The organism is Clostridium sp. MSTE9, from assembly GCF_000277625.1.
Lineage (GTDB): Bacteria > Bacillota > Clostridia > Oscillospirales > Acutalibacteraceae > Faecalispora > Faecalispora jeddahensis.
This window is the reverse complement of record NZ_AKFU01000011.1, coordinates 57073-114045: the sequence shown is the minus strand read 5'-3', so window position 1 is coordinate 114045 and position 56973 is coordinate 57073. Positions and strand designations below refer to the sequence as shown.

Here is a 56973-nt window from a genome sequence, read left to right as displayed (position 1 = left end):
GCAGCAGCGTCGCCCAGATGAGGCGGGAGATCAAATCGCTGCGCCCCGCCGAGGGAGTGAGCGAAATTTTCATGCCCGGCGAGGGAAGTGATAACCGCCGCAAGAAAAGCCTGGAGCAGGGAATCAGCCTGCCGGATGAAATCTTCGGTGAGCTGCTTGCCATTGGCAAGGCCTGCGGCGCGGTTTTCCCGGAGGAATAAAGACAAAGCCGGAGGAAACACGATACCGACTGCGCATTGCTGCTTTTTTGGCGTTGCTTACGGTTTTGGATGACCGCAGCGCGGGCAATACGGCGCATTCGCTTCATATTGCTTTCCACAATGCGGGCAAGTGACGTTCGCAATAGAATCCGGCCGGGAATCCGGATGCTTCCTTTGCTCCGCTGCCAAAATGCCGTCTCGTACGGCCGCCCGGATAACCAAATATAGGACAAAGCAGATGATTGCAACTGCAAAAAGCCAGAGAACAAATTCGCCCATAGAATATCCTCCTTCAAAACAATTTGGCATTTTTCGTACTGTAAACACCGGTTGATCTGGTATATAGTATAGCATACGCATCGGGAAACGCCAACGCGGTGCAAACCAGCAAAAAAGGCTTCGATTTCTTCAAAAGAAATCGAAGCCTTTTCCTAGTAAAAATCCATAAAAGATAAAACGCAGTGGTTTAACCGCCCAGATAAGCCTTGCGTACCTCTTCGTTGTCAGCCAGTTCAAGGGTATCGCCGGACATGACGATCTTCCCGGTTTCGAGCACGTATGCGCGGTCAGCGATTTCCAGCGCCTTTTTCGCGTTCTGCTCTACCAGCAGAACAGTCACGCCGGATTCGTTTACGTCGGAAATGATCTTGAAGATTTCACCGACCAGAAGCGGCGAAAGACCCATGGAGGGTTCGTCCAGCAGCAGCATCTTCGGCCGGCCCATCAGCGCGCGGCCGATGGCCAGCATCTGCTGCTCGCCGCCCGAAAGCGTACCGGCAGCCTGCTTGCGGCGCTCTTTTAAACGCGGCAGACGCTCGAACACCATATCGTAATCCTCCGAAATTCCGGAGGCGTCATTGCGGATGTATGCGCCCATCTGAAGGTTTTCCATCACCGTCATGCGGGAAAAGACCCGGCGGCCCTCCGGCACATGAGCCATGCCAAGCCCCAGGATTTTGTGCGGCTCCGTACTGAGCAGATCGTGGTCGCAAAAGCTGACGCTGCCGCTTTTGGTCTTGACCAGACCCGAAATCGCGTGCAGGGTCGTCGTCTTCCCCGCACCGTTCGCGCCGATGAGGGTAACGATCTCGCCCTGATTGACCTCAAAAGAAATTCCTTTAATTGCCCGGATCGAGCCATAGTTTACAACCAGATCCTGCACAGAAAGCATTGCTCCCATTTTATTCCCCTCCCAGATACGCCGCAATCACCTTGGGATTCGTGCGGATTTCTTCCGCAGAGCCCTCCGCGATGATCCTGCCGTAATCCAGCACCACCAGATGCTGGCAGATTCCCATGACAAAACTCATGTCATGCTCAATCAAAAGGATGGAGATCGAAAAACGGTCGCGGATCAGCTGAATGGATTCCATCAGCTCGCGTGTTTCCGTGGGGTTCATGCCGGCAGCCGGCTCGTCGAGCAGCAGAACCTTCGGAGACGCCGCCAGAGCGCGGGCGATCTCGAGCTTCCTCTGCTGGCCGTAGGGCAGATTTTTCGCTTTGGACTCTGCATGCTCCTGCAGATTAAAGACCGACAGCAGATCCATCGCGCGTTCGGTCATGGCACGCTCTTCCTTCCAGTAGGAGGGAAGGCGCAGAATCCCCGCCAAAGCGGAATATTTCATCTGGTAGTTCATCGCTATTCGCACGTTGTCCAGAACCGAAATATCCTTAAACAGGCGAATGTTCTGGAAGGTACGGGCAATTCCGCCGCGGGTCACATCGTAGGTCTTTTTGCCGATGATGCTTTTCCCTTCGAGCTCAATGGTGCCTTCCGTGGGCTGATATACCTGCGTCAGCAGGTTAAATACGGTCGTCTTACCGGCGCCGTTCGGGCCGATCAGACCCATGATCTGATTTTCTTCCAACTGGAAATTGACATCTTCCAAGGCGCGCAGGCCGCCAAACGCAATTCCCAAATGCTTCGCTTCGAGCAGCGGCATCCGTTACGCCCCCTTTTCTCCGCCTGATGCGGAATTTTTCGTTGTTTTATTGCCTTTCGAGCCGCTCAGTTTGCCGAACAGGCGGGTCAAAGAGAATTCATACTGACCTAGCAGGCCGGAGGGACGGAACAGCATCACGCAGATCAGCACAACCGAATAGGCCAGCATGCGGTAGCTTGAAAAATCACGCAGGGCCTCGGGCAGGATGGTAAGCACCGTGGCCGCGATGACCGAACCGGTAATGGAGCCCATGCCGCCCAGAACCACCATGACGAGAATTTCGACCGAATAGTTGAAATCGAACTTGCTGGGGTTCAGGATACCGATATGGTGCGCGTACAGGCCGCCGGCGATTCCGGCGAAAAACGCCGACATAATGAATGCCAGCAGCTTATAATACGTTGTGTTGACACCGGAAGCCTCAGCGGCGATTTCGTCCTCACGGATGGAAATGACCGCACGGCCGTGCCGGGTATGAATAAACGCAAAAATAATCGCAACGGTCAGCACCGCCAGCAGGTACACCCAGGAAAAATTCGTCTCTCTGGGAATCCCGCGCAGGCCTCTGGCGCCGCCGGTAAAGTCTAGGTTAATGATGATCACACGGATGATCTCGCCGAAGCCCAGCGTAATGATCGCCAGGTAATCGCCCTTCAGGCGCAGAGCGGGAATGCCGATGAGCAGGCCGAACAAGGCCGCTGTCAATCCGCCGACGAGAAGCGCAATCGGGAAATCAATCGAATCCGGCAGTCCGGCGCGCAAGGTAAACAGCGCAGCGGCATAAGCGCCGACCGACATAAAACCGGCATGGCCCAAAATCAGCTGGCCCAAAAAACCGGTAGAAAGGTTCAGGCTGGTTGCCAGAATAATATTGATGCAAACCATTATGAGAATACCGGAATAATACGAGTTCAGCACACCGGCATTCGAAAGCCCTGTGACCAGGGCGTAAATCGCCACGATCAGGGCAAGGATCACGCCGTAAACGGCGACTTTTTTTCGATTCATGCTTCTTTGCGCCTCCTTAAACCTTTTCGCTGACATTCCTGCCGAGCAGACCCGCAGGACGAATCAGCAAAACAAGAATCAGGATGCCAAAGACAACCGCGTCGGTAAAGCTGCTGGAAATATAGCCTTTTGTCAGGCTTTCCGCAACACCCAGCACATAGCCGCCCAGCATGGCGCCGGGAATGCTGCCGATGCCGCCCAGAACAGCCGCGACAAAGGCTTTTAGGCCCAGCAGACCGCCCATATAAGGGGTGATCATGGGGTATGTGTTGCAGTACAGCACGGCGCCCACAGCCGCAAGGCCGGAGCCAAGTCCGAATGTAAACGCAATCGAGTGGTTGGTATTAATGCCCATCAACCGGGCAGCGGCGGCGTCTTCCGACGTAGCGCGCATCGCCTTGCCGATTTTGGTCTTATTGACGAGAAAGCTCAGGCCGACCATCATCGCCACCGAGGTGAGGATATTGATGATGCTGCCCGACGGCACCTGCAGAGTACCGGCCTCGAGTGTGCCGAGATCAAACATGCTGGGGATCGTTTTGCCGCTGGAGGTAAACAGCAGCTGCGACAGATTCTGAAGAAAAATGCTGACGCCGATTGCCGTAATCAGCAGAGAAATTCGGGGTGCTTTCATATTGATCAGGCGGCGGTACGCAACGCGTTCAATGAACACACCCGCAACCACGCAGAACAAAATAGAGCCCAGAACCGCAGCCCAAAGAGGAGCGCCCGCGACCGTAAGCAAAAGGAACATCGCGTATGCACCCACCATAATAATATCGCCGTGCGCAAAGTTAATGAGCTGAACAATTCCGTACACCATGCTGTAACCTAACGCCACAAGGGCATAGATACTGCCCAGCCCCAAGCCGTTAATTACCTGTGAAATAAACCCCATGTCCGCACCTTCCTTGATTCGATACGGCAAAAAGAGGGTGATGCAATCGCCCTCTTTTCACCAGACTATCACAGTTATTGCTTATTTCGAATAGTATTCGAGGAACTTATAGGCTCCGCCCTTAATCTGGGTAATCGCCGCCTGCTTGATCGGGTTGCGATTCTCATCATAAGTGATCTCGCCGGTCAGGCCGCTGTATTTAATGGCCGTCAATTTCTCAACAACCGCTTTGGAATCGGTGGAGCCGGCCTCTTCAATCGCCTGCACCAGAATGTGCAGAGCATCATAACCCAGAACAGCAAACATGTTGGCATCTGTGTTATATTTTGCCTTATAGTCCTCAAGGAACTTCTGCAGAGCCGGATCGGTGGATTCCGCGGAATACTGGCTGCAGAACAGAGAGCCTTCCACAGCGGAAGCATTGTCTTTACCGATCTGCTCAATGACGCCGTCCCAGCCGTCGCCGCCCAGCAGGGTGGATTTAATGCCCAGCTGTCTGGCCTGTGTGGCGATCAGCGCAACATCCTGATAATACACCGGCACAAAGAACACGTCGGGGCTCTTCGCGGCAATCTTGGTCAGCTGCGATTTAAAGTCCACATCGTTGGTGGTGTAGCTTTCCTTCGCGACAATCTCCAGACCAAGGTCTTTGGCGGTCTTCTCAAAGGTCTCCGCCAGACCGACAGAATAATCGTCAGCCATATTATAAATGATAGCAGCGGTCTTTGCATTCAGCTTCTTGCTCGCGTAGTTCGCCATCAGATCGCCCTGGAAGGGATCGGTAAAGCAAGCGCGGAATACGTTCGGGCCTGCCGCGGTAACATCCTCGGCAGTAGCGGTAGCAGAGATCATCGGGATGCCGCTCTTTACCGCCTCAGGCGCAACCGCCAGCGTGGGGGTAGATGTAACGTCGCCGACCAGCGCTACGATTTTGTCGTTCTGCACCAGTTTATTGTAAGCGTTGACCGCTTCGGTCGCATCGTTTTTGGTGTCGTAGGAAATATATTTGATCTTTTTGCCCAGAACGCCTTCACCCTGGTTAATCTGTTCAACCGCCAGCTGAATCGCATTGTTTACCGCAATGCCATAAATAGAGGCGTTACCGGTCAGCGGGGCCAGACCGCCAATCACAATCTCACTTGCATCCGTATTTGCGGCGGCACTGGAAGAGCCGCTTTCCGCCGGCTTATTGCCGCAGCCGGTCAGTGCAGCACCCATCATTACCGCAGCCATTGCAGCGGCTAAGATACGCTGTTTCATCGTGTTTCCTCCTAAAATAAAATTAATATATCATCGGCAGAGCCGAAAATACATATCCGCGGACCCCTCTTGTCCGACTTTCCTTTTTCCATTTACAACAAATCAGCCGGGCCAAAGGCGGCAAGCAGCCACACTGCCACACTTTAAAATACAAAAAAGTTAGCGCATTGCTCTGTAAAAGCGACCTGCCTAAAAGAGAACCAATCTTTGAAAAATCTTTCTTCAAATTATACTCCCGCCGGGCAGTTTTTGCAACTGAAACCTAAAAAAATGCGTTTTGTTCTCTGCTCGTGTTCATTTTCTTTCAACTTTTGCAATTTTTTTAGTATCACTGTTCAAAATACGAAAGTTTACCTGGCAAAACCTGCAAGAATCACTTTGCGCTCCCCCAGCGGGCAATTGCCGCCTTAATGGGAATCCCCTCGGCGGAAAACATCAGCTCATGCTCTGTAGAAGGGCTTTCCTCCCACTGCTCGGCGTGAAGATTCTGCGTAGACCGCAACAGCGTAAAACCGCTTTCTTCCAAATACCGCAGCGTAGAGAGGTACAGTTCCTCGTCATCCGTCTTAAAATGGATTTCCGCACCGTCGGCCAGAAAGGACTTATACAGCTCCAATTGATTCGGATGCGTCATACGCCGCTTATGGTGCCGTACTTTCGGCCAGGGATTGCAGAAATTAATGTAGAGCCGCTCCACCCTGTCGCTCGGATCGATGATCTTGGGCATGTCCTCAATATGATGCGCCATCAGCGCCACATTATGAACCGGCGCACCCAGCTCACTGTATGCTTTTTCCAGATTCCTGCGCGCCACGCCCAAAACATCCGGGCTCTGATCGACGCCGATGTAGTTGATCTCTGGATGAAGGGGCGCAAGCTGAGCCAGAAAGACCCCCTTGCCGCAGCCGAGCTCCAGATGGATCGGATGCCTTTCGGCAAACCATTCACCCCAGCGGCCCTTCCATTCTTCGGGGCTGCTGATAAAATATGGACAATGGGCCAGCTCCGGGCGCGCCCATGCCTTTTTTCTCATTCTCATTGTTTCCACCGCCAACAGCCGCACAAATCTTCCGCCGGGCCTAACCCGTTTCGGGAACGCGGCCGGTGTTTGATTGCTCACGCAGCCGAAAAAACGGCATGTGAATCAACTTTTCTATTGTAATGCACACAGCACGAAAATGCAAGCATTTCCGCTGTATTTTGACACTTTCCTGCGATGAATGACATAAATAAGAACGCCGCCGACTGGGCCGGTAGCGTTCTTATCCCTTTGATGGATTAAAGGATCTGTTCCTGGTTTTTCCATTACGGTTCCAGATCCTGAAAGATTTTTTTCTCCGCAGCCAGGAGAAGCTCATAAGGATATTGGTCTTTCTGCTCCTTCAGCGAACGAATCGCATTTCTCATCTCCCGAATGCCGCTGCTGGCAGTAGAAGAATTCGAGCTGCCCGATGAATGAAACGATGTGGTAAAATCCAGCTGATCTGCTACAAGGCAGATTTGGGCAGCCTGGGAAATGGACGCCGCTGTAAGCCCGTTGGGGTATCCGGAACCATCCAGCCGTTCATGATGCTGTAAAATCATATTGCGGCTATTTTCACTCAGCCCTGCCCCTTGAACCATGTCATGACCTAATTCACAGTGCTGGCGCAGAAGAAGGGACTCCTGCTCTGTCAGCGCTTCAGGAGCTTTGTCCAGTATCCGCTGCGGGATCAATATTTTGCCGATATCATGAAGCAGCGCCCCCAGACAAATATCAGTCATGCTGTCTTTCGGGCAGCCGAGTGCGGATGCAATCAGCAGACTGAGAATGGCGACATCCATTGAGTGAGTATAAAGCCGCCCGCCATGCTGCCATAGAGTATCGATATAAATTCGCCAGGGGCGGCGATTGTCCGCAAACAGTACAGAGTTTAGAATCAAAGAGCATTTTTCCATTTCCATCCCATTTACAGATCCCGGAAAACGCTTTTTCAGATCATTCCAATAGAGCGAAAGCCCTGCCTTTCTTGCTTCGCCAGCAGAGGCGGATTCCTCTGTATTTAAGAAAGGAAGGCCATGATAAGAAGCCTTTTTGTCTTCAGTAAATAAGAACTTTTCCTCTAACAGATCCATATTTTCCAATTTTGATAATACCTCTGGGGTAAGCTCCTGCCCCTTTGCGTATAAAAGAATTCCCGATCTGCTGTAAATATCTTTTTCCGCACAACGTGGCTTCATATTGCATCCGCTCCTTTTGAAAAAACATTTTATTTTTCCAGTGATGGAACATACTAAGATCCTGTGGGCAGCTATTTCCCAGGCCCCGGTTTTCGGCGCAGGGCAAATCATTTCAGGATTTTCTCCGTATTCCACGAAAAGCGGAAATACGTTAAAATTCGGGAATCATACAGATCTCTTTTTCTATGTAAAAAAACAGTCACTTTTCAAAGGAATCATTGAAACGACTGCTTTGAGTACCCTGACCGCAGATTATTAGAAACCGCGCTGGAGCTTCGCACAAACCCTATGCCCCGTGGGCATTTCAAGCATTTGCGACGGAGTTTAAGACGGCGAATGAAGCACTTTCCTCATGCAAAACATACATAGCGTTCATTTTATCGATGGCTTTCTTTTTCTGCTCGAACATGGAATGCGCATAGATATTCAGTGTAACGGAAACGTTCGCGTGGCCCAGTATTTCGCTGAGTGTTTTGATATCCACTCCCAGCTCCAGAGCACGGGTCGCAAAGGTGTGGCGGATCGCGTGGAACTTGCGGCTTTTCACCCCGGCTTTTTTCAGGACCTTCTGAAACAGCTTCTGATAGCTCCGCGGGTCAATGGGAGTCTTCGTCCCGGACAGAATATAATTATTTTCGTCCACAGCATATATTTTGTATTTCCGGATCAGATCCAGCACAAATTGCGGCAAAGGAATTTTTCTGACAGACTTCTGGCTTTTGGGCATCCCAACCGACAGGATCGTTTTATTGCCGGTATCATTAAAATTCTTGATGCGGGACACCGTTCTTGTAATGATCATCGTCCCTGCGTCAAAATCGATATCTACCCACTTCAAGGCGCAGATTTCCCCCAGACGGATTCCGGTATAAAAGCAAAGCAAAATTCCAAGCGCTGACTTGTCCTGAAATTCGATCAGCGTTTTTTCAATCAATCTTTGTTCTTTGACTGAAAAAATCTGGACATTTGTGCTCATTGCTTTCGGCAGAGAGATTTCGTTCAGTACAGATTCATAAGCCCCCTTCATGATCTCCCTCAGCGCAGTTTTAAAGATAGACAGGATTTTTCGTTTATAGGCTCCCGAAAGCTCTGTGTTGCTGCTGATTCTGCCTGCAAATTCAGCAGCCGACTGCTCTGTAATCCTGTTGTTGCCATGTTTTTGAAAAAAGGGAATTACATATTTCGTGATGCAGCGATAGTAGCTTTCATAGGTCGAGGGCTTCACCCGGTCGGCCAGACCGCCGTTCAGCCACGTCTCAAATAGCTCAGCGGAATTGCAGACAAACCTGATGTTATTTGCCGATCGGGCTTTTACACGATCCTGCAAGTCTTTCTTTTTTTCTTTCACCTCCCTGTAGGTTCTGGCATAGACATACTGGTATTTTCCCTCCGGCTTTAATACGCGGCCTTCCCAACGGCCGTCTTTTCGCTTATAGATATTTTCTCCGCGTCTTGGCATAAACTGATGCTCCTTTCTATATAAATGACCGCCTTTTTGACGGCGAATAACTAATACTATAGCAAAATAATGCGTCAATCCCAATTCATTCCATTTTTCCTGGGCTGTTTTTTCCGGTTCGGCACAGGTTTCCCCTTCTGTATATGCCTATTGACGACCCGAACAAAGTCGAATATAATGAAAATAATAGATATTTTATTCGAAAAAAAGGCCGCGGTTTCTAATAAACCGCGGCCTTTTTTTCGCTTTTTTCGAATAAAATTTTCTTAAATTGCTGTTTTCAAACAAAAAAACCGGCTTTTTTCAGCCGGTTTTTTTATTTGGAAATGATAAGGCGGCAAACTCTTAGAAATATCGCTGACAACGGAAAATCTGTCAGGCGACCAGCTCATCCAGCGTACCGAAAGTATATCCCATCTTTTTCCATTCGGTGATCAGTTGATCGAGAATCTCCGCGTTTGTTTTGGACGTACTGTGCAGCAGAATCACCGCTCCGGGATGAATCCGCGTCGTCAGCTTCTTCATCGCCTCTTCATGGCTGGGCTGCTTATCAACCTGCCAATCCACATACGCAAGGCTCCAGAAAATCGTACGGTAGCCAAGCTCGTTTGCCATCTGCAGGTTTTCTTTGCTGTATTTTCCCTGCGGCGGGCGGTAGAACTTCTTCATCGGCTGTCCGACAGCCGTCTGATAAGCTTCCTCCAGAGACTTGATCTCTTTTTCAAACGAAGCCTTATCCTGAATCTTCGCCATGTCGGGATGATGGTAGGTGTGGTTGCCCACAATGTGGCCTTCCTCCGTCATGCGCTTGACCAGATCGGCGCTGGTATCAATATAATGGCCAACCACAAAAAACGCAGCCTTGACGTTCTGCTTTTTGAGGGTATCCAAAATAGAGGCGGTATAGCCGTTTTCGTACCCGCAGTCAAAGGTCAGGTATACTTTCTTCTGACTGGTATCGCCTATGTAATACGCATTATAGGGCTTTAAATCCGCATCGCTTGCATCCACCACCGGGGTATTCCCCTGCGGGCCCTGAAAGCTAAGCCCCCAGCTGACAGCCGCGCCGGTTTCCACCGCTGTTCCCGCGGTAAAACGGTAAGCAAGAGGCCCGCCGATCAGCAGCAAACAGCACGCCAGCACCGCGGCCACATGTCTTTTCTTTAAAATCAAATACATTCTCTCACTCCCTCTGACTCTCAGGGCAGCTGCCTTCCCATCGGACACACCGCTTAAAAGCGGAATCGCCGAGCCGTTATGCTGTTGATTGCTTCCACTGTGATCTTCGGCCGCAGCACCTAGGATTTCTCTTTCTAATTTATGAAGCCCCAGCGTGTTTTATGAATGTTTTTCCTCAATCCTGTCCCCCTTTTCATTTATATATGTATCTATACAAAAGAAGATACCCGCATCATCCCCCGCAGCGCCTCCCATTAGAAAGCGAAAAAAGCGTGAACCGGGAGAATCCGGGAAGAAATGTTAAAGGCAATTTAAACCTGTGAGAAGATTTCCTAGGTTTGTTGAAATCTTATTTGGGGCTTTCTATACTGAACCTGTAATGAGGGTTTTTTCGCCCAAAAAATGGAAAGAGTGAATCAAGGAGGGTAACATGAAAAAAAGTTCAAAAACGATTTTATGTAGCGTTCTGGCAGCCGGACTGGCAATTTCATCAGCGACCGGCGCATTTGCGGCCACAGAACACTTCAACGATGCCACAAAGGATTCCGCGTGGTCCGGCTGGGAGCAGCAGTGGGCATCATCCGTCAGCACAGATTATCAGCAGGTTTCTCTGACACCTGGTAAAAACGAAACGGAACTGAATTTGGGCTGGTACTCGAAAACCGGTACTACGGCAACACCGGTGGTCCGCCTGGCAACCAAAGAGGACATGAGCGACGCAAAAACCTTTACCGGCACCACTTCCCCCGCGATCGACGGGTATATTTCCAACAAGGTGACCGTCAGCGGCCTGAAGGAAAACTCCACTTATTACTACACCTACCAGGTGAACGGCGTGGAAAGCAATCCCGTTAAATACGCTACCAAAAGCTTTTCCAGCTTTAAAATGCTGTTCTTCGGCGACCCGCAAATCGGCGCTTCAAAGGGACAGACCGTTTCTACCGGCAATGAGCTGGAAAACAAATCGGCCCTGAACACCGCCGCAAGAAACGACGCCTTTAACTGGAACAAATCGCTGAACATTGCCCTGAAAAGCAATCCCGACGTCAGCTTTGCTTTGTCCGCAGGCGACCAGATCAATAAAAACGTGAACGGCACCGACCCCGGAAACGAGATGGAATACGCCGGGTACCTGTACCCCGCAGCTTTGAAATCCCTGCCTGTGGCCACGACCATCGGCAACCACGACGCCACGAACAAGAGCTACAGCTTCCACTTCAACAACCCGAATGCCTTTACCCAAGAAACCAGCCCCTCTGTGGCCGGAAACGGATATTACTATACTTACGGCAACGCGCTGTTCGTTGTGCTGAACACCAACAACTACAACTGTGCCGACCATGAGGCTCTGCTGAAAAAAGCAACCGAGGAAAACCCAAATACCCGCTGGAGAATCGTCATGTTCCACCAGGATATTTACGGCAGCGGACTGGATCACTCGGAATCGGACGGCATGGTGCTGCGCACCCAGCTGACCCCTATTCTGGACAAATATGACGTTGACGTGGTCCTTCAGGGACACGACCACAGCTATTCCCGCAGCTACCTGCTGCAGGGCGACGGCAAAACCCATCCGACCTACGATGCAAACAAGCTGGCAGACGGCACCTTCGACTGGGACAACGTGATCGACAAATCCACCAAGCAGGTGCTCCCATACTATCCCGATGAGAAGGACGCAAAGGCCATGGCGGCGAACGCACTCTTCCTGAAAGGAAACGAGGCCTATACCATTACCGGAGACAAATCGACCAAAGTAGTGAATCCGCAGGGCACTTTGTACATGACGGCCAACTCCGCTACCGGCAGCAAGTTCTACGAGCTGACCCACCAGCAGCAGAACTTCATCGCATACCGCAACCAGAACTGGCAGCCCAGCTATTCGGTTCTCTCTCTGGACGACAAAACCTTCAGCATCTCAACTTACAGCATCAGTCAGGATCAGGTAAGCCAGATCGACAGCACCTTTACCATTGAGAAAACGGTAAACCGCACACCGGCAGTCACCACAGCGGCCACCGGCAACACCGCGAAAGACACGGCTTCCACTTCGAAAACCACCACTCCCAAAACCGGGGACGCAAACGACCTGACCGGCACCGGTGCACTGGCGGCGCTCGCCGTTCTTGGTCTGGCCGCGGCAGGTGTGGCGACACTGAAAGAGAAAAAGGGCAAGCTCGCAAAATAAACAACACAATCGTATTGGCGGCCCGGGGCGCAGAGCGAAAGCTTTTCGCCCCCTTTGTCCTGCCGGCGCTCACGGAAGGAATCCTAGAGAAAACAGAGGAATCAAAACATGCTGAAGAAGATTGCAGAAAAATATTTCGCAGATCGAAGAGCAAACGTGCGCAGAGCCGTTATTGCCGTACTGGCCGTGGTGTTCGTACTCTTTCTGTACCAGCTCAATCAGGTGCAAAAGCCCGAGCTGGTCACAACCGTGGGGCGTACCTTTGAGCACGCCAGAGTCGTCGAGGTCGTAAAGGATAATTTACAGGAGGACGGTCATCGCTACGGAGAACAGCAGGTTCGCCTTCTGATGCTGAGCGGCTCAAAGCAGGGGCAAACGGTAGACGCAACCAGTGCCGCAGGCTATCTGTTCGGTGCGGGCTGTACCCCCGGTATGGAGGTCATTGCGATTCAGAGCGTTTCCGGGGATATTTCGGTCACCTCTGTATACAGTGCAGACCGTGAAAAGGTCATCTATGTATTTGTTCTGCTGTTTTTCCTGCTGCTGAGCATCATTGCGGGCAAACAGGGAATCAAGTCCTCCATTGGGCTGATTTTCACGCTGGCCTGTATTTTCTGGCTGTACCTGCCTTTGGTGTTCCGGGGGTTCTCCCCGTTCTGGGCGGCGGTGCTGGTTGCAGCCGTCACCACCGTGGTGACGGTGTACCTGATCGGCGGGCCGACCAAAAAATCAGCCTGCGCCATGATCGGCACGGTGTCCGGCGTGATTATCGCGGGCTCGGCGGCAGTGATCTTCGGCTATTTCTCAGGGGTTTCCGGCTATAATGTATCCGACATTGAAAATCTGCTGTTCCTGGCGGACAGCACCAAAATTCAGGTGGGCGGGCTTTTGTTCTCCGGACTGCTGATTTCCTCTTTGGGCGCCGCGATCGACATCTCGATCTCGATCGCCTCCACCATCAACGAAATCCATGAAAGCAGCCCCACGCTCGGCAGGGCAGCGCTTTTTTCCTCCGGCATGCGGGTGGGGCGCGATATCATGGGGAGCAACGCCGCCACTTTGATTCTCGCGTTTGCGGGCGGCTCTTTGAGCATGCTGGTATCGAATTATGTGTATGACCTGCCTTACATTCAGATCGTAAACTCCTACGGAATCGGCATTGAGATCATGCAGGCCTTTTCCGCCAGCTTTGGCATTATTCTGGCTGTCCCGATTGTTGCGGCCGTTTCTGCCATCTGGATGGGCCCCTCCCACGCCGTTGCCGCAGCAGTTATAGAAACACCGGAGCTTTCTCCTGGAGAATCAGCCATACTGCCTGCCCCGGCGGAAAATTTGCCGGAGGATACCGCGCCGGCCGGCACATTTTCTTCGGCGGTGATTTCTCACATAAAGCAGCTGACTCCCGCACTCGCGGAGGCCAAACGGGCGCTGCTCCTGCACTGGAAGGGCATTACCATTGCGGTATGTCTGTTTATACTGGCTTTTTGCGGCCTGCAGTTTTATTCCGCCTATATGGAATACCAGAATGCAGGCAAGGAATACCGGCAGGCTGAGCAGAGTATGGAGTCCCTCCCGGCTTCCTCGATCAGGGGAACTGCCGCCCCTCTGGAATCGGGCACGCCGGAGGAAAAGCCGTTTGTCTTTGATTATGAAAAGCTCGCCGCTCAGAACAGCGACGCGGCGGGCTGGCTTCGTCTGCCGAATACCGGCCTGAGCTACCCGGTGGTACAGGGCAACGACAACTTCTATTACCTGACGCATACCTTTTATAAAAGCCGGAACACCGCCGGGGCGATTTTTCTGGATTCCCGACTTTCAGACGGTCTTTCTGCGCAGCACTCCATCCTATACGGCCACAACATGCATGACGGCACCATGTTCGCCGAACTGCTCCGCTTCCGGGAGAAAGCCTACTGGGAGCAGCATCCGCTGCTGGAGCTGTACAGCGAAGGCGGCAAAGCCATCTGCGAGGTCTTTTCTGTACACGAAGCCGCGCCGGACAGTGAGACCTACACGCTGTCCTTTCCGAATCAGTCGAAATACGAGCAATATCTAAAGGCTATGACCAAGCTGGCACTGTACGACACCGGGGTTACCGTCAGCCCAAGCAGTCAGATCGTGACCCTCTCCACCTGTGTCAACGACCAGCGCGACATGCGCTTTGTTGTGCAAGCTAAAAAAATTCAGGCCGTATAAAACACTTTTATCCCCCTATTCTATAAAAGAACAAGACGCACACCAGAGCGTGTGCGTCTTGTTCTTTTACGCTTTGATAACCCTTTTAATAAAAATAAAAATTTTGAAAAGTCTGAAACTTTTTCCATAGGCCGCAGCGTCTATTTAGTGTAAGATAAATGATGGCGCCATCAGATACGGGAAGGAGCATTTCGTACGAATGGGTGACAGCAATACACAAGAGATCATTGAAAATTACATTATTCTGAATCAAAATCAGATTTATCGGCTGGCTTTCAGCTATGTTCATAACAAGGACGACGCGCTCGATATTGTACAGGAATCGATTTACAAAGCCATGGCCGGAAAACGGTCGCTACATAAATCCGATTCCGTCCGCCCCTGGTTTTACAAGATCGTTGTCAATACGGCGCTGGATTTTCTGCGCCGCAAAAAGCGCGAGGCCGAGCCGGACGAGGATATCCTGTTGCACGGGGAAAGCGCGGCCGACGATCACTATGAAGATATCGACCTGAAACGGGCGCTGGACAGTCTGCCGGATCTGTACCGCAGCATTGTCGTTCTGCGCTATTTTGAAGATTTGACGCTCGAAGAAATCGCGGGAATTCTGAACGAGAATCTCAGTACCGTGAAAACGCGTCTTTACAAATCACTGAAACTACTGCGCGTGGAAATGAGCGAAGCAGAGTAAGGAGGTACTCACATGAATAAGCAGGATCTGAAACAGCTGAAGCAGCAGTACCAGGACACACCGATCCCGAAGGAACTGGATTTTGTCGTTCGGAAAGCATTGCAGGAAAATGGAGGAACCACTATGGAAAACAAACGCAGCCATAAAGGCATTAAAATAGCAGCCGCTTCTGTCGCCGCAGCTTTCGTCGTAATCACGGCCGGAGCAAACATCAGCCCCGTATTTGCGGCCACAATGGGAAATGTGCCGGTTGTCGGCAGCCTTGTAAAGGTACTTACCTTCCGTGAGTATACGATGGATGACGGCACCTATCACGCGAATATCAAGACCCCTGCCGTAGAGGGCCTTGAAAGCAACAAGCCGCTGGAAAACAGCCTGAACCAGAAGTATATGGAAGAAAACAAAAAGCTGTATGAACAGTTTGAAGCCGAGGTTGCCGAACTGAAGAAAAACGGCGGCGGACACCTTGGAGTAGACAGTGGCTATGAGGTAAAATGCGACGACGACGCCATTCTTTCGATTGGCCGTTATGTTGTCAATACGGTCGGCTCTTCCTCGACCACGATGAAATATGATACCATCGATAAAAAGAACCAGGTGCTTATTACCCTGCCCAGCCTGTTCAAGGATGAGCAGTATGTCGAGGTCATCAGCAAGAACATTCGTCAGCAGATGATCGACCAGAACAAAGCCGACCCGGATAAGATTTACTGGGTAGAGGGCATAGACGCAGGTGAGGGCACCGAGCTGTTCCAGAACATTTCGGCGGAACAAAACTTTTATATCAACACCGACCACGAGCTTGTAGTCTCGTTTGATAAGTACGAGGTGGCGCCCGGGTATATGGGTGTTGTGGATTTTGTAATCCCGACTGACTTGATCCGCGATCTGCTGGTGGGCAATGATTATATCCGCTGATAGCGGGAAATAAAACAGAATGGCCGCGCGGGACGCCTGCCCACGTGTCCATTCTCTTTTTTCTGTATTCCCTGCCATAAAAAACGAGAGTCAGCCGCCAAAAATGGCAGCCTGACTCCTGTGTTAATCCAGTAATTCCTGATAAGATACGCCCAATACCCTGGCGATGATTTTCAATTCAATGTCTGTAACAAAGCGGTCTCCGCTTTCTATCCGCTGGACTGCATTTTTATCTACATCCAGCCCGGCAATCTGCAGCATATCGGAAAACTGCTTTTGAGAAGTTTTTTCCGGCAGCCGCTCACGGAATTTTTTGATACGTTTCCCGCAAATATTATTGCTTCCATCAAGAGCTTTGTTTTTATACATAACATCTCACCAATCCATGACATTCAGTAATTGTCATTGAGTGAATTATATGTTAAAATAGCTCTTGATATGACACTTACTAAATGTCAATTAAAAGAAAGGGAAATGTCTATGAAAAGGATAGATGCAGAAGAAGCAATCAGAAAAACAGCGGCAAAGGAAGGACTCGCAGTTGAAGAAATACGAAAAGAAATAGAAAAAGCCATACTGATGGGGTTGCGCAGTCAAGATCCGGCTATAAGGGAAAGGTGGAAAAAGATTCCCTGCAAGAGCGTCGTTCCCACACCAGAAGAACTGATTCAATATATGGCTGAAAATATGAAAGAGAACCTTTATTAGCAAAAAGAATAAAAAATAAAGAAAAGGAACACATCCAAAGGCTAGACCAATGGATGCATTCCTTTTTCATGTCTGTTTTTATGCTTTCTGTGCGGGGCTTCCCCCTCATGCCGGGGCGGGCACTTACTTTCGCGAAAGGGCGGCGTTAAGGAAAGGCCTTCCAAAAGACACCTTTGGAATCCGTTTTGAGGGAACATGCATTGCAAGTATAACCCAAGACTACTTTAAAGGCGCTCCACTAAAAGTGTCCACCCGCCTGATTTGCGCAGAAAAACAGTTTTCTGTTTTCATCCGGCGGCGATCACTTTTAGAGCGCTCTCGTCAACTCGCAGAGTTGCTTGCAGCAGCTTTTCTGAAAGGCCGTTTCCGCGTAGAAACAGACAGCGCATGCGCGACGAATGGAGCGCGAAACGGAATTCTTTCTCCACACTATCCCGCGACATGCGTGCAGGCTCAGCCTGCTTATTCCAGCGTTTCGCCGATGCCCTCAATCATGTCGAAGAATTCCTTGGATTCGCTCACAACCAGAATGGGCTCCTTAAAATTCAGCGCATAAATGCCGATGTAGCTTTTCGCATCGACAATGATGCTGCCGTCCAAAGAATGCAGACCCACGTCGCAAGAACATTTTGTTGCAAAATACTGGAGCCGCTGAAGTTCTTCAATGGTATGGAATTTTTTCTTTTCAATCATATATTTCACCCCATTTTACGGTATGGAAAACACCGAAAGCCCCTATCCAAAACAGGATAAGGGCATACGGCTTCGTCGCGTTTTCCCCGCCGCCGGATCTGGCGGCGGGGAGAAAATACTGTTTTACTGATGGATCGCGTCCTGGTAGAACTCGAAGGCCTGTTTGTCTGTAAAGCCATGGTGTACGATCTTGCCGACCGCTTCTGCCATAGCAGCAGGATTCTCGCTCTGGAAGATGTTGCGTCCCATATCCAGGCCGCGTGCGCCTTCGCTGATCGAACGATACGCCAGCGTCAGAGCCTCGTCCTCCGGCAGCTTCTTGCCGCCTGCAACTACGATCGGAACCGGGCAGGCCGAAACGATCTCTTCAAAGTTCTCGCAGTAATACGTTTTGATGATGTTTGCCCCCAGCTCTGCCAAAAGGCGGGTCGCCAGCTTAAAGAACCGATCGGTCCGCTCCATCTGCTTGCCGACCGCGACAACGCCCATGGTGGGGATGCCATAGCGCAGGCCCGCGTTGATGGTACGGGATAAATTGTCCAGGCTGGAGAGCTGTCCGTCCGCACCGACGAAAGTCTGCACGGCCATGCAGTCCGCGTTCATGCGGATGCAGTCCTCGATGTCCACGGCGATCACTTCGTGAGAAAGATCGTCGTTGAGCATGGAGGAGCCGGAAGTTGTGCGCAGCGCAATCGCCTTGCGGCACTCCGGGGGAACGCACGTGCGCAGCGCACCGCGTGTGCCCATCAGCACATCGACATAGGGCAAAAGCTCGGGAATCAGCAGGTCCAGTCGTTCCAGGCCGGCGGTGGAGCCCATGAAATAGCCATGGTCAAAGGCGAACATCACCGTGTTTCCGCTTTTGGAGTCGAAAATGTTGCCAAGATGCTTCTTCATACCCCAATCCAAACTGTTTGAGCCTTTCACATGAAAACCGCCCTGATTGGCGAAAGGCACTTCCACATGATAATCCTTTGCAACTTTGTTGCCGTCTTTGTCAGCCATAATCATTGATCTCCTTTATCCATTAAAAGTCTGAAAGAACACGAATTTCCGATCAAAAGCGAAGTCTCTGTTGTCCCTCCCTGCCTGCGGCGGGGAGGGACAACAGTCCTGACTTCACTGTTTACGGAAAACTCGCAGTTAAATTACCGTCTTCCATTCATTCGCCGGGCCGGGAACCGAAACCCGGTTGTTTAGAAGTTGTAATTGTCCACGTTGGCGGTGGTGAAAACCACGCGCTCGGGCAGCAGAACCACGCCGTTGTCGCTGTCGCCGGTTTTCGCGCCGGATACCAGGCTGTCGTTGGGCTGCACTTCTACTTTGCCGATGTTCGGGATGTCGATGGTGTCGCCCACCTTAACGGTGTTGCCGGCGGCCAGGTAAGCAGCCAAGTAGCAGCCCATCGCGCCCTGGATTCCGCAATCCCACAGGCCCCACTGCTCGATGACGTTTGCCTTCGCATAGTCACGGATGGAGTTCGGGGAAGCAAAACCGGTGATCGTCACTTTATCCTTGGTCAGACCCTTGTTCTGAGCGGCCTTCAGCTGGCCGGGCAGAGCAGTGGAGTCGTTGCAGATGATCAGGTCGATATCCTTGTGCGCCTCGAGGATGGAGGAACCGATGGAAACGGCCTTTTCCGCATCCTGCTCGGAATAGTAGTTGCTGGGGGCTACGTTTTCCCAGTTGGGATAGTTCTCTTTAATGTAAGCTTCGCCTGCTACCTGCCAGGAGTTCTGGTCGGCCACAGTCGCCTGAGAATAGTGCCAGCAATACTTGATCGCGTCTTTCTTGACATCCTTGCCTCTCTTGGTCAGAGAATCGGCGCCCATGTCAACCAGCATTTTGCCGAGGATGTCAGGTGTGCCCTGAGAGACCATCAGCGTACGGGCATCGGAAGAAACGTCGGAGTCCCATGTCGCTACGGTGATGCCGGCATCCTTCGCCTTTTTCAGTACGGAATCGAGACCGGTGGCATCGACGGAAGAAATGCAGATGGCATCCGCTCCGCTGGCGATGGCGTTGTTCACGACCTGTACCTGATCAGCAACAGCGGCACTCGGGCTGCCCTGATAGCTGACGGTAAAGCCCCAATCCTTGGAGTATTTCTGTGCGCCGGCGTTTGCGGACTCGAAGAACGCGTTGCCGGTCAGCTTCGGGATAAACACCACTGTTTTGCCTTCCACACTTTTGGTTCCGGAATCTGCGGTGGACGCTGCCTGAGAAGCGGGCGCCCCGCTGGACGCAGCAGGTTTCTCGCTGCTGCCGCAGCCCGCAAGCGGTAACGACGCCATTGCCGCCGCAAGGACAAATGCAAGTACCTTTTTCATAAAAAAGAGCCTCCTAATTTTTTATTTGCATGGCTTATAATTGCCAAAACGCACCGGAATAAAAAGGAACACTCAACTCTTCAGCCCCGATAGGCGGGGGAATCTGCCGGCCATCAGCTTGATGACCTTGGGATTGGCGGAAAGCGCACGGCCGGTGATCACGATCAGCAGCAGGAGCCCCACGGGAATATCGAGATACTGCGTATTGATCTTGAAGCACAGCGGCAGGCCGAAGCGCAGGATGCCGATGACCAGCGCGGCCAGCGCGGTGCCGATCACGCTGCCTCTGCCGCCAGTGCTGAGAGTACCGCCCAGCACGACTGCGGTAATGATCGGCAGGGTAAACGTCATGCCGATGTCGCTCTTGGCCGTACCCAGATACGACGTAAGTACAATGCCGGCGATCGCGGCGCTGATCGCCGAAAGCACATAGGTGCTCAGGATGATCAGGCGGCTGTTGAGGCCGGAGTATTCCGCGGCTCTGGGATTGATGCCGATCAGGAATACCTTACGGCCATATTTCGACCGGTGAAGCAGCAAATACGCAATCACCGTAAGACCCGCAAAAATCAATACCTGACTGGGAATCACGCCGAACAGCTTAAACGAAGCGATCTGGGTAAAGCCGTCGGGGAAACCGCTGATGCCTTTATAGCTCTGCGTTGCGGAAAGCTTCGAAATCAGAAGGGCAATGCCGCTGTAAAGGAAGCTGCCGCCGAGCGTAACCACCATGGGCTGAACGCCGCAGTATGCCACGAAGAATCCGGAAAGCGCACCGCACAGAGCGGCGGCGATGATGGCGATGATACAGGCCGCCCAGATATTTACGCCAAAATCCTGCCAGGTAACGCCCACCACTATAGAGGTAAGACCCACAATGGAAGCCACCTGAATATCGATGCCGCCCGTGATCATGACAAACGTAACGAACAGAGAAATAATGCAGATGGAGATAATATCGTTGATGCTGCCCAAAAGGACGTTCGGCATCAGGAATTTGGGGTTTTTCGCGCCGAAGATGATAAACTCCAGAATCAAAATCAAAAGCAGGACAAATTCCCAGCTTTTCGCTTTCTGGCCAAGGCGCCCAAACAAGCTTTGTTTCATGATGCAGCCCTCCTATCCCCGGGTTCCTCTTCCAGCGGGCCGGACCGTGAGGCCAGACGCGCATGCCGGGTTTTGACAGCGGCCCGGTTCTGCGCCACCGCGTCGACGACCACGATCACGATCAAAAGAATACCAGTGATGGTATTGTCATAATCGGAGGAGAAGCCGAGGAACACCAGAATACGGCTGATAGAAGACATGATCACCGCGCCGATGGACGCGCCGATCAGGCTGCCCAGGCCGCCGGAAAGGCTGACGCCGCCGAGCACACAGGCCGCGATGGCCTTCATCTCGTAACCGCTGCCCGCCGTAGGGGTGATAAAACCAATGCGCGAGGAATACAGCACACCGGCCACCGAGGCAAACAGACCGCACAGCACATAGGCCATGATCTTGGTCTGCATGGTCGGGATACCGACCATCGTTGCGCCCGCCGGGTTATCGCCGACTGTGATGAAATATTTGCCGCGCCGTGTTTTGGTCAGGATCAGATGTGCGGCGATCACCAGCACCAGCGCCGCTGCGTAAAAAGTGGTCAGCTCGCCGATGAGCTTTATGTTCGCCATCTTGGTAAATCCGGCCGGCAGGTTTTCTACCCACGCACCGCCGGTATATACATAAACCAGACCGCGCACCAAACCGTTGGTACCAAGGGTAAAGATCAAAGAAGGAATGCCCAGCTTCGCAATTCCAAATCCGTTGAAGAGGCCGACCAGACAGCCGACCAGTACTGCCGCCAGAACAGCGAAGATCCCGCTGCCGCCGTCGCGCAGGATCGTGGAAGCGACCGCCGCGGAAAGCCCGAGCGTGGCGCCGATGGAAACGTCGATCTCACCGGTCAGGATGACGAAAGCGATTCCCACGGCCAGCATGGTAAACACCACGCTGTCGTTAAAGCAGTTGAACAGGCTCGTGGGTGTCAGAAAGTCGCTGTTGACGAGACCCACCAGGCCAAACAGAAAAATCAGAAAGAAAAGGCTGCTGATTTCTCTTACCTTGCCTACTTTTTTCAACAGCGTCATGAAACCACCTGCTCTCTCGAAATCACGTCAAACGCGGCGGCCATCAGATTATCCTGATTGATTTCTTCTTTTTGGAACTCGCCGTTGATTCGTCCCTGATACACCGTCACCGCACGGTCAGACAGCTCGACGATCTCCTCCATATCGGAAGAAATCAGCATCACCGCCACCCCCTGCTCTTTGAGCTGGTGGATGATGGAATAGACCTCGCCGCGCGCCACGGCATCGATGCCGCGGGTCGGCTCATCCAGAATCACCAGCTTCGGCCCTGTGGAAAGCGCCCTTGCGATAACCACCTTCTGCTGGTTGCCGCCGGAAAGACTGCCGGTCAGCTGATCCTGCCCCGTCACCTTAATGCGGAAATGTTCCACATATTCCTGCGTCAGATCATGCTCCGCCTTGCGGTTGAGGAACACCTTGCCCATCACCATGCGGTTCAGAATCGCCGAAGTGGTGTTGGCCGCGACGTCGCTGATTTTGAACAGCCCGTTCAGGTGCCGGTCTTCGGGAACATAATTCACGCCGGCCTCCAAAACCTTCTTCGTGGAAAGCCCCGTGATGTCCCTGCCGTCCAGAATCGCTTTGCCGCCCAAAACCTTGTCCTTGCCAAAAATCGTTGTGGCCAGTTCGGTGCGGCCTGCGCCGACTACGCCCGCAACGCCGAGAATCTCACCGGGATAAATCTTCAGGTTGATTCCGCGGAAGCCGTAACCCGAATAATTTTGCAGTTCAAGGATCGGTTTTGCATCCTTGTAATCCACCACAGCAGTGCCGGTGGTGCCTTTGATCTCCTGATCCTGCATGTTGGGGGGCAAAAGCCCCTTGACGAGCATTTCACGGGTAAAGTCGCCGATCGGCCCGTGCAGCGTGATCACGCCGTCGCACATGATCGCGACGTGGGTGGCGATATCGAACACCTCCGTCAGGCGGTGCGTGATGTAAATCATGCCAATTCCCTTTTTCTGCAGGTCGCGGATGCAGCGAAACAGGCTTTCCACCTCGTCAAAAGTCAGAGCGCTGGTCGGCTCATCAAAGATCAGCAGCTCCGCGTTGCGCAGCAGGCCGCGAAGAATCTCTACCAGCTGCTGCTCGGCAATTGAAAGGCTGCTCGCCTTTCTGGTCAGATCCAGATGCCAGCCGATGTCGTCCATCAGCTGCGTCAGCCGCCGGCGCAGCTCCGCGCCGGATGCGTCGAACCCGACGCCGACGAGAATATTCTCTTCTACCGTCATGTTGGGGAAAAGCATCGGTTCCTGGGGCACCATATAAATGCCGTGCGTCAGAGCGACAGATGGCTTTGTCAGCGACACTTTTTCGCCCCGGATCTCAATTTCGCCCTGGTCCGGCTGATAAATGCCCATAATGATTTTCATTAAGGTGCTTTTTCCCGCTCCGTTTCCGCCGATCAGGGCCAGAATCTCACCAGGGTGAATATCGAGGTCGATCCCCTTGAGCACCTGGTTCAGGCTGAACATTTTGCAGATTCCCCGAACACTCAGCAAAGATTGGCCGGAACGTTCCGTTTGGGATTGCGCCATTTTTCCCCCTCCATACACCATAGACTCATAAGCTTTCTTCACAAACAACCGTTTTGCCCGAAATTAATACAATTGTTTTTAAAGTGAATTTTTATTTGCGTGTTTATCATACGATATTTTTTCCCTATTGTCAACGGGATTTTTCTTTCACAAACGAAATTTATTAGATAAAATTCATTTTATTTTTGCTGATTCCTTTCAATTTTAAGCGATAAAAACAACAAATCGCACAAAACAGGTTCCAGATATTCCCGTTTCAAAAAGTTTTAGTTCGAATAAAAAATATCAATTGACAGCAAAACATTTTGCTGATATACTTTAAATCGAAAACAAATGATTTATATTGTAACATTTGTTTCAATTGCGTACAGATGTAATACCACTTCTCACAGGGCGGGCCAATCCCGGAATTCCTCCCGGGGGGAGAGGCTCTTGACGCTCCCCCCGCCGGGAATGGTATGATATGTGATAAAGGAAAAGGAAACCAACTCTGGAGGTGCCTCATTTGAATTATGAAGATGTTCTCGTGGTCAAAACGGCCTGGTACTATTATGTAGAAAACATGACCCAGCAGAAAATTTCGGAACGGCTGGGAATCTCGCGCATGCGTGTGATTAAATTGTTGGAAAAAGCCCGGCAGGACGGCGTGATCCAGTTTAAAATACACCAGGACGGCGTTCAGCGGATGGAGCTGGAGCGCCAGCTTTCGGAAACATGGAATCTGAAAGATACCTTTATTGTGCCTACTCCGCCGGATGCTACCGATGTGAATAAGACCATCGCGCAGGCGGCCTCGATGTACGTGAGCGACAGGATCACCGAGCATTCGTTTATCAACATGGGCTATGGCGATACGCTCAGCCGCGTGCTGAACCACCTGGCGACTCTGAGCGAATTCCCCGTTTCGGTCGTTTCGCTTACCGGCGGCGTCAATTATTACCTGCCGAACACACAGTCTCACATTTTTAATGCGAAGCTTTATCTTTTGCCGGCCCCCCTGCTCGTCTCTTCCCCCGAAATGGTGAAAGCGATGATGCAGGAACCCTCGGTAACTGAAATCATGCGTATGGTGCGCCTTGCCTCCATGACGCTGATCGGCATCGGCGGCATGGCCGACAACGCAACCATTCTGACAAACGGAATCGTCAGCAAAAATGATTTCTTTTATCTTTCCATGCGCGGCGCAGTCGGCGACGTGCTCAGCCATTTCATCGACAAAAACGGCAACCCGGTTCACACGGGCATTGAAGACCGCCTGATCAGCACGCCGCTGGATACTCTGCGCCAGCTGGACAACGTGGTGGGTGTGGCCGCCGGGCACGACAAAGTGGAGGCCATCCGCGCGGCGCTGCGCGGAAAATATCTGGACATTCTCATCACCGACGAAGAAACCGCACAGGCGTTAATCGACGGCGAGACAGAAGAATAAAGGCTCTCAAAAGGTTTTTTGTATTGAAAAAACGTTCAGACGGGAGGAAATCGAACATGGCGCGCAACTATCTGATGGCGGTAGATGCCGGTACCGGCAGCGTAAGAGCTGTGCTGTTTGATCTGGAAGGAAACCAGGTTGACGTCGTGCAGCAGGAATGGGATCACAAGGAAGACCCCAGATACCCCGGCAGCATGGATTTTGATTGGGTTCACAACTGGGAGCTGGCCTCTGGCTGCATTCGCGGCGTTTTGGAAAAAACCGGGATCGACCCGAAGGAGCTGGTGGCAATTTCCACCACCTGTATGCGGGAAGGCATTGTCCTTTACAATGCCGCAGGACAGGAAATCTGGGCCTGCGCCAATGTGGACGCCCGCAGTGAGGATGAAGTGGTGGAGCTGATCCGGCAAAACCCGGAGATGGAAAAGGAAATCTATCTGGAATCCGGGCAGACCTACGCGCTCAGCGCCCTGCCCCGTTTACTGTGGCTGAAAAACAAGGTGCCGGAGCTGTACGAAAAAACCGCAGCGGTCGGCATGTTCAATGACTGGCTGATCTACAAGCTGACGGGCGTTCTGGCTGTGGAGCCGAGCAACGGTTCGACGACCGGCATTTTCGATTTACAAAAACGAGACTGGGACCCTTCCATTGCGGAAAAATGCGGACTGCGCACCGACATCTTCCCTGCGGTAACAGAATGCGGCAAGGTGGTTGGCTCCGTCAGCGAGGAGGCCGCAAAGCAGACCGGCCTCGCGGCAGGAATTCCCGTTGTATCGGGCGGCGGCGACGCGCAGCTCGGCTGCGTCGGCGTCGGCGTGGTCAGCCCGGGGCAGGCCGCGGTATTCGGCGGCAGCTTCTGGCAGTACGAGTTCAACACCGCAAACGGCAAAACAGACCCCGGCTGCCGCGTGAGGGTCAACTGCCACGCGATTCCCGGTGTCTGGCAGTACGAGGCGCTGGCCTTCAAACCCGGCCTTGTCATGCGCTGGTTCCGCGACGGCTTTTGCGAGCTGGAAAAGCAGCAGGGCGAGGAAAGCGGAAAAGACCCCTATTACCTGATGGACAAAAAGGCCGCCGAGGTGCCTGCCGGATGCTACGGCATGATGTGCGCGTTTTCGGACGTGATGAATTTCATCCGCTGGCAGCATGCGGCCCCTACCTTCACTAACTTTGAGCTGGACCCGCAGAAGTTCAACCGCTATACATTCTACCGCTCCATTCTGGAGAATACGGCGATGGTGACAAAAGGCCATCTTGATCTGGTACGGGAAGCCACCCAGAACATGCCGACGGAAATCATCTTTGCCGGCGGCGCATCGAAGAGCCCGCTGTGGTGCCAAATCCTTTCCGATGTACTGGGGCTGCCGGTAAAGGTGCCCGTGGTAAAAGAAGCCACTGCTCTGGGCGCGGCTGTTCTGGCCGGCGTGGGCGTCGGCATTTACAGCGATGCCGCCGAGGCCGCACAGAAGCTGGTCAAATGGGACCGCGAATATCAGCCGAATGCGGAAACCCATGCTCTTTACCTGCGGATGTACGAATCCTGGCGCAAGGTATATGCAGCACAGCTGGAGCTGTGCCGTGAAAAGCTGACCAAACCAATGTGGAGCGCTCCCGGTGTGTGACCATTGACTCAAGAAAGGATGAATCAGATTATGTATATCATTGATGAAAACGATAAGGAATACCGCTTCGGCGATCATGGACCCAAATACCTGATGAAAGGCCCCCGCATGAACTTTGCTCTGGTACAGTTCCTGCCCGGTCAGGACTTTAAGGCCCACCTGCACAACATTATGGAAGAGAACTTCTATATCATTGAGGGAGAGATCGACATTGTGGTGGACGGCGTGGTGCATCACCTGACGCCCGGCCAGTTTATCCATATTGAGCCCCATGAAACGCACTACTGTATCAATCATTATGACAAACCGGTGAAAATGGTTTCTACCCTGGCCCCGTATCAGGAGGTCGACAAGGTAGAGATTGAAAACTACACCTACGACGGGAAATAACGGGACTTCTCCCAAACTTTCCATGAGCATAAAAATACGAAAGGGAAACGGAGCGATCACCGTTTCCCTTTCGTATTTTCTGTGTGATAAGCCTGCGCTCACCGCATTTCATAATCGGCCACTTGAAATGTTTCGTTCCATAAAAGCAACCATTCCGTTCCTCCAGCAAAGGCAGGGGACGGAATCAGCGGCTTTTCAGAGCAAAATTATCTATAGTGCAAGGCCCCGCTTCGACCATCGACCTTTTCCACCTGATCAAACAGACAGACATGGCTGCCTGTGATGCTGCGGTTGATGTGCAGCGAACCAAAAAACCATTTCTGGAATTTGACCGAACGGAGCAGACCCTCAAAGTACATCTCGAGCGGGCTGATCTGGTGCTCTTCGTCGATCAGCGTTCTCATGCGCGGCGACGGCTCATGGGTAATGATGTAGTCCACCTGCATCTGACGTTCACGCAGGTTCGCAACCCCCTCTTCCATCTCCTCACGGCTCGGCATTTCCTGCGGCCACCAGCGGCCAACATCCTTGTACATCTGCCGCTCTTTGCTTTCGCCGCCGCCAAAGGTAAAGAACGTTTTGCCCTCCAGCGTAAATACCTGCCCGCGCATCAAGTGGTACAGATTGCCGCTGATCTGCTGCACCTTTCCCCCGTTCCACTCGGTGACCGGGTATTTTTCAAGAAGCTCGTAATTCTCATGCGCGCCGTCCACAAACAGAATGTTATATTTTTTCGACCCCAGCTTTTTCAGGATTTTCTCTTCGGCGGCACCGCCGTTCCATAAAAAGCCGAAATCGCCGCATACAATCAGGCTGTCTCCGCGCCGCAGGCGCCGCACCGCAGGGGACCGGAACCGCTCCAGTTCACCATGGGTATCTCCTGTTAGATAAATCAAGACTGCTCCCGCCTATCTCTTAAAAATTTATGTTTTTTTTGGATCATTCTTTATCTTTTCATATTTAACTGTTATACTTAATTGGAATCAGGTGAAAGGATGATTGTCCCCTGTTTTTGCCGGGAAAATCATCTGCTTTGATCTGTCATTTTGCTTTTCTATCATATCACATTGGAGGCCATTTTTCCATGAAAAAATGCTTAACGCCCGTATTGACTTTTTTGCTGACCATTTGCGTGATATTCTCGTCGGCTCCGGTCTCTGCGGCGGCATACAACATAGATTTTACCCTGAATTCCGAAGCAGCCCTGCTGGTCAATCTCGATACCAGCACCGTTGTGTTCGAGCAGAATGCCGATAAAAAAATGGAGCCCGCCTCCACAACGAAAATCATGACGTTTATTGTGGCATCGGAACAGATAAAAGATTTAAGCGGAACAAAAATTACGGCAAAAAAATCGGTGCTCGACCAGCTTCAGGGTACCGGCAGCTCGCTTTCCGGCGTGCTGGAGGGTGAGGAGCTGACCGCGCTGCAGCTTCTCAACTGTCTGATGGTTCCCTCCGGCAATGACGCCGCCATGGTGCTGGCCGATTACATCGGCGGCGGAGACATCAGTAAGTTTGTGGATCTGATGAATGAAAAGGCGAAGGAGCTGGGCTGCAAAAACACGCACTTCGCAAACCCGCACGGCCTGCACGACGACCAGCACTACACTACGGCGCGCGACCTGTACACCATTACAAAATGCGCCATGACGCTGCCGTACTTTACCGACATCACCTCGCAGACCCGGTATGAACTGCCCGCAACCAACAAATATCCCAAGCCCCGCACCCTGGTAACAACCAACTACCTGACCGACCGTTACATCGGCGGCGATTATTTTTACAAATACGCCAAGGGCATCAAGACCGGCTCGCACGACCAGGCGGGCTACTGCCTGGTTTCTACCGCAATCAGGGATGGATACAGCTACATGGCGATCGCGCTGCACGCGCCGAAAATCGATTCCACCGGAAAGTCCATCACCACCCGCGGCGAAATGATCGATTCCAAGAAGCTGTATGAGTGGGCCTTTGACAGCCTGCAGATCAAAACCGTGGTGGAAAGCGGCGCCAGCGTGGGCGAGGTAAAGCTTGATTACGCCTGGAACAAGGATAAGCTGCTGCTGGTCGCTGAAAAAAGCTACGCTACCATTTTGCCGAAGGGCGTTTCTGCCTCAAGCGTTTTGATTACGCCGAAGCTCCCCGAAAGCGTGGAAGCCCCCGTAAAAAAAGGACAGGTTGTGGGAACGGCGGTGCTCAGTTACGCCAACCAGGAACTGACAACGATCAATCTTGTGGCTTCCGAATCGGTGGAACGCAGCGAGTTGCTGCATTCCGCGGATGTCGTTAAAAAGATCGTGACCTCAGTCTGGTTCCTCGTGATAGCTGGAATCATTGTCGCGCTGGTGATTGTCTATCTCGTTCTGGCGCTGCTGTACAACAAGAAGCGCAAGCGCCTGCGCAAGGTAAAAAAATACCGTGATATGTAAAAAGGAAAAGATTGCCTGCCTGCGTTTTGAGCGAAGCAGGCAATTGTTTTCCGTAAGAATATTAGAGTCCGTCTTTCACCTTAGCCCGTGGCGAGGGTAAAAGCAATACTGACACTATAAAATTGACGCCGGAGCGCACAGCGCGTTCCGGCGTCAATTTTATATAGATCATCACATGCTTATTCCAGCGCAGAGAACAGTTGGCGTACCTCAGCCCGCAGGCCGCGATGCTCCGGCAGCTCCATCGCCGGGTCGTGGGCCAGCAGTTCTTTGGCTTCTCCCTGCGCAAGCTGCAGCAGCGCAAAATCGGCGCTCATATCCGCGATTCTCAGCACCGGCAGACCGTGCTGCCGCGCGCCGAAGAAATCGCCCGGGCCGCGCAGACGAAGGTCCTCATCCGCAATTCGGAAGCCGTCGGTTGTCTCGCACATCACGCGCAGACGCTTCTGCGCCTCTTCATTCTGTGCGTCCGATACCAGAATACAGGTGGATTTTTCCGTGCCGCGCCCAATGCGCCCGCGCAGCTGATGCAGTTGCGAAAGGCCATACCGCTCTGCGTTTTCAATCAGCATCACAACGGCGTTCGGCACGTCTACGCCAACCTCCACCACCGTTGTGGAAACTAGGATATCCGTGCGCCCGGCGGCAAATTCCTCCATGGCACGATCCTTTTCCGCAGGGCGCAGTCTGCCGTGAAGAACGCCGACCGTGTTGGCGAAGAACCACTTCTCCTGCAAATCCCGCGCATACTGCGTGACGGACGCCATATCGCTCTCACTGTCTTCGATCAGCGGGCAGATGATATAACACTGCCGCCCGGCGTCGATCTTTTTGCGGATAAACCCGAACGCGCGGGCGCGTTTTGTGCTGTCGATCACATACGTTTCGGTTTTCTGCCGCCCCGGCGGCAGCTCGTCAAGCACCGAAAGCTCCAAATCGCCGTAGATCATCAGCGCCAGCGTACGCGGGATCGGCGTGGCGGACATGACAAGGATATGCGGATGATCTCCCTTTTGGGTAAGGGCGGCGCGCTGCGCTACCCCGAACCGGTGCTGCTCATCCGTCACAACAAGCCCCAGCTGCCGGAACTCGACCGTTTCGTTCAGGAGGGCGTGCGTTCCTACCAGCAGGTGGATGCTCCCCTCCTTCAGCTGCGAAAGCAACTCACGCCGCTTTGCCACCGGAACAGAACCGGTGAGCAGCGCCACGTTCAAATGAAACGGCTCTAAAAAACGCCGCATGGTTTCATAGTGCTGGCGGGCCAGAATCTCTGTGGGCGCCATGAACGCCGCCTGCATCCCCGAGGCGATCGCGCTGTGGCAAAGCGCAGCGGCCACGGCGGTTTTGCCGCTGCCGACATCGCCCTGCAGCAGCCGGTTCATCGGATAATCTCCCTGCATATTCACAATGCACTCCGCTACAGCCCGCTTCTGCGCGTTCGTGGGCGTAAAAGGCAGCGAGCGGAAAAACTCTGCCGAAGCGTCTACCTCCAGCCGCAGGGAGGTTTGCTGCCGCCCGCGGCTTTTCAGGCGCAGCAAACCGAGCTGCAGCACCAGAAGCTCCTCAAAAATCAGCCTGCGGCGCGCCTGCTCCAGCGATTCGCGGTCCCTCGGAAAATGGATGTTTTCCAGCGCAAAGCGCAGACTGCACAGATGGCAGGCGCGGCGCATCGGCTCGGGCAGCGGGTCCGGCAGGGGATTCGGGAGCATCCCCAGAGCGGCGCGCACCGCGGCGGAAATCTGGCGCGAGGTCAGCCCCGCCGTCTGCCGATAAACGGGACGCAGCGGCAGCAGGCGGTCTGCGGGCATAAAATCGGGCGAGGCCATCTCGCGGCGCAGGAACGACCCGGTCACCTTGCCGCGCAGCAGATACTCCTTGCCCTCGAGCAACAGATTCTTAGTATACGGGTTATTAAAAAAGGTGATCTGCACGTCGTGCCGCCCGTCGGTGGCGCGCAGCTTATACAGCGTCATTCCCGAGCGGATGCGCTGCTCCGATACCGGCGATACCACCGTAACGCGGACAACGCACACCTGCTCTGCCGGAACCTCCGCCAGCGGGACGGGATGGCTCCAATCCTCGTAATCGCGGGGATAGGTGCGCAGAAGAGCGCCGACAGTAGGCGCCCCCAGCTTTGCAAACAGCCGGGAGCGCTTTTCGCCGACGCCCTTTAATTCCTGAATGTTTTTCTGAAACAACGATGCCATGGCAACTCTTCTCCAGACGGAAGTTATTCCACGGAAACGATAAAGTAATACACCGGCTGACCGCCGTCTACCAGCGTGACCTCTACGTCGCCGCTGATCTTGGACTTAATGCGGTTATACGCGTCCTGCGCCTGGCTTTCGGTGATATCCTTGCCGTAGATCAGCGTTACGAACGAGGTGGTGCGGCTGATCATGGAACGGGTCAGCTTCACAACAGTATGCACCGGGTCCTTCTCGATCATATCGAGCTTACCGTTTTTCAGGCCGAGGATGTCGCCCTCTTTGATGCGGTGTCCGCCGAATTCGGAATCGCGGGCGGCAAAGGTGACCTGACCGGTCGCAACAGAGCCGGCAGCCTCCATCATGATGACCGTGCTGCGCTCAACAGATACCTCGGGGTCATATGCCAGCATGGCGGAAAGCCCCTGCGGGATGGTACGGGTGGGCAGAACAACCACCTTGCGGTCTTTGACGAGCGGAATCGTCTGCTCCGCCGCCATAACAATATTCTTATTATTCGGCAGCACCATGACCGTCTTGGCCGGAGTAGCCAGCACGGCAGCCATAATATCCTGTGTGCTGGGGTTCATGGTCTGACCGCCGCTCACCACCTGTGAGCAGCCGAGATCCATAAACAGAGAACGCAGGCCGTCGCCGGCGGCGACCGCAACAAAACCGATCTCTTCCTCGGGCTCCGCGATTTCCGGCGCCGCGGGACGCTCTGCCACAGGAGCCGGAGCCGCCTGATTGTTTTCAGCGGCGACGCGATGCTGCTCCTTCATATTCTCGATCTTCACCGTCAGCAGCTGGCCGTATTCCAGCGCCTTCTGCAAAGCGTTGCCGGGATTTTCGGTATGCACGTGCACCTTAATGATCTCTTCATCATCCACCACCACGACGCAGTCGCCGATTCCCTCAAGGAACGGGCGCAAATCCGTCTGCGGATCGGTTTCGATCTCGGGATCACGGCCCACGATAAATTCTGTGCAATAGGTAAACGTGATCTCCTGGTCAAACTCCGCCGCCACGTTGCGGTGGAATTCCTCTGCCGCGCTCTGAACGCCCGCGGCCCCTGTGCCGGTGCCGGACGCATTCTGTTCGCTGTCCAGAATCACGCCGTCCTGAAAGACGGAAAGCATTCCCTCAAAAATCAGGCACAGCCCCTTTCCTCCGGCATCCACAACGCCGGCCTTCTTCAGCACGGGCAGCAGCTCGGGCGTTGTTTCCAGCGCTTCGTTGGCACCCTTGCAAATCGCAGACCATACGCTCACGGCGTCGTCATCCAGCTCGGCGGCAGCCTGTCCCTTTTCAAATGCCACGCGCGACACCGTCAAAATCGTTCCCTCGGTGGGCTTCATCACCGCCTTGTAGGCGGCATCCACGCCAAGGCCCAGCGCCTTGCACAGATCAGCGCCCGTCGCCTGCTCCAGGCCCTCAAGCCCTTTGGAAAAACCGCGGAACAGCAGCGAAAGGATCACGCCGGAATTTCCGCGCGCGCCCCGCAGCATGGCAGAAGCGACCGTGTGGGCAACAGCGCCGATTCCCGGAGCTCCATCCGACTTTTCCAGCTCTCTGGCCGCCGCTGAAATCGTCATAGACATATTGGTGCCGGTATCCCCATCAGGAACGGGGAAAATATTCAACCCATCTACCAGAGCCTTGTTCCTGACAATATGGTTGGCGCCGGATAAGATGGCGCGCTTTAATTCAGCTCCATTGATCAATGTGTCGCATCTCCTCTTCAATTGAAAATTTGTAAAAAGGGAACTGCCTGAAAAGGCACTGCAGTCCCGTAAATTCAAAATGAATACAAAATGGAAAACTGCGGGGCCGCCTGTGCGGTCCGCAGGGTAGCAGAACACCGGAATCCATAACGAGCCGGTGCTTGGTACATTATAACATATTGTTGGCACGGATTCAATCCATTTATTCCCTGAAGGCGCGGCGGCACTCAAAAAACCGGGCGGCGACGGCATAAAAGAAATGCCACGGGACGACAGAAGCATCCTGTGGCAGATCTAAAACGGAATGTGACCGGGCCGGATAAAACGAAAGCCCGAATCCGCTTCTATGTTTTGATCAACTTTCGGCGCCGCCGAAGGATTTGGCGGCAAAGCCGTTACCGCGGCTCTACGATCAGCTTAATAGCGGTTCGTTCGTCACCATCAATGCTGATGCTGGCAAAGGCGGGGATACATACAATGTCGATCCCGGACGGCGCAAGATAACCACGCGCAATCGCAATTGCCTTGATTGCCTGATTGGAGGCTCCAGCCCCTACCGCCTGTACCTCTACAGCACCGCTTTCACGAATGACACCTGCAATAGCCCCAGCTACGGAATTGGGTGAGGATTTTGATGATACTTTTAATACTTCCATTTTCATAACCTCCCGCCTCTAAGTTACACCTCTATCATAAAACAAAAACTAGTATTTGGCAAGAGATTTTTTGTTAAAATAAATCAGAAAAAATTATAACACTATTCAATATTTGTCGAATATGTCTTGATTTGCACCCTTTCAACAGAAATTGCGTTTCCTTTTCGAACATCTACAGAGAAAATTGCGCCCTCCATTCGACAGGGACCGTCGGCGACATCGAAGCGAACCGGCATGTGCGTGCGCAGCTTTTGGATCACAAGCTCGGGCTTTACGCCAAGCACGGAACGAATCGGGCCTGTCATGCCAAGATCGGAAAGGAACGCGGTTCCCTGCGGCAAAAGCTGCTCATCGGCGGTCTGCACATGCGTATGCGTGCCGAATACCGCGGTCACCCGACCGTCCAGATAATACCCCATCGCGCCCTTTTCCCCGGTGGCCTCCGCATGAAAATCTACCAGGCGGATCGGCGGCAGGTCCGGATCGCTGAGAATCCGGTCCATGGTTGCAAAAGGGCAATCGAGGCTGTCCATGTAGGAGGTGCCCATCAGGTTGATCACCGCTATCTGCACGCGGCCAAGGTCTACCACGCACACACCGTGCCCGGGCACGCCGCTGGGAAAATTCGCGGGGCGCAGCAGGGTTTCGCACTGGTCGTACAGCTCGTAGCTTTCTTTACGGCGAAAGCTGTGATTGCCGGTCGTGATCACATCCACCCCGCTGGAAAACAAAAATTCTGCCGAAGCAGGAGTAATGCCGTTGCCGTCCGCAGAGTTTTCACCGTTGACAATCACCAGATCGATCTGCCTATCCTTTTTCAGGCGGGGCAGCTGTTCGCGCAGAAAACGACAGCCGATGCTGCCCACAACGTCGCCTATTGCCAGAATATTCATTCATTTCACTCTTTCTATCTGTTGAAAAGTATGGCGATTCTGCCGCTTCAAAGCTTCAGGAAGAACCGCCGGTTTGAATGTGTAAAAAGATCTCTTGTATTCTATTTTACACCATCCGCAGAAAATAACACAAGGGGCAGCGAAGAAAATCCCGCTGCATATAATAAAGAGAGGGAACAAAACTGTTCCCTCTCCCTTTTTGCCGCAGGCCGGTTACTTCGCGTACTCGATCGCCCGGCTTTCGCGGATAATATTGACCTTGATCTGCCCGGGGTACTCCAAGTCCTGCTCGATCTTGTCACAGATCTCGCGGGCCAGCAGCACCATGCGGTCATCATTGACCACGTCGGGCTTTACCATAATGCGAATCTCTCGGCCGGCCTGGATTGCATAGCAGCGCTCCACCCCGTTGAAGGAGGAGGCCACGGCTTCCAGTTTTTCCAGCCTCTTGATGTAGTTTTCCAGATTTTCGCGGCGGGCGCCGGGGCGCGCGGCGGAAATCGCATCGGCCGCCTGTACCAGGCAGGCGATAATGGTTTTCGCCTCTACGTCGCCGTGATGGGCCTGAATGGCGTGGACAACTGCTTCGCTTTCTTTATACTTTCTCGCTACATCTACGCCGATATCAACATGCGAGCCCTCGATTTCGTGGTCGAGCGCCTTGCCGATATCGTGCAGCAAACCGGCTCTGCGCGCCAGTGTGGGGTCCAGCCCCAGCTCCGACGCCATGATGCCGCAAAGATACGCCACCTCAAGAGAATGGTTCAGCACGTTCTGACCATAGCTGGTGCGGTAACGCAGCCGTCCCAGCAGCTTAATCAGTTCGGGATGGATTCCGTTCACGCCGGCTTCGATGACGGCGCGTTCGCCCTCCTGCTTGATGGTCGCATCCACCTCTCGGCGGGCTTTTTCAATGGTTTCTTCAATGCGGGCAGGATGAATCCGGCCGTCGGAAATCAAACGCTCCAAAGCGATGCGGGCAACCTCTCGGCGCACCGGCTCAAAGCAGGACAGCGTGATCGCCTCCGGCGTGTCGTCGATAATCAGGTCAACACCGGTCATCGTTTCAATGGCGCGGATATTGCGTCCCTCTCGGCCGATGATGCGGCCCTTCATGTCGTCGTTGGGCAGCGGCACCACAGAAATGGTTGCCTCCGCCACATGGTCGGCGGCACAGCGCTGAATCGCCAGCGAGATGATCTCGCGGGCGTTATTTTCCGCTTCTTCTCTGGCCTGCTGTTCAAACTCCCGTATTTTAACGGCCTTTTCGTGCGTCAACTTGTCCTCAAGGCTTTTCAGCATATATTCCTTGGCCTGCTCTACGGTGAAGCCGGAAATGCGTTCCAGCATATCAAACTGGCTCTTCTTGACAGCCTCCGCTTCGGCAAGCCTTTCATCCGCTTTTTTGTTCTTGGTGTTGATCGCGTTCTCCTTCGACTCAAGCCCCTCTAGCTTTTTGTCTAAGGTTTCTTCCTTCTGCTGAATTCTGCGTTCCTGCCGCTGGACTTCTTTTCTGCGTTCGTTCAGTTCTCTCTCCGATTCCGTTCTTTGCCTGTGAATCTCGTCTTTACCCTCAAGAATCGTTTCCTTTTTCTTCGCTTCAGCCGCTTTGATGGCATCGCTGACGATGCGCTTGGCTTCCTGCTCGGCCGAACCGATCACGGACTCCGCGACTTTCTTTCTATGGCCTATCCCTGCGAAAAAAGCAACTATTCCAAAAATAACAGCGCAACCGAGCGCTATTATCAAACATAACCATAGGGGAACATTCAAATTACGGACACCTCCTTGCTGTGAATTTTTTCATATTTTTTAGTTCAAATTAATTTAGGCTGGGTGCGTCAATCCCATAGATGTGCCGTCAGGCGCATCTTATTTCTAATTGTATTACTTTTACAGCCCCTCTGTCAAGAAATTTGATGCGGGAGCCGGACAAAATCGTGAAATATCACGAAGTCGTTCGCTTGACAAGGCCGCCGCAGGGTGGTAGTATGAAATCAGATATACAGAAAAGCGTTGAAAAGAAGATCCGATTCAGTGCTTTGCAGCAGAGAGCGCCCGTCGTCGGCTGAAAGCGGGTGCGGCAAAGGGAATTTGGATTACCGTCTTGGAGCGTGCGCCGAATAACTGTTTTTCGGTTTAAGGCGTGACGGCAGGCACCGTTATCGGCCGCAAGGAGGGCAAAGCAATTCGTTTTGCCGAACCGGGTGGAACCGCGGGATCACTAGTCTCGCCCCAGGAATTTGGGGCGGGGCTTTTTTTATATCCAAAATGAACCGATTCAGGAGGAAGCACCATGATTAAAATAGTACTGAAAGACGATGTCAGAGAATATGAATCCGGGATTACCGTTGCGGAAGTGGCGAAATCCCTTGGCGCGGGCCTTTACAAGGCTGCCTGTGCCGGGCGTGTAGACGGCAAGGTCGTTGATCTGCGCACTCCGCTCAGCGAGGACTGTTCCGTCGAAATCCTGACCTTTGAGCAGGAGGAGGGCAAGCAGGCCTACTGGCACACCACCTCTCACATTATGGCACAGGCCGTGAAACGCCTGTTCCCCGAAGCGAAATTCGCCATCGGCCCGTCGATCGAGCGCGGCTTTTATTACGACTTTGATCTGCCCCGCACCCTGACCCCCGAGGATCTGCCGAAAATTGAGGCGGAGATGAAGAAGATCATCAAAGAGAACCTGCCGATCGAGCGGTTCCTTCTTTCCCCTGCCGAAGCAAAAAAGCTGATGGAGGAGCAGGAGCAGCCCTACAAGGTGGAGTTGATTGAAGAACACGCAGGCAAGGGCGAGGATATCTCGTTCTACCGTCAGGGTGAATTCGTTGATCTGTGCGCAGGCCCGCACCTGCTTTCCACCGGCGGCATCAAGGCGGTCAAGCTGACTGCCGCAACCTCCGCCTACTGGCGCGGCGATTCCAAAAACAAGGCTCTGCAGCGCGTGTACGGCATTTCGTTCCCCAAGGCATCGGAGCTGGAGGAATACCTGGCGAAGGTGGAGGAAGCGAGAAAGCGCGATCATAATGTGCTGGGCCGCCAGCTCGAATACTTCACCACCGTCGATTATATCGGCCAGGGCCTGCCGATCATGCTGCCGAAGGGCGCGCGTGTTCTGCAAACTCTCCAGCGTTTTGTAGAGGATACCGAGAAAAAGCGCGGTTATCTGCTGACCAAAACTCCGCTGATGGCAAAGAGCGATCTGTATAAGATCTCCGGCCACTGGGATCACTACCGCGAAGGCATGTTCGTGATGGGTGACGAATCGAAGGACAAGGAAGTATTTGCCCTGCGCCCGATGACCTGCCCGTTCCAGTATCAGGTCTTTCTGAACCGCCAGCGCTCTTACCGCGACCTGCCGATGCGTCTGGGTGAAACCTCTACCCTGTTCCGCAACGAGGATTCCGGCGAGATGCACGGCCTGATCCGCGTACGCCAGTTCACCATTTCCGAAGGCCACCTGATCTGCACCCCCGAACAGCTGGAGGACGAATTCAGAGGCTGCGTGGAGCTGGCCAACTTCATGCTGAAAACACTCGGTCTGGATGAAGACGTCAGCTACCGCTTCTCACAGTGGGACCCGAATGACCGCGTGAAATATATCGGCACTCCCGAACAGTGGGACGAAGCGCAGGGCGTGATGGAGCGCATTCTGAACCATCTGGGCCTGAACTATTCCATCGGTGTCGGCGAAGCCGCGTTCTACGGCCCGAAGCTCGACATTCAGATCCGCAACGTACACGGCAAGGAAGACACTCTCATCACCATCCAGATCGACCAGATGCTGGCCGAGAAATTCGGCATGGAATTTGTGGATAAGGACGGCGTGAAGAAGAACCCCTATATCATCCACCGCACTTCTCTCGGCTGCTACGAGCGCACCTTGGCCCTGCTGATTGAAAAATACGCCGGTGCCCTGCCCATGTGGCTGATGCCCGAGCAGGTTCGTGTGCTGCCAATCAGTGAGCGCCTGCACGATCAGGCCGATGAGATCAAGAGCCAGCTCGAAGAAGCCGGACTTGAAGTCACCTGCGACCACCGCAGCGAGAAGATCGGCTATAAGATCCGTGAGGCGCAACTCGAAAAGATCCCCTATATGCTCGTCATTGGGGACAAGGAAGTGGAAAACGGCGTTGTGGCTGTGCGCAGCCGCCGCGATGGTGACATCGGCACCATGCCTTTGTCGGATTTCATCGCAAAAGCCGTGGAAGAAGTTCGTACCAAGGCGAAATAATCAGTTTATTGGCAAAATTTTCCTTTTATTCCCTCAGCATTTCAGTGAAGCCCGGCAGGATTCCCGCCGGGCTTCACTTTTTTATTTAGCGTTTTCGCAATTATGTAAACCAATAAATAATGCAGCTTTCCACCTGCCGTGTGAATAACTGATGGGGAAAACAGAGCAAAAGACCCTGATTTCCCATGTTGTCCATGCTTGTTTGTGGAAAACTCTGTGGAAAGTGTGGAATAAAAAGGAAATCGTTCGTTTTCTTAAAAATATTATGTTAAGTAAAGCAAAAAGGAGTGAATATTTTCAAAAAATACCTTGAAATCAAAATGGGAATATGATAGAATTCAAGAGTTCTAGGACAAATTGAATCGTCTATTTGCGGATGTAGTTTAGTGGCAGAACTTCAGCTTCCCAAGCTGACCGTGTGGGTTCGATTCCCATCATCCGCTCCAAAAAGACATAACTTCCGTCAAGGGAAGGTATGTCTTTCTTTATGTAGAGACATATGATATTCTGGACTCAGAAGATTGCATCCTGTAGATAGAGGCGATTGTGATTTATTTGAGAGGTACGAATATGCTACAAGTTAAATTCTATGAAAATGTAGAAGACAGGCTACTGAAATTTGCGGTCATCGTTTCAAAGTATAATGGACAATGGGTGTTTTGTAAGCATAAAGATCGTGATACCTATGAATGCCCCGGTGGACATCGCGAACCAAATGAAAATATAGATAATACAGCAAAAAGAGAATTATGGGAAGAAACAGGAGCCGCTGATTTTGATTTGCGGCAAATCAGCGTTTATTCCGTATGTGATGATGAAAATGAAACGTACGGAATGCTGTATTACGCTGACATATATAAATTGGGGACTTTACCAGCTCTGGAAATTGAAAAAGTGGTATTGTTAAACGAATTACCCTGCGAATGGACATATCCTCTTATTCAGCCAAAACTAATTGAACAAATTGAAAGAACCATCTTGACGGAACGAACGTGACACAAGATAAAATTGTAATTTGTAGAATAGATATTAAAGAATTTCTGCATAGCCGAAAATCTTTTTACACTATTGCTCCAATGAAAAAACCGCATCAGACCGCCGTTTGCCGGTAGTTTGATACGGTTTTATTTATACTCATTTTATAGTAAGACATATTTAAAAATAATAAAAAAGATACAAGTCAAAATGCAAGTCAAAAATCTACGTCTTTATCCATAACCGGAAGATAAGGTCTCTTTATGCCGGACGCTTTACCAATAATCAATTATTTGCGCCTCGCCTAAATAAATTTAAAAATTTGAATTACGCTCAAACAAAAAAATCGTAACTCAATTTATTTAAACTATGGAGGATCGTTACATCAATTCAGTTAACCAAGCGAGCATAAATTATCAAATTAGTTGGCACGGGTCTTTGTCAACAACCAAACCAGGTGCACAATGATTCCCACGCCTGTAAATTAAAAGTCCTCACTGTCCCTCGGGGCTGGCCTTTTTATATGCCGGGAAATTGAGCCCAGAAAAAGCAGCAAAAGAGAACAAGAGGAGAAATCCACACCGGATACTATGGCTTTGCCGCACATACTCCGTTGTGCTACTCTCCCTCTTCCCTATATTCGTTGTGTATCTGCAAATCAACCGTCAATGTTCTTTCCTGTTTTACCCTTTTCAACAGCAGCTCGTGCATCACAAACATCAGAGCCAATATCACAAGCAGATACAGTGGCAGCAACGCCACACTGATATTATTTGCGATCAGCCCAAACAGCGGCGGCATGAAACAAGTTCCTACATAAGCACTGGCCATTTGTGCGCCAATAATGGCCTGTGACCTATCCACACCAAAGTTTGCAGGTGTGGCATGAATGATGCAGGGATAAATCGGCGCACAGCCAAGACCGATCAAAATCAGCCCGACCAGTGTGCCATTTTCGTTGAATGGCAGCAGTAAAGCAGTGATCCCAATTAAAATAATCCACTCACCCAAACGCACCATGCTCACATCATGAAGCTTCATCGTGAGAAAGCCGGAAAATCCCCGGCCAATGATAATTCCGATAAAGAACAGGCCGGCAAAACCTGCTGCTGTTTCTGCCGAAACCCCTTTGTAAAGCACCAGATAGCTGCTTGCCCATAAACCGACTGTCTGCTCTATGGCACAGTAACAAAAGAATGTGAACATCACTTCCCTTGCACCGGGAATCCTCACAATCTGCTGCAAAGAGAGGGCCTTTTCCGTACCCTGACCGCTTTTATTTTCTTCCGCTGCAGCCCTGCCTTTCCAAAGGGGCAGACTAAACAGCAAAACAGCAGTGAGTACAATTTGCAGAACTGCAATATATCGATACCCCATACTCCAACTTTGTCCGCCAGTCAAGGCATAACCCATAATGTATGGGCCTAAAGATGCACCAATACCCCACATACAATGAAGCCAGCTCATATGACGGCTTGCGTAGTGCAAAGCTACATAATTGTTCAGTGCTGCATCGACACTTCCGGCCCCCAGACCATATGGAATCGCCCATAAACACAAACTCCAAAAAGAATGACTGATAGAAAAACCAAACAATGCAGTTGCAGTCATTGCTACACTGATTGCAGCAATCTTTCCTGTTCCAAGTTTCCGAGTAAGCCTGTCGCTTTGCAAACTGGAAATAATTGTTCCAACCGCAATGATCATCGAAATGATGCCTGCATAAGAAACAGGGACGCCGAATCCGCCATACATTGACGGCCATGCTGAACCAAGCAAAGAATCAGGCAATCCCAGACTGATAAAGGCCAAATAGATAACGAACAGCAATAGATGAACCATATTGTATTCCTCCGCATTTTACGATATGATTATATCATCATTATCGATGGAGATGTATCAATATATCTCCTATTTTATATGAGAATACCTTCAATTTGGAGGGATATATGGTCTTATTAAAATGCAACCTGAAAACAAATAAGCAGGGCAGAGAGATAAATGACCACGGCTCTGCACTTTTTCCGATTGCTTGTTATGATGAAGATCTTTCCTCTGATCCAGTTCCCTGGCATTGGCACGACGAATTGGAAGCAATCGTCATAACGGAAGGCTGTGCCATTATTTCTGCGGGTTCCGAACAATTCACTGTAAAACAGGGAGAGGGTTTTTTCATCAATGCGGGGATCCTCCACGCCGTGTATATGCAGAAATCAGTTGGGTGCCGTCTTCATTCCATTGTATTTCACCCCCGTTTGGTAGGGGGAAGTATCGACAGCATCTTTTGGCAGAACTACATTCAGCCTTTGCTGCAAAACGCAGCGCTGAAATGCAGCCATTTCGACCACTCTGCTCTCTGGCATCAGGAAATCATCTGCGCCATTGAAACAGCATGGGAAAGTACCTTAACGGAGAACGCAGGATATGAATTACAAGTGCGAAACGCTTTGTCGCAATTGGTCTTTCTGCTCAACAGCAACTGTCCTTCTGTTCAAAGCCGCCCCTCCGACAAAGAGTTTCGGGATGCAGACAGAATGAAAACCATGCTTCAATACATACAAGAGCATTATTCGGAGGAATTGAATACATCGCGAATAGCAAAAAGCATCATGGTAAGCGAGAGCGAGTGCTTGCGCTGTTTCCATCATATGATTGGAATTCCGCCGATTCAGTATGTAAAACAGCTGCGCATTCAAAAAGCTGCTGACCTGTTATTAACCACAAATAAAAAAGTGGGAGCGATCGGTACAGAATGCGGTTTTCAGGATACCAGTTATTTTACAAAAACATTTCGTGAGATGACGGGTTACACCCCTGGCAAATATCGGAAACAAAAGATGCAGACCTAAAAACAGGATGCAGGATATGGCGATATTTTACCGTATCTCGCTCTGTGTCTCTTCCCTATAAATCGATTCTTACCTAAAAAACAGCCAACTGAATCGAAAGCAACCAGGCAGGAATTCCGTCTGCCACTTGTAAGAAGATTGCGGGCAGTATTGTAAAAGGCAGCAAGCGTGTGAAAATGATATAAAAAAAGCCCCGCACCGAAAACGATTCGGGGCGGGGATGTATCTTGTTAACTTTCTTCCTGCTGTTATTTCATAGACGGATATTCCACGGGATTTTCCTCAAAGAGAAGCTCTTTTCTCTTTTTGCTGCGCACGCGCCACAATTGAGCCAAAGACCAGAGCATCCACAGATGGAATGCGATATCGACCATATAATACGAAAAATCGTCCAACGCTAAAAAAAGAACCACCAATGTATCCATCGCCACCAGAATCAGAGAGACAATGACAGGCCAAAGGCTGTTGTTTTTTCGGGCTCTCCAATACAGCAACAAATACACAGAAGCAAGAGCCACAGAAACCAACACGCCGACAGCCATCGGAAAGGCAAACGGAACCTCTGCAATGGAAACCAGTTCGAGCACGATCTCCGGAACGATTGCGCTGAACGGGAACGTGACGGAAGCATCTATCAAAAAAAGAACCATATTGACATATGTAAGTACAGTGAAGGTTAGAAGTGAACCCATAGCGGATCGATCCTTTGCTGTCAGCGGGTCCCGTGCCTCTACGGATTGCCGCAGCGTGTCCCGTATCTCCTCCTCAAGCGAAGTGCCGGCCGCTAGGTACCGGCCGTCCTGGATCATATCCACCGGATGGTTTTTCAGATCGCATTTTAAAAACAGCTCGCTGTTTTCGATTTCTATGGGATAAAACATTCCAACCTTTTTTACCAAAACAGCCGTACCGCGCACCGGCTGATCGTCAATCCTAAATTTTCCTTTCCCCAAAAGAGTGCCGCCTTCAAAAATAATTTCATGTGTCCTGCCATTTACCAGGACATTCCACTGTTCCATCCCTTTTCCTCCATTTTTTGACTTCAGTAAAATGATATCAAAATGGGGGAAGGAGAACAAAGGGAATTACTGGCAGTACTCAGCCTTGGCCGGAAGATAAGGCTGCCGCTTTTTCGCGCTGCTGCATCTCCAGCTCCTCAATTTTTTGGTAGATCAACACCTGATTCTTGATGATCGTATTTAACTGAACATCGATCAATTCAAGCTCCTGCAGCAATTTGTCATCCATAACAATGACTCCTTTAAATCACATATCAGACTGCTCGTGACCCCATGAAAACAGCAGGGTCTTGATAATTTATTGTTCCTATGCCATTTACTGCTTCTTCCATTAATATGTGCTAAATTTGAAATAAATATTGGACAAACAGAAAAATATCCATCGTCTACCAGGTGCCACTTTTTTCAGTGCCGTTATCCTCCTCCTCGCCGATTCGTGCAGGAAAAGAGAGGACGGCACATCGAATTCTCATTATACTTTATGACAAGGAGAGAGAATGACATGGAATGGATCAACCGGTTAAACAAGACCATCCGTTATATGGAAAAGCATTTGACAGAGGAAATCGATTATGAGCAGCTCGCCCAAATCGCCTGCTGCTCACCGTATCACTTTCAGAGGATGTTTGCCTACATGGCGGAGGTTCCGCTGTCCGAATACATCCGCAGAAGACGAATGTCGCTGGCAGCGGTCGATCTGCAGGACAAGGAAGCAAAAATCATAGACATCGCGATGAAATACGGCTATACTTCCCCCACTGCGTTTAACCGGGCTTTTCAGAGCGTTCATGGAATCGCCCCTTCCCTGATCCGGGAGCGGGGCGCAGAGATCAAGTCATTCCCTCCGATCAGCTTTACCATCACGATCAAAGGAGTGGAAGAAATGAACTACCGAATTGAACAGAAAGAGGCGTTCCGCATTGTAGGGGTCTCACAGCCGCTGTACAGTGAAATTGAGAAAAACTTTGAGATCGTACCGCAGATGTGGCAAAAGGCCGCCACAGACGGCACAGTACAGCACCTGGCATCTATGATGGACAGCGAGCCGAAAGGAATCCTGGGGATCAGCGTATGCGGCTGCACAGACGAGTGGAGATATTGGATTGCGGCCGCAAGCACGCAGGCAACCGGCGACACGCTGGAGGAATACACCGTACCATCGTTTACCTGGGCGATCTTTTCCGGCGCAGGCCAATGCCCGCAGGCGATTCAGGAGCTTGAACAGAGAATTATGACGGAGTGGCTCCCCACCTCGGGATACGAGTATGACAACGGGCCGGACATTGAAGTATATTTCAGCCCCGATCCGCAGAACGCTCAGTATGAGGTATGGATTCCCGTTGTGAAAAAATAAAGAACAGCGCCGCGGCCGTGCCGCAACAAAACAGAGAGGCCAACCCAAATGGGTTTGGCCTCTCTGTTTTCATTGTGCAGAAAGCAGTTCTTCTGCACTTTCTCATTATAGTTTATACTTTCGAACGGCCCGCTTGATACCATCCCGTTCAAATCCGTCTTCTTCAACGGAGATGCAATGAAAATGGAAGTGCCGCAATATTTTTTCGCTGGCAATATTACCCGCAACAACATCCGCGTAAAAAACGGCGGAGGAGGATTTTTCCTTCATTTTCATCAGCAGCTGCTCCACCGCGCGAGTCGCAAACCCTTTTCCCCAGAAAATCTTTTTCAGCTGATAAAAAACTCCATACCGTTCTCCCGGCCCATCCATGCGGATACAGCCAACAACGCCCATTGCCTCGCCTTCCATCCGAATCACAAACACGTCAAAAGCAGACAGGGAATCAATTCTGCTGCGTATCTGCTCCAATGAGCAGGGGGCCGGAATCGCAGTGTAACGGATGACATCGCTGTCTCCCCACAGGGCCAGCAACTCTTCCGCATGGTTTACAGAAAGGGGCTCCCATTTCAAATCGTTCATAAAACCAGCCCCCTTTCACCAGACTCTTGAATGAAATCAAGCCTATTTCTTTGAAGTCGGCTCAAAGGCAGCAAGAGGGCTACCATCCAGAATCGTCTGCACCTCTTCGTAGCCCTCTGGGAACGCATAGTTATACCGGGCGGGCAGCGCAAAGACATATTTGGAATTCTGGCCCAGCTCGCTGGGATTGACCGGCGCCGCTCCGATGGAGAATTCTCCGTTCTGCAGCTGGTTCCACTGATCCACCGTCAAAATCATGATCGGGATATCCTGACGCGGAACCTGGCTGGTCCACCGCGGATCACGGATGGTAATCTGCGGGCCCTTGAACACCCGCGCCTTGCTGGCGGTATTTTTGATGTCGGTCCCCTCCCACTCTTCGTTCAGGATGGTGTATCCCTCAAAATCCTGCGGCAGAGCAAAGGTAAAGCCATATTCCTTGTTGGTGTAAGTCAGCGCGTTCATCACTGCGGAAGATGAGCTCCCGGAATCCGCAGAGGCAGAGGACTCCAAAGCGGAGGAAATTCCCGCAGTGCTGTTCTGCTGAGAGCTGACCGGTTCGCTCCCCGCCTGAGATGCTGCCGGGGCCAGGGGAAAACGCCCCTGTGTCACCCAAAAGTATGCGATCGTCCCCACAACCAGAGCCAGCACAACGCAGATCAAGATCCAAAGCCTGCTTACTCTTATTGATTTTTTCATATACCTAGCCGACATGGCTTCACTCCCTTTGTAATCATGATTTTTGATGCTTTATTCCCCACACTCCGGCTGTTTTGAAACAGAGATCGCTCTGAAAACACTGCCAAAGTTTCTCCCCTAACCCTAGCAGGCCATCCCGTTATTGTCAACCATTTTGTAAAATTTTTTCGAGAAAAGGAAAGCTGAATCTCCATTGAACATAAGAAAAAAGGATGCCGCGGAAAATCCACAGCATCCTTTTGATTGTGAAAAAACTTATTTCACTTCGACTTCTGCGCCAGCCTCGGTCAGCTTTGCTTTGATAGCCTCAGCGTCGTCCTTGGAAGCACCCTCTTTTACGTTCTTGGGAGCGCCGTCAACGAGCTCTTTCGCTTCCTTCAGGCCCAGGCCGGTGATCTCGCGAACAACCTTGATAACCTGGATCTTGTTGGCGCCGGCAGCCTTCAGCACAACGTCAAACTCGGTCTTCTCTTCAGCAGCGGGAGCAGCGGCAGCAGCCGGAGCAGCAGCAACAGCAACCGGAGCAGCAGCGGAAACGCCGAACTCCTCTTCCAGAGCCTTAACGAGCTCGGACAGCTCGAGAACGGTCAGAGCCTTAACATCTTCAATCAACTTAACAACTTTATCAGACATGATGAAACCTCCAAATCAAAATTTAAATAATTTTTAGAAATCAGGCATTCGCAGCCTGCTTCTCGGCGATCGCGTTGAGCGCGACGACGAGGCCTTTCATGGTTCCGTTCAGCACAGTGACGAAACCGGTGATGGGGGCATTCAGGCCGCCCAGAGCCTTCGCAACCAGAACCTCTTTCGAGGGCAGCTCCGCCAGCTCTTTGACCGCAGCAGCATCAACGGCGCCGCCGTCAACAAAACCCGCTTTGATCTCAAAAGTCTTGCTCTTATCTGCAAACGCAGACAGAATCTTTGCACCGGATACATAGTTATCATTGCTGTAAGCAATTGCGGTTGTGCCTTCCAGTACCTGATCCAGACCCTCGATCCCTGCGTCTTTCAGCGCACGGGACAACAGGGTGTTCTTTACCACGCGGTAGGTATCGCCAGCCTCACGCAGATCTTTTCTGAGCTTGGTGTCCTCCGCCACTGTGATGCCCTTATAGCTGACGATCACACCGACGCAAGCGGACTTGAGGCTTTCTTTCAGTTCCGCAACATACTGCTGCTTTTCCGCTAAAATCTTCTCACTTGGCAAATGTATTCACCTCCATCGATCCAAAGGAATCGTGCGTATTCCAATAAAAAAGCCTTTCCTGCAGGCGCAGGAAAGGCGTCACTTGACTAATCACTAGACAAATAAAGTGAACGGCTCTTTCCTCGGCAGGCCGAAACCGAAAGAACGGTTCCATTAAGCATACGCACCTGCTGTCTTTGGATAAAGAACAGCTTTACATACTATATCATTTTTAGGAAAGCTTGTCAAGAAAAAACCGTTCAGGCAAGTACGGCAGAAAATTACATTCCGCCAACCTTGCTGGGGTTGATTCTGACGCCGGGGCCCATGGTGGAAGCCACAACGCAGGATTTTACATACTGACCCTTGGAAGCGGCGGGCTTAGCCTTTACAATGGCGCCGAGCAGAGCGGAGAAGTTCTCCTGCAGTTTTTCGGTACCGAAAGAAACCTTGCCGATGGGGCAGTGAATGATGTTGGTTTTATCAAGACGGTACTCGATCTTACCGGCCTTGGCCTCTTTTACCGCTTTCGCGATATCGGGGGTTACGGTACCGGCCTTCGGGTTCGGCATCAGGCCGCGCGGGCCCAGAACCTTACCAAGACGGCCAACCAGACCCATCATGTCGGGTGTGGTGATCAGTACGTCAAAATCCATCCAGTTTTCAGCCTGGATCTTCTGAACCATGTCTTCCGCGCCGACAAACTCAGCACCGGCTTCCTCAGCCAACTTCTGGTTGTCACCCTTGCAGATCGCCAGAACGCGAACCTGCTTGCCGGTGCCGTTCGGCAGAACGATCGCACCGCGAACCTGCTGGTCCGCATGGCGGCCGTCTACGCCCAGCTTTACATGGACTTCAACTGTTTCGTCAAACTTTGCGGTGCCGGTCTTTACGCACAGCTCCAGAGCTTCCTGGGGATCATACAGCTTTGCGCGGTCGACCAGTTTGGCACCGTCTACATATTTCTTACCGTGTTTCATTGGTTTTCCTCCCTATTGAGTGGTAAAATCGGATTATTCCTCCCACCCGGGTGATCAATCTACGACTTCAATGCCCATGCTGCGAGCGGTTCCCGCTACCATGCTCATGGCAGACTCTACGCTGGAAGCATTCAGATCGGGCATCTTCTGTTCCGCAATCTTCTTGACCTGCTCACGGGTAATCTTTGCAACTTTCGTTTTGTTCGGAACACCCGAACCACTCTCGATCCCGCAAGCCTTCTTGATGAGAATCGCGGCGGGTGGAGTTTTGGTAATGAACGAGAAAGAACGGTCTGCGTAAACCGTAATCACCACGGGGATGATCAGACCAACGTCGTTCTTTGTGCGCTCATTGAATTCCTTTGTAAATGCCATGATGTTGACACCATGCTGACCAAGAGCCGGACCTACCGGGGGAGCCGGGGTTGCCTTGCCAGCGGGTATCTGGAGCTTAATAAAGCCCGTTACCTTTTGAGCCATTTTGTTGCACCTCCAAAATTCGTGGTAGATGGCGGAACAGCAGCGATTGCGCCGTCCCTCCCACAGGGGCAAGCCCCTCATAATGAGCGGAAGTTCCGCTTATTATACCAATTGTTTACTCAGACACCAGCTCCGCCTGATCAAGCTCAAGCTCTACCGGGGTCTCACGTCCGAACATCGATACCGTGACACGAACACGGTTTTTGTCCAGATCCACTTCTTCGACTGTACCGACAAATCCTTCCAGCGGGCCGTCCACAATATGGACAGAGTCGCCCACCTGGTACGATACCTCTACGGTTTTCTTCTCCACGCCCATGCGAGCCACTTCCTCATCGGTAAGCGGGATCGGCTTAGACGTAGGGCCTACAAAACCGGTACAACCGCGGATATTGCGAACCACATACCAGGATTCATCGGTCAGGGCCATCTTCACCAAAACATAGCTGGGGTAAATCTTGCGCTCCACTTCACGTTTTTTCCCGTCCTTGATTTCTGTAATCATCTCGGTCGGAACGCGGATTTCCTGAATCAAATCCTGAAGCTGACGATTCTCCACCGTTTTTTCCAGGTTGGATGCCACTTTGTTCTCATACCCGGAATAGGTATGAATCACGTACCACCTGACGTCTTCCGGCATAGTTATTTCCTCCGCATACTCACTTCGCAATATTCATAAACAGTCCCAGCAGATTCATAAAAACGGTATCCAGGCCGAAAATGAACAGGCCGATAATCAGAATCATTGCCAGAACCACGCCGGTATTTTTAAACACCGACTTCGGGGTAGGCCAGACAATCTTCTTGAGTTCGCTTTTGCAGTCGCGGAAAAACTTTGCCGCGCCCTGGCCAAATCTGACGAGAGCGTTCGGTTTCTTCTCAGCCATCTGTTTTCTCCCTCCGACTTACTTCGTTTCCTTATGAACAGTATGCTTCTTGCAGAATCTGCAGTACTTATTCATCTCAAGCCTGTCCGGGTCGTTCTTCTTGTTCTTCATTGTGTCATAGTTACGCTGTTTGCACTCTGTGCAGGCTAATGTGACTTTTACTCTCATGACGGCACCTCCCGTTTCACGGAAAATTATTGGATCCGTAAAGGACCACGGCCTCCCTCTAAAAGGGCGCAAAAAAATAACCCCTTATTGAGGTATTATATATTGTAACATAGATTCATCCGGCGGTCAACTGTTTTTTTCACATACTGAAAAGCGGAGCGCGCCTGCCCGACCGCTCGGCCGGCGGCAGGGCACACCCGGTTTTGATGCTTATACATGATCATCCAGTGTCTGGAGCATTTCGCCGCTGTACTTCGGCTTCTTTTTCTTCTTTTCGGGCCGGACTTTCTTGCCTTTCAGCGCTTTGGCCTTGGCGTACACCTTGGAAAGATCCTCGCTGAAGTTTTTGCTCAGGTTCTCAAGCGCCTGCTGGTCGTTGATCCCGTTGAGCAAAACAATGGTAATGATCGAACGAACGTCCATATCGCCGTTCTTGTACATATCATTGAGAACATTGCACAGCTTTTTAAAAGGCTCGCTGTCCGGATGGGCTTTGGCGAGCTGCTCTACGCGGCCTACCACATGCTCGCGCGTAAAAGTAACGCTGCGCACGGCTTCGTAGGTTCCCTTCTCCTGCGCGAGCTCGGCGCGCAGCTCCGGGAAAATACCGGCCAGACGGTTGAAGAGGAACTGAGGATCAATCGCCGCGTCCTCGTCCTTTTTCTTTTTCTTTTTCTGCTGGCGTACCAGCGCCTTGCGGTCGCTGCCGCCCAGTGTTTCCGCAAAATCCTCCGCAATGCTCGACGCATAGGCCGCACTGTCGGATTCGGGGTCAAACGCCCATGTGGAAAGCTTCTTCCACTGGTTGTCCGGATTGCCGTCGGCTACCCCACAGGTGCGCAGATGAAACAGCCCTGCTTTGCGCTCATACAGTACACTGTATGCTGCATCCTCACCAAGATATATCGCAGCTTGTCCCTGTTCCTCCCGCACGTCCCCCTTTCTTTCGAATCCTTGCTCCAAAAGAACGGAACGCACCTTTTCGGCAATCAGGTCAAATGCTTTTTGTTCCAACTATCATCACTCCTGCTTATGATTCGCCCGGGCGCAGCCCGTGGATGGTTCTGCTTTGAAAATACATAGTTTAGTATACACTACTTTTCACAGATTGTCACTAGGGCATGTCTGTAAATTTCAGCGGGGATGCCAAACACCGTTTTATCCGAGCGGATAGACGGAGCAGACCATACGTGATATGATAAATGATAATAAAACAGAAAATACCGCAGCACCAAAAACAGCCCGGGAGCCGCGCTGTAAAATGTGCGGTTCTGAAGGCCCGTGTTAGTTCCACATAACAAGCATCTGCAGAAAGTGAGGAAACTACATGAAAGAGCATATTTATTATCATTGGAAAAAAATATTGGGTGATGCTCTGATCGCCCTGCTGCTACTGCTGGCCACTAAAATACCGGATTTGGTGTTTGACCGGATGTTTTCTTACCCCAGCAGCGATATGGCCGTGATTTTTGCGGCCCAATATTTTTTAATCTGCCTCAGCTGGTTTGCTTTGCTCGCCTTTACCGCGTCGCGCATCCCCAAAATTCTGAGCGGCGAATACCGGGAATAATCCGCTCCCGAATCCCGCGAATTTCGCATTGCGCCCGCACCCCACTTGTGCTATGATATATATTTGAAATATTGTATCTTACCGCAGTGCATGAACCGCGCTTCCGCCGGCGTATCATAATACCATACGCACCTATTCGGAGCGCCACGCGATTTTGCAAGGATACGGAGGGAATATCATGTCAAAAACAACTGTCGCCGTTCTGTTTGGCGGCTGCTCTACCGAGCATGAGGTCTCGCGTGTTTCGGCGGCCTCTGTGATTCAAAATATCCCGCAGGACAAATATGACGTCGTTCCAGTCGGAATTACCAGGGAAGGCCGATGGCTGCTGTTTTCCGGCGAGACTGCCGAGCTGCCCGACGGAAGCTGGGAACAAAATCCCGCAAACCGCCCCGCTTTCATTTCGCCCGACCGCACGGTTCACGGCATTCTGGCCCAGACCGAAACCGGCCTTGAAACCATCCCCGTGGATGTGGTGTTCCCGGTGCTGCACGGCAAAAACGGCGAGGACGGCACGCTGCAGGGTCTGCTGCAGATGGCGGGTATTCCGTTTGTTGGCTGCTCGTCGCTCGTTTCCGCGGTGTGCATGGATAAGGCGATCACCAACAGCCTGCTTGAAACCGCCGGAATCCCCCAGGCGCATTACCTGTGGTTCTTTACCGATAACTACCTCACCGGCGCGGAGAAGATCCGGGGGAAGATCGAAGCGCGTCTTGGTTACCCCGTATTCGTAAAGCCCGCGAACTCCGGTTCTTCCGTTGGTGTCAGCAAGGTCACCCGCCCCGAAGATCTGGACGCCGCCATTCAGCGCGCGGCCCGCGAGGACATCAAGGTCGTCGTGGAGGAGGCCATCGTCGGGCAGGAGGTGGAGTGCGCCGTTCTGGGCCTTTCGCGGCCCGAAGCCTCGATCGTGGGTGAAATCGCCTCCGGCGCGGAATTCTATGATTATGACGACAAATATAAAAACGGTGCGGCAAAGCTGTTCATCCCAGCCCACATTCCGGAGGAAACCGCCGAAGAGGTGCGGGAAAACGCGCTGCGGGCTTACCGCATGCTCGGCTGCAGCGGTCTTGCGCGCGTAGACTTTTTCGTTCGCAAGAGTGACGGCGCCGTTCTGCTCAACGAGCTGAACACCCTGCCGGGCTTCACCAGCATCAGCATGTACCCGAAGCTCTGGGAGGCCTCCGGCCTTTCTTACCCCGAGCTGCTGGACCGCCTGATTCAGCTGGCGTTTGAGAAAGTGTATTTCTAACCGCGGTACTTCCGGTTTGCCGGAGGATACCGGAAGGAGAGGACGTTCCATGAGGGAAAATTATTGGATTAATATCGTCGGCCGGCAGAAGATTGACGATGACGTGGGTGAAGTAACGCTCACAACGCTCGGCTCTTACGTGACCAAGGGCGATACCCGCTTTATCGTCTATAAGGAATACGACCCGGACCGCAACAATGCGGCCACCACCTCTGTGCTGAAGGTAGACGGCGGCAATACCGTTACCCTGATGCGCGGCGGCGGAAACACCCGGCTGATCCTCGAAAAGGGGAAGCGCCACCAGTGTCAGTACGATACCGGCTTTGGCGCGCTGCTGGTCGGTGTGTTCACCAGCGAAGTGGATTCCCGCCTTCATGACAAGGGCGGCGAGCTGGCCGTGAATTATACGCTGGACATCAATGCGGATTTGTCCAGCATCAATGAAATCCTGATAACCATCAAGGAGGCAGAACAGAAAGATGTCGAAACTAGTACAGCAAGCCACTGATGAGCTAAGAGAAGCCATTCTGAACGCCGTGGGGCGCGCGGTTGCCGCAGAAGAACTGCCCGCAGAACCGATGCCCGCCTTTACGCTCGAAATCCCGGCCGACCGCGCCCACGGGGACTGGTCCGCCAACACCGCGCTGGTTTCAGCCCGCGCGTTCCGTCTGCCCCCGCGCAAAATTGCCGAGCTGATCACAAAGCACCTGGTGCTTGACGGCACCTATTTCGACCGCTTTGAAATCGCTGGCCCGGGCTTTCTGAATTTCTTCTTCTCTTCCCGCTTTTATGTGGATGTGCTGAAGGACGTTACCGCGCTGGGCAGCGACTACGGCCGCAGCGATTACGGCAAGTGCAAGCGTGTGATGGTGGAATTTGTTTCCGCCAACCCCACCGGCCCCATGCACATGGGCAATGCCCGCGGCGGCGCGCTCGGCGACTGCCTTGCCGCTGTTCTGGACATGGCGGGCTTTGAGGTATGGCGCGAGTTCTACGTCAACGACGCCGGCAATCAGATTGAAAAATTCGGTTCCTCTCTTTCCGCACGGTACCAGCAGCTCTTTTTGGGCGAGGATGCCGTGGAATTCCCCGAAGACGGCTATCAGGGCGAGGATATTAAGGATAACGCGAAGTTATACGCAGATGCGTTCGGCGACAAGCTGATGCAGTGCGATGAAGAAACCCGCCGCAGCGAGCTGGTGGAATATGTACTGCCCCGCAACATCCAGAAGATGCAGGATGACCTGAAAAAATACCGCATCGAATATGACCAGTGGTTTTTGGAGAGCACGCTGCACAACAATGGCGAGCTGAAGGAAGCGCTTGATCTGCTGACCCAGCGCGGCTTCACGTATGAAAAGGACGGCGCGCTGTGGTACCGCGCCACCGATTTCGGCGCGGAGAAGGATGAGGTGCTCGTCCGTCAGAACGGCAACCCCACCTATTTTGCGGCGGACATCGCGTACCACCGCAACAAGATTGAAAAGCGCGGCTATGACCTGTGCATCGACGTATGGGGCGCCGACCACCACGGTCATGTGGCCCGTTTGAAGGGTGCTCTCGACGCCATCGGCCTTTCGGGCAAGCAGCTCGACGTTGTGCTGATGCAGCTCGTCAAGCTCACCCGCGACGGTCAGGTCGTTCGCATGAGCAAGCGCACCGGCAAAGCGATTCAGCTGGCCGACCTGCTCGACGAGGTACCCGTAGACGCGGCGCGCTTCCTGTTTAATATGCGCGAGCCGAATTCGCAGATGGAATTCGATCTCGATCTGGCCGTGCAGCAGGATTCCCAGAATCCCGTATACTATGTACAGTACGCCAACGCCAGAATCTGCAGCATCCTGCGGAATCTGGAGGGCGACGGCATCGCCCCGCGCGCCTGCACCGACAGCGAGCTGGCCCTGCTGACCGCACCCGAGGAGCTGGAGCTGATCCGGCATCTGTCGTCGTTCACCGAAGAGATCGTGCAGGCGGCCAAGGATTACGATCCGGCGCGCATCAACCGCTATGTGATCACACTGGCGACGCTCTTCCACAAATTCTACAACACCTGCCGCGTGCGCGGCGAGGAAGAAAGCCTGACAGCGGCCCGGCTGGCCCTTTGTACGGCGGTTTCCACCGTAATTCGCAATGTGCTTTCCATGTTTAAAATTTCAGCGCCTGAATCGATGTAACGCTGAAAAACAAATACTATTTTAAATTTTATTTTTATGGTGCGCTTTTTACCATAAAAGTTCGGATCAATTTCAGGAGGATGTCATCATGAATGTTCCTTGGAGGCTGCCCTTCCTTTTGGGCGGCCCTGCCGCGGAAGATTTTCACGTTTCTTCCGCCGGCGACGATCTGAGTGCAGAGCAATGGCTGCTTCAGAACGGTGAGCTTCTGCGGAAAAAGCAGGAGGAGTGGCTTGCTGCCGGAATCGGCGGTCTGTGTGCTCCCACCGCCTTTTCTCACACCTTTTGCCCCGACCACCGCGAAGCTTTGCGCGAGCAGGTGCGCCTGCTGAACGCGGGGCTTCTGGAGATCACCCGCAGCGCCGCGCAGCGTTTCGGGGTTCCGGTAGGCGCCCGGGTCGGCAGCAGCGGGCTGTTTGTGCCCCCTTATGGGCAGGCGGACTTTGATGACATTTACAACGGCTACCGCGATCAGATTCGCGTACTGGAGCAAAGCGGCGCGGAGTTTGTACTGATCGAGAACCAGTCCTCCATGGCAGACATGCGGGCGGCGGTACTCGCCTCGCGCACCTCCGATTTTCCGGTCTTTGTCACGCTTTCGGTGGACGAAAGCGGCAAAACGCTCACCGGCGGCTCGCTTTTACCCGCTGTGATCACCCTGCAGGCCATGGGTGTGGAGGCCATCGGTCTCGGCGGCTCGATGTCTCCGCTCGAGATGCTCCCGCTGCTGAAGGAGGTAATGCCTCACGCATCGGTTCCGCTGTGCGCGATTCCCTCTTCCGACGGCCTCTCGCCCGAGGAGTTTGCAGACCAGGCACGGGCCCTGCTGCGCGCCGGGGTTCCGGTGCTCGGCATCGGCGGTGACCAGACCCCCGAACATTGGCGCGCGCTGCACCAATGCGCGCAGGAGCCGTTTTCTTTTGAATCGGATTACGCCGACGCGGACTGCTACGCGTCCGCAACGGAGACCGAAGCCTTTTTCCTTGGCAGTGACATCACCCTGAGCGAACCGATCGAATGCTCCATCGCTCTGGAGGAGGATTTGATCGATCTGGACGACGAGCAGGTGAACGCCGCGCTGATCGAACTGAACACGCTGGACGACGTGATGCTGCTCTCTCAATTCGGCTCCGTCACCCGCCTGCCGCTGGCCGTGCACACAGACAGCCGCACAATTTTGGAGGCGGCTCTGCGCTATGTACAGGGGAGGCTGATCGTAGACACCAATTGTCAGATCGACCTGGAGCTGATCGAACGCACCGCCGCCAAATACGGCGCAATTGTATATTGATCAAAAGAGGCCGCGAAGAAAATCTTCGCGGCCTCTATCATTTGAAAAGGATGAACTTGTTCTTTGCTTTCTCAGGCGAACCGTACCGGATTCGGCCGGTTCTGATCCGTCATCGAACCTTTGGCGAAAATCAGCCGATGAACTCCTGAGTCCAATAGCTGCCATCAGAAACGTAGCCTACACCGATCTCGGTATAAGAGCTGTTCAGAATGTTGGCTTTGTGTCCGGGAGAATTCATCCAGCCTTCCATGACGGCTTCAGGAGTACGGTAGCCCATGGCGATGTTCTCGCCCGCGGTGCGGTAGGTAATCCCGAACTGCTTCATCATGTCAAACGGAGAACCGTAGGTGGGGCTGGTGT

56 protein-coding genes, 1 tRNA gene and 1 other annotated feature (2 of these 58 cut by a window edge) are annotated in these 56973 nt (G+C 52.3%); of the genes, 20 read left to right on the top strand and 37 right to left on the bottom strand.

Annotated elements, in window-relative coordinates:
- Positions 1-200: the 3' portion of an Ldh family oxidoreductase gene (locus tag HMPREF1141_RS02525; RefSeq protein WP_009060585.1), read on the top strand. The gene continues 844 nt to the left of window position 1, outside the view; the window shows 200 of its 1044 coding nt (coding positions 845-1044); its start codon lies off the left edge, out of view; the stop codon is at positions 198-200.
- 57 nt (positions 201-257) lie between these two features.
- Here HMPREF1141_RS02525 and HMPREF1141_RS02520 read toward each other — a convergent pair whose 3' ends face one another.
- From HMPREF1141_RS02520 to pdaA, 10 genes are all read right to left on the bottom strand, one after another.
- The gene (locus HMPREF1141_RS02520; protein WP_009060498.1) at positions 258-479 is read right to left on the bottom strand and encodes a zinc ribbon domain-containing protein; all 222 of its coding nucleotides are present in this window, start codon (positions 477-479) and stop codon (positions 258-260) included.
- A gap of 187 nt (positions 480-666) precedes the next feature.
- The gene (locus HMPREF1141_RS02515; RefSeq protein ID WP_009060672.1) at positions 667-1380 is read right to left on the bottom strand and encodes an ABC transporter ATP-binding protein; all 714 of its coding nucleotides are present in this window, start codon (positions 1378-1380) and stop codon (positions 667-669) included.
- 1 nt (position 1381) lies between these two features.
- Positions 1382-2143: an ABC transporter ATP-binding protein gene (locus HMPREF1141_RS02510; RefSeq protein WP_009060577.1), complete on the bottom strand. Its 762-nt coding sequence runs from the start codon at positions 2141-2143 to the stop codon at positions 1382-1384.
- Between the two features lie 3 nt (positions 2144-2146).
- Complete coding sequence (locus HMPREF1141_RS02505) at positions 2147-3151, bottom strand: branched-chain amino acid ABC transporter permease (protein ID WP_009060719.1); 1005 nt, start codon at positions 3149-3151, stop codon at positions 2147-2149.
- Positions 3152-3167: 16 nt separating this feature from the next.
- Positions 3168-4049 carry a branched-chain amino acid ABC transporter permease gene (locus HMPREF1141_RS02500; protein ID WP_009060634.1) on the bottom strand — a complete coding sequence of 294 codons (882 nt, stop codon included), beginning with the start codon at positions 4047-4049 and terminating at the stop codon, positions 3168-3170.
- Positions 4050-4130: 81 nt separating this feature from the next.
- Positions 4131-5309: an ABC transporter substrate-binding protein gene (locus HMPREF1141_RS02495; RefSeq protein ID WP_009060646.1), complete on the bottom strand. Its 1179-nt coding sequence runs from the start codon at positions 5307-5309 to the stop codon at positions 4131-4133.
- Positions 5310-5682: 373 nt separating this feature from the next.
- Complete coding sequence (gene trmB, locus HMPREF1141_RS02490) at positions 5683-6348, bottom strand: tRNA (guanosine(46)-N7)-methyltransferase TrmB (protein WP_009060574.1); 666 nt, start codon at positions 6346-6348, stop codon at positions 5683-5685.
- A gap of 266 nt (positions 6349-6614) precedes the next feature.
- Positions 6615-7253, bottom strand: a complete 639-nt coding sequence (locus HMPREF1141_RS17460; protein ID WP_196795019.1) for an HD domain-containing phosphohydrolase — start codon at positions 7251-7253, stop codon at positions 6615-6617.
- Positions 7254-7833: 580 nt separating this feature from the next.
- Complete coding sequence (locus HMPREF1141_RS02475) at positions 7834-8988, bottom strand: site-specific integrase (RefSeq protein ID WP_009060640.1); 1155 nt, start codon at positions 8986-8988, stop codon at positions 7834-7836.
- 375 nt (positions 8989-9363) lie between these two features.
- Positions 9364-10167, bottom strand: coding sequence for a delta-lactam-biosynthetic de-N-acetylase (gene pdaA / locus HMPREF1141_RS02470; protein WP_009060674.1), 804 nt, complete (start codon positions 10165-10167; stop codon positions 9364-9366).
- A gap of 430 nt (positions 10168-10597) precedes the next feature.
- Here pdaA and HMPREF1141_RS02465 point away from each other — a divergent pair, with 430 nt between their 5' ends.
- The 4 genes from HMPREF1141_RS02465 to HMPREF1141_RS02450 all read left to right on the top strand — a co-directional run bounded on the left by HMPREF1141_RS02465 (position 10598) and on the right by HMPREF1141_RS02450 (position 16160).
- On the top strand, positions 10598-12355 hold the full coding sequence (locus tag HMPREF1141_RS02465) for a metallophosphoesterase family protein (RefSeq protein ID WP_009060532.1): 1758 nt from the start codon (positions 10598-10600) through the stop codon (positions 12353-12355).
- A gap of 108 nt (positions 12356-12463) precedes the next feature.
- Positions 12464-14551, top strand: coding sequence for a class B sortase (gene srtB, locus HMPREF1141_RS16790; protein WP_009060695.1), 2088 nt, complete (start codon positions 12464-12466; stop codon positions 14549-14551).
- Positions 14552-14750: 199 nt separating this feature from the next.
- Positions 14751-15242 carry an RNA polymerase sigma factor gene (locus tag HMPREF1141_RS02455; RefSeq protein ID WP_009060569.1) on the top strand — a complete coding sequence of 164 codons (492 nt, stop codon included), beginning with the start codon at positions 14751-14753 and terminating at the stop codon, positions 15240-15242.
- 12 nt (positions 15243-15254) lie between these two features.
- Positions 15255-16160: a DUF3298 and DUF4163 domain-containing protein gene (locus HMPREF1141_RS02450; RefSeq protein WP_009060741.1), complete on the top strand. Its 906-nt coding sequence runs from the start codon at positions 15255-15257 to the stop codon at positions 16158-16160.
- A gap of 123 nt (positions 16161-16283) precedes the next feature.
- Here the strand turns inward: HMPREF1141_RS02450 and HMPREF1141_RS02445 are convergent, their stop codons facing one another.
- Positions 16284-16529, bottom strand: a complete 246-nt coding sequence (locus HMPREF1141_RS02445; RefSeq protein ID WP_009060670.1) for a helix-turn-helix transcriptional regulator — start codon at positions 16527-16529, stop codon at positions 16284-16286.
- Positions 16530-16640: 111 nt separating this feature from the next.
- Between HMPREF1141_RS02445 and HMPREF1141_RS02440 the strand changes: the two genes are divergently transcribed.
- Positions 16641-16868: a hypothetical protein gene (locus HMPREF1141_RS02440; RefSeq protein ID WP_009060525.1), complete on the top strand. Its 228-nt coding sequence runs from the start codon at positions 16641-16643 to the stop codon at positions 16866-16868.
- 462 nt (positions 16869-17330) lie between these two features.
- On the opposite strand, the gene HMPREF1141_RS02435 is transcribed toward HMPREF1141_RS02440, so the two are convergent.
- The 6 genes from HMPREF1141_RS02435 to HMPREF1141_RS02410 form a co-directional block, all read right to left on the bottom strand.
- Positions 17331-17561, bottom strand: a complete 231-nt coding sequence (locus tag HMPREF1141_RS02435) for a hypothetical protein (RefSeq protein WP_009060618.1) — start codon at positions 17559-17561, stop codon at positions 17331-17333.
- Positions 17562-17684: 123 nt separating this feature from the next.
- Complete coding sequence (lsrF, locus tag HMPREF1141_RS02430) at positions 17685-18566, bottom strand: 3-hydroxy-5-phosphonooxypentane-2,4-dione thiolase (RefSeq protein ID WP_035316427.1); 882 nt, start codon at positions 18564-18566, stop codon at positions 17685-17687.
- 191 nt (positions 18567-18757) lie between these two features.
- Positions 18758-19891 carry a substrate-binding domain-containing protein gene (locus tag HMPREF1141_RS02425; protein ID WP_009060716.1) on the bottom strand — a complete coding sequence of 378 codons (1134 nt, stop codon included), beginning with the start codon at positions 19889-19891 and terminating at the stop codon, positions 18758-18760.
- Positions 19892-19963: 72 nt separating this feature from the next.
- Positions 19964-20998: an ABC transporter permease gene (locus HMPREF1141_RS02420; RefSeq protein WP_009060602.1), complete on the bottom strand. Its 1035-nt coding sequence runs from the start codon at positions 20996-20998 to the stop codon at positions 19964-19966.
- Entirely contained in the window at positions 20995-22020 is a 1026-nt protein-coding gene (locus HMPREF1141_RS02415) for an ABC transporter permease (RefSeq protein WP_009060703.1), read from the bottom strand. Before HMPREF1141_RS02415 ends, HMPREF1141_RS02420 begins: the two co-directional genes overlap by 4 nt.
- A complete protein-coding gene (locus HMPREF1141_RS02410; RefSeq protein WP_009060578.1) occupies positions 22017-23558 on the bottom strand; it encodes a sugar ABC transporter ATP-binding protein in 1542 nt (513 codons plus the stop codon). Before HMPREF1141_RS02410 ends, HMPREF1141_RS02415 begins: the two co-directional genes overlap by 4 nt.
- 505 nt (positions 23559-24063) lie before the next feature.
- Between HMPREF1141_RS02410 and HMPREF1141_RS02405 the strand changes: the two genes are divergently transcribed.
- Genes HMPREF1141_RS02405 through HMPREF1141_RS02395 form a run of 3 tightly spaced genes read left to right on the top strand, consistent with a single transcriptional unit; the run spans position 24064 to position 26999 of the window.
- A complete protein-coding gene (locus HMPREF1141_RS02405; protein WP_009060540.1) occupies positions 24064-24987 on the top strand; it encodes a sugar-binding transcriptional regulator in 924 nt (307 codons plus the stop codon).
- A gap of 56 nt (positions 24988-25043) precedes the next feature.
- Positions 25044-26609: an autoinducer-2 kinase gene (gene lsrK / locus HMPREF1141_RS02400; protein ID WP_009060607.1), complete on the top strand. Its 1566-nt coding sequence runs from the start codon at positions 25044-25046 to the stop codon at positions 26607-26609.
- Positions 26610-26639: 30 nt separating this feature from the next.
- Entirely contained in the window at positions 26640-26999 is a 360-nt protein-coding gene (locus HMPREF1141_RS02395) for a cupin domain-containing protein (RefSeq protein WP_009060550.1), read from the top strand.
- Between the two features lie 206 nt (positions 27000-27205).
- Here the strand turns inward: HMPREF1141_RS02395 and HMPREF1141_RS02390 are convergent, their stop codons facing one another.
- A complete protein-coding gene (locus tag HMPREF1141_RS02390; protein WP_009060519.1) occupies positions 27206-27895 on the bottom strand; it encodes a metallophosphoesterase in 690 nt (229 codons plus the stop codon).
- Positions 27896-28083: 188 nt separating this feature from the next.
- On the opposite strand from HMPREF1141_RS02390, the gene HMPREF1141_RS02385 reads away from it, so the two are divergent.
- The gene (locus HMPREF1141_RS02385) at positions 28084-29430 is read left to right on the top strand and encodes a D-alanyl-D-alanine carboxypeptidase family protein (protein WP_009060579.1); all 1347 of its coding nucleotides are present in this window, start codon (positions 28084-28086) and stop codon (positions 29428-29430) included.
- A gap of 179 nt (positions 29431-29609) precedes the next feature.
- Here the strand turns inward: HMPREF1141_RS02385 and recG are convergent, their stop codons facing one another.
- From recG to rny, 5 genes are all read right to left on the bottom strand, one after another.
- On the bottom strand, positions 29610-31637 hold the full coding sequence (gene recG / locus HMPREF1141_RS02380; protein ID WP_009060570.1) for an ATP-dependent DNA helicase RecG: 2028 nt from the start codon (positions 31635-31637) through the stop codon (positions 29610-29612).
- A 23-nt stretch (positions 31638-31660) separates the two neighbouring features.
- On the bottom strand, positions 31661-33361 hold the full coding sequence (locus HMPREF1141_RS02375) for a DAK2 domain-containing protein (RefSeq protein ID WP_009060707.1): 1701 nt from the start codon (positions 33359-33361) through the stop codon (positions 31661-31663).
- 395 nt (positions 33362-33756) lie between these two features.
- Positions 33757-34017, bottom strand: coding sequence for a stage V sporulation protein S (locus HMPREF1141_RS02370; RefSeq protein WP_009060521.1), 261 nt, complete (start codon positions 34015-34017; stop codon positions 33757-33759).
- A gap of 101 nt (positions 34018-34118) precedes the next feature.
- Positions 34119-34910 (bottom strand): TIGR00282 family metallophosphoesterase, encoded by a 792-nt coding sequence (locus tag HMPREF1141_RS02365; protein WP_009060751.1) that lies wholly within the window; start codon positions 34908-34910, stop codon positions 34119-34121.
- A 213-nt stretch (positions 34911-35123) separates the two neighbouring features.
- Positions 35124-36659, bottom strand: a complete 1536-nt coding sequence (gene rny / locus HMPREF1141_RS02360) for a ribonuclease Y (protein ID WP_042431945.1) — start codon at positions 36657-36659, stop codon at positions 35124-35126.
- Positions 36660-37206: 547 nt separating this feature from the next.
- Here rny and thrS point away from each other — a divergent pair.
- From thrS to HMPREF1141_RS02345, 3 genes are all read left to right on the top strand, one after another.
- Positions 37207-39144, top strand: coding sequence for a threonine--tRNA ligase (gene thrS, locus HMPREF1141_RS02355; RefSeq protein ID WP_009060596.1), 1938 nt, complete (start codon positions 37207-37209; stop codon positions 39142-39144).
- A gap of 372 nt (positions 39145-39516) precedes the next feature.
- Positions 39517-39590, top strand: a tRNA-Gly gene (locus HMPREF1141_RS02350).
- Positions 39591-39714: 124 nt separating this feature from the next.
- A complete protein-coding gene (locus HMPREF1141_RS02345; protein WP_035316420.1) occupies positions 39715-40140 on the top strand; it encodes an NUDIX domain-containing protein in 426 nt (141 codons plus the stop codon).
- A gap of 597 nt (positions 40141-40737) precedes the next feature.
- Here the strand turns inward: HMPREF1141_RS02345 and HMPREF1141_RS02340 are convergent.
- A complete protein-coding gene (locus tag HMPREF1141_RS02340) occupies positions 40738-41961 on the bottom strand; it encodes an MFS transporter (RefSeq protein ID WP_051044261.1) in 1224 nt (407 codons plus the stop codon).
- Between the two features lie 107 nt (positions 41962-42068).
- On the opposite strand from HMPREF1141_RS02340, the gene HMPREF1141_RS02335 reads away from it, so the two are divergent.
- The gene (locus HMPREF1141_RS02335; RefSeq protein WP_009060685.1) at positions 42069-42968 is read left to right on the top strand and encodes a helix-turn-helix domain-containing protein; all 900 of its coding nucleotides are present in this window, start codon (positions 42069-42071) and stop codon (positions 42966-42968) included.
- A 248-nt stretch (positions 42969-43216) separates the two neighbouring features.
- On the opposite strand, the gene HMPREF1141_RS02330 is transcribed toward HMPREF1141_RS02335, so the two are convergent.
- Both HMPREF1141_RS02330 and HMPREF1141_RS17255 read right to left on the bottom strand, forming a co-directional pair.
- The gene (locus tag HMPREF1141_RS02330; protein WP_009060606.1) at positions 43217-43987 is read right to left on the bottom strand and encodes a hypothetical protein; all 771 of its coding nucleotides are present in this window, start codon (positions 43985-43987) and stop codon (positions 43217-43219) included.
- A gap of 79 nt (positions 43988-44066) precedes the next feature.
- Positions 44067-44216, bottom strand: coding sequence for a hypothetical protein (locus tag HMPREF1141_RS17255; protein ID WP_009060500.1), 150 nt, complete (start codon positions 44214-44216; stop codon positions 44067-44069).
- Positions 44217-44489: 273 nt separating this feature from the next.
- Between HMPREF1141_RS17255 and HMPREF1141_RS02325 the strand changes: the two genes are divergently transcribed.
- Entirely contained in the window at positions 44490-45341 is an 852-nt protein-coding gene (locus HMPREF1141_RS02325) for an AraC family transcriptional regulator (protein ID WP_009060584.1), read from the top strand.
- Positions 45342-45446: 105 nt separating this feature from the next.
- Here the strand turns inward: HMPREF1141_RS02325 and HMPREF1141_RS02320 are convergent, their stop codons facing one another.
- The 10 genes from HMPREF1141_RS02320 to HMPREF1141_RS02275 all read right to left on the bottom strand — a co-directional run bounded on the left by HMPREF1141_RS02320 (position 45447) and on the right by HMPREF1141_RS02275 (position 51340).
- Positions 45447-45923, bottom strand: coding sequence for a GNAT family N-acetyltransferase (locus HMPREF1141_RS02320; RefSeq protein ID WP_009060739.1), 477 nt, complete (start codon positions 45921-45923; stop codon positions 45447-45449).
- Between the two features lie 42 nt (positions 45924-45965).
- Positions 45966-46586 (bottom strand): hypothetical protein, encoded by a 621-nt coding sequence (locus HMPREF1141_RS02315; RefSeq protein ID WP_009060648.1) that lies wholly within the window; start codon positions 46584-46586, stop codon positions 45966-45968.
- A gap of 291 nt (positions 46587-46877) precedes the next feature.
- Positions 46878-47255 carry a 50S ribosomal protein L7/L12 gene (gene rplL / locus HMPREF1141_RS02310; RefSeq protein WP_009060700.1) on the bottom strand — a complete coding sequence of 126 codons (378 nt, stop codon included), beginning with the start codon at positions 47253-47255 and terminating at the stop codon, positions 46878-46880.
- Between the two features lie 40 nt (positions 47256-47295).
- Entirely contained in the window at positions 47296-47832 is a 537-nt protein-coding gene (rplJ, locus tag HMPREF1141_RS02305) for a 50S ribosomal protein L10 (RefSeq protein WP_009060565.1), read from the bottom strand.
- Between the two features lie 36 nt (positions 47833-47868).
- Positions 47869-48030: a sequence feature (ribosomal protein L10 leader region), on the bottom strand.
- A 62-nt stretch (positions 48031-48092) separates the two neighbouring features.
- Entirely contained in the window at positions 48093-48791 is a 699-nt protein-coding gene (gene rplA, locus HMPREF1141_RS02300) for a 50S ribosomal protein L1 (RefSeq protein WP_009060726.1), read from the bottom strand.
- 54 nt (positions 48792-48845) lie between these two features.
- Positions 48846-49271, bottom strand: a complete 426-nt coding sequence (gene rplK / locus HMPREF1141_RS02295; protein WP_009060576.1) for a 50S ribosomal protein L11 — start codon at positions 49269-49271, stop codon at positions 48846-48848.
- 115 nt (positions 49272-49386) lie between these two features.
- Positions 49387-49911, bottom strand: coding sequence for a transcription termination/antitermination protein NusG (gene nusG / locus HMPREF1141_RS02290; protein WP_009060682.1), 525 nt, complete (start codon positions 49909-49911; stop codon positions 49387-49389).
- A gap of 19 nt (positions 49912-49930) precedes the next feature.
- Positions 49931-50158, bottom strand: a complete 228-nt coding sequence (secE, locus tag HMPREF1141_RS02285) for a preprotein translocase subunit SecE (RefSeq protein WP_009060583.1) — start codon at positions 50156-50158, stop codon at positions 49931-49933.
- Between the two features lie 18 nt (positions 50159-50176).
- A complete protein-coding gene (gene rpmG / locus HMPREF1141_RS02280) occupies positions 50177-50326 on the bottom strand; it encodes a 50S ribosomal protein L33 (RefSeq protein WP_009060563.1) in 150 nt (49 codons plus the stop codon).
- Positions 50327-50536: 210 nt separating this feature from the next.
- On the bottom strand, positions 50537-51340 hold the full coding sequence (locus tag HMPREF1141_RS02275) for a hypothetical protein (protein ID WP_009060572.1): 804 nt from the start codon (positions 51338-51340) through the stop codon (positions 50537-50539).
- Between the two features lie 313 nt (positions 51341-51653).
- On the opposite strand from HMPREF1141_RS02275, the gene HMPREF1141_RS02270 reads away from it, so the two are divergent.
- The 5 genes from HMPREF1141_RS02270 to HMPREF1141_RS02250 all read left to right on the top strand — a co-directional run bounded on the left by HMPREF1141_RS02270 (position 51654) and on the right by HMPREF1141_RS02250 (position 56613).
- Positions 51654-51896 (top strand): hypothetical protein, encoded by a 243-nt coding sequence (locus HMPREF1141_RS02270; protein WP_009060511.1) that lies wholly within the window; start codon positions 51654-51656, stop codon positions 51894-51896.
- Positions 51897-52074: 178 nt separating this feature from the next.
- Positions 52075-53148, top strand: a complete 1074-nt coding sequence (locus HMPREF1141_RS02265; protein ID WP_009060659.1) for a D-alanine--D-alanine ligase family protein — start codon at positions 52075-52077, stop codon at positions 53146-53148.
- Positions 53149-53197: 49 nt separating this feature from the next.
- On the top strand, positions 53198-53656 hold the full coding sequence (locus HMPREF1141_RS02260) for a DUF1934 domain-containing protein (RefSeq protein ID WP_009060598.1): 459 nt from the start codon (positions 53198-53200) through the stop codon (positions 53654-53656).
- On the top strand, positions 53628-55322 hold the full coding sequence (gene argS / locus HMPREF1141_RS02255; protein ID WP_009060722.1) for an arginine--tRNA ligase: 1695 nt from the start codon (positions 53628-53630) through the stop codon (positions 55320-55322). Before HMPREF1141_RS02260 ends, argS begins: the two co-directional genes overlap by 29 nt.
- 88 nt (positions 55323-55410) lie before the next feature.
- Positions 55411-56613, top strand: coding sequence for a homocysteine S-methyltransferase family protein (locus HMPREF1141_RS02250; protein ID WP_009060656.1), 1203 nt, complete (start codon positions 55411-55413; stop codon positions 56611-56613).
- Between the two features lie 130 nt (positions 56614-56743).
- Here HMPREF1141_RS02250 and HMPREF1141_RS02245 read toward each other — a convergent pair whose 3' ends face one another.
- On the bottom strand, positions 56744-56973 hold the end of the coding sequence (locus tag HMPREF1141_RS02245) for a CAP domain-containing protein (protein WP_009060711.1). 835 nt of this gene lie beyond the right edge of the window; the window shows 230 of its 1065 coding nt (coding positions 836-1065); its start codon lies beyond the right edge, outside the window; the stop codon is at positions 56744-56746.

Coding starts and splice junctions, on each gene's coding strand:
- HMPREF1141_RS02520 (WP_009060498.1), bottom strand. CDS start 479: ATGGGCGAATTTGTTCTCTGGCTTTTTGCAGTTGCAATCATCTGCTTT.
- HMPREF1141_RS02515 (WP_009060672.1), bottom strand. CDS start 1,380: ATGGGAGCAATGCTTTCTGTGCAGGATCTGGTTGTAAACTATGGCTCG.
- HMPREF1141_RS02510 (WP_009060577.1), bottom strand. CDS start 2,143: ATGCCGCTGCTCGAAGCGAAGCATTTGGGAATTGCGTTTGGCGGCCTG.
- HMPREF1141_RS02505 (WP_009060719.1), bottom strand. CDS start 3,151: ATGAATCGAAAAAAAGTCGCCGTTTACGGCGTGATCCTTGCCCTGATC.
- HMPREF1141_RS02500 (WP_009060634.1), bottom strand. CDS start 4,049: ATGGGGTTTATTTCACAGGTAATTAACGGCTTGGGGCTGGGCAGTATC.
- HMPREF1141_RS02495 (WP_009060646.1), bottom strand. CDS start 5,309: ATGAAACAGCGTATCTTAGCCGCTGCAATGGCTGCGGTAATGATGGGT.
- trmB (WP_009060574.1), bottom strand. CDS start 6,348: ATGAGAATGAGAAAAAAGGCATGGGCGCGCCCGGAGCTGGCCCATTGT.
- HMPREF1141_RS17460 (WP_196795019.1), bottom strand. CDS start 7,253: ATGGAAATGGAAAAATGCTCTTTGATTCTAAACTCTGTACTGTTTGCG.
- HMPREF1141_RS02475 (WP_009060640.1), bottom strand. CDS start 8,988: ATGCCAAGACGCGGAGAAAATATCTATAAGCGAAAAGACGGCCGTTGG.
- pdaA (WP_009060674.1), bottom strand. CDS start 10,167: ATGTATTTGATTTTAAAGAAAAGACATGTGGCCGCGGTGCTGGCGTGC.
- HMPREF1141_RS02465 (WP_009060532.1), top strand. CDS start 10,598: ATGAAAAAAAGTTCAAAAACGATTTTATGTAGCGTTCTGGCAGCCGGA.
- srtB (WP_009060695.1), top strand. CDS start 12,464: ATGCTGAAGAAGATTGCAGAAAAATATTTCGCAGATCGAAGAGCAAAC.
- HMPREF1141_RS02455 (WP_009060569.1), top strand. CDS start 14,751: ATGGGTGACAGCAATACACAAGAGATCATTGAAAATTACATTATTCTG.
- HMPREF1141_RS02450 (WP_009060741.1), top strand. CDS start 15,255: ATGAATAAGCAGGATCTGAAACAGCTGAAGCAGCAGTACCAGGACACA.
- HMPREF1141_RS02445 (WP_009060670.1), bottom strand. CDS start 16,529: ATGTATAAAAACAAAGCTCTTGATGGAAGCAATAATATTTGCGGGAAA.
- HMPREF1141_RS02440 (WP_009060525.1), top strand. CDS start 16,641: ATGAAAAGGATAGATGCAGAAGAAGCAATCAGAAAAACAGCGGCAAAG.
- HMPREF1141_RS02435 (WP_009060618.1), bottom strand. CDS start 17,561: ATGATTGAAAAGAAAAAATTCCATACCATTGAAGAACTTCAGCGGCTC.
- lsrF (WP_035316427.1), bottom strand. CDS start 18,566: ATGGCTGACAAAGACGGCAACAAAGTTGCAAAGGATTATCATGTGGAA.
- HMPREF1141_RS02425 (WP_009060716.1), bottom strand. CDS start 19,891: ATGAAAAAGGTACTTGCATTTGTCCTTGCGGCGGCAATGGCGTCGTTA.
- HMPREF1141_RS02420 (WP_009060602.1), bottom strand. CDS start 20,998: ATGAAACAAAGCTTGTTTGGGCGCCTTGGCCAGAAAGCGAAAAGCTGG.
- HMPREF1141_RS02415 (WP_009060703.1), bottom strand. CDS start 22,020: ATGACGCTGTTGAAAAAAGTAGGCAAGGTAAGAGAAATCAGCAGCCTT.
- HMPREF1141_RS02410 (WP_009060578.1), bottom strand. CDS start 23,558: ATGGCGCAATCCCAAACGGAACGTTCCGGCCAATCTTTGCTGAGTGTT.
- lsrK (WP_009060607.1), top strand. CDS start 25,044: ATGGCGCGCAACTATCTGATGGCGGTAGATGCCGGTACCGGCAGCGTA.
- HMPREF1141_RS02395 (WP_009060550.1), top strand. CDS start 26,640: ATGTATATCATTGATGAAAACGATAAGGAATACCGCTTCGGCGATCAT.
- HMPREF1141_RS02385 (WP_009060579.1), top strand. CDS start 28,084: ATGAAAAAATGCTTAACGCCCGTATTGACTTTTTTGCTGACCATTTGC.
- recG (WP_009060570.1), bottom strand. CDS start 31,637: ATGGCATCGTTGTTTCAGAAAAACATTCAGGAATTAAAGGGCGTCGGC.
- HMPREF1141_RS02370 (WP_009060521.1), bottom strand. CDS start 34,017: ATGGAAGTATTAAAAGTATCATCAAAATCCTCACCCAATTCCGTAGCT.
- HMPREF1141_RS02365 (WP_009060751.1), bottom strand. CDS start 34,910: ATGAATATTCTGGCAATAGGCGACGTTGTGGGCAGCATCGGCTGTCGT.
- thrS (WP_009060596.1), top strand. CDS start 37,207: ATGATTAAAATAGTACTGAAAGACGATGTCAGAGAATATGAATCCGGG.
- HMPREF1141_RS02345 (WP_035316420.1), top strand. CDS start 39,715: ATGCTACAAGTTAAATTCTATGAAAATGTAGAAGACAGGCTACTGAAA.
- HMPREF1141_RS02340 (WP_051044261.1), bottom strand. CDS start 41,961: ATGGTTCATCTATTGCTGTTCGTTATCTATTTGGCCTTTATCAGTCTG.
- HMPREF1141_RS02335 (WP_009060685.1), top strand. CDS start 42,069: ATGGTCTTATTAAAATGCAACCTGAAAACAAATAAGCAGGGCAGAGAG.
- HMPREF1141_RS02330 (WP_009060606.1), bottom strand. CDS start 43,987: ATGGAACAGTGGAATGTCCTGGTAAATGGCAGGACACATGAAATTATT.
- HMPREF1141_RS17255 (WP_009060500.1), bottom strand. CDS start 44,216: ATGGATGACAAATTGCTGCAGGAGCTTGAATTGATCGATGTTCAGTTA.
- HMPREF1141_RS02325 (WP_009060584.1), top strand. CDS start 44,490: ATGGAATGGATCAACCGGTTAAACAAGACCATCCGTTATATGGAAAAG.
- HMPREF1141_RS02320 (WP_009060739.1), bottom strand. CDS start 45,923: ATGAACGATTTGAAATGGGAGCCCCTTTCTGTAAACCATGCGGAAGAG.
- rplL (WP_009060700.1), bottom strand. CDS start 47,255: ATGTCTGATAAAGTTGTTAAGTTGATTGAAGATGTTAAGGCTCTGACC.
- rplA (WP_009060726.1), bottom strand. CDS start 48,791: ATGAAACACGGTAAGAAATATGTAGACGGTGCCAAACTGGTCGACCGC.
- rplK (WP_009060576.1), bottom strand. CDS start 49,271: ATGGCTCAAAAGGTAACGGGCTTTATTAAGCTCCAGATACCCGCTGGC.
- nusG (WP_009060682.1), bottom strand. CDS start 49,911: ATGCCGGAAGACGTCAGGTGGTACGTGATTCATACCTATTCCGGGTAT.
- secE (WP_009060583.1), bottom strand. CDS start 50,158: ATGGCTGAGAAGAAACCGAACGCTCTCGTCAGATTTGGCCAGGGCGCG.
- rpmG (WP_009060563.1), bottom strand. CDS start 50,326: ATGAGAGTAAAAGTCACATTAGCCTGCACAGAGTGCAAACAGCGTAAC.
- HMPREF1141_RS02270 (WP_009060511.1), top strand. CDS start 51,654: ATGAAAGAGCATATTTATTATCATTGGAAAAAAATATTGGGTGATGCT.
- HMPREF1141_RS02265 (WP_009060659.1), top strand. CDS start 52,075: ATGTCAAAAACAACTGTCGCCGTTCTGTTTGGCGGCTGCTCTACCGAG.
- HMPREF1141_RS02260 (WP_009060598.1), top strand. CDS start 53,198: ATGAGGGAAAATTATTGGATTAATATCGTCGGCCGGCAGAAGATTGAC.
- argS (WP_009060722.1), top strand. CDS start 53,628: ATGTCGAAACTAGTACAGCAAGCCACTGATGAGCTAAGAGAAGCCATT.
- HMPREF1141_RS02250 (WP_009060656.1), top strand. CDS start 55,411: ATGAATGTTCCTTGGAGGCTGCCCTTCCTTTTGGGCGGCCCTGCCGCG.